This is a genomic window from Pseudoglutamicibacter albus, assembly GCF_022346425.1.
Taxonomy (GTDB): domain Bacteria; phylum Actinomycetota; class Actinomycetes; order Actinomycetales; family Micrococcaceae; genus Pseudoglutamicibacter; species Pseudoglutamicibacter albus.
Window position 1 is genome coordinate 172,858 of the sequence record NZ_JAKRCW010000001.1, and the last position, 57,671, is coordinate 230,528.

The 57,671-nt window shown below is 60.5% G+C and carries 39 protein-coding genes and 2 pseudogenes (2 of these 41 only partly in view); 26 read left to right on the forward strand and 15 right to left on the reverse strand.

Annotated features, from left to right (window positions below):
• The 9 genes from MHJ63_RS00745 to MHJ63_RS00785 all read left to right on the forward strand — a co-directional run.
• On the forward strand, window positions 1–190 hold the final stretch of the coding sequence (locus tag MHJ63_RS00745) for an IclR family transcriptional regulator (RefSeq protein ID WP_239445860.1). Its footprint begins 623 nt before the window's first position; 190 of the gene's 813 nt are visible here — the last part of the coding sequence; the start codon falls outside the window, past its left edge; the stop codon is at window positions 188–190.
• A 138-nt stretch (window positions 191–328) separates the two neighbouring features.
• Window positions 329–1,606 carry a cytochrome P450 gene (locus MHJ63_RS00750; protein ID WP_239445861.1) on the forward strand — a complete coding sequence of 426 codons (1,278 nt, stop codon included), beginning with the start codon at window positions 329–331 and terminating at the stop codon, window positions 1,604–1,606.
• Between the two features lie 19 nt (window positions 1,607–1,625).
• Entirely contained in the window at window positions 1,626–2,747 is a 1,122-nt protein-coding gene (locus MHJ63_RS00755; RefSeq protein ID WP_239445862.1) for a PEP/pyruvate-binding domain-containing protein, read from the forward strand.
• A 10-nt stretch (window positions 2,748–2,757) separates the two neighbouring features.
• Window positions 2,758–4,626: a PEP-utilizing enzyme gene (locus MHJ63_RS00760; protein ID WP_239445863.1), complete on the forward strand. Its 1,869-nt coding sequence runs from the start codon at window positions 2,758–2,760 to the stop codon at window positions 4,624–4,626.
• The gene (locus MHJ63_RS00765; protein WP_239445864.1) at window positions 4,623–5,381 is read left to right on the forward strand and encodes an SDR family NAD(P)-dependent oxidoreductase; all 759 of its coding nucleotides are present in this window, start codon (window positions 4,623–4,625) and stop codon (window positions 5,379–5,381) included. The genes MHJ63_RS00760 and MHJ63_RS00765 overlap by 4 nt, the downstream gene beginning before the upstream one ends.
• A 42-nt stretch (window positions 5,382–5,423) precedes the next feature.
• The gene (locus MHJ63_RS00770; RefSeq protein ID WP_070506716.1) at window positions 5,424–5,744 is read left to right on the forward strand and encodes a 2Fe-2S iron-sulfur cluster-binding protein; all 321 of its coding nucleotides are present in this window, start codon (window positions 5,424–5,426) and stop codon (window positions 5,742–5,744) included.
• Between the two features lie 35 nt (window positions 5,745–5,779).
• On the forward strand, window positions 5,780–7,051 hold the full coding sequence (locus MHJ63_RS00775) for an NAD(P)/FAD-dependent oxidoreductase (protein ID WP_239445865.1): 1,272 nt from the start codon (window positions 5,780–5,782) through the stop codon (window positions 7,049–7,051).
• Between the two features lie 11 nt (window positions 7,052–7,062).
• Complete coding sequence (locus MHJ63_RS00780) at window positions 7,063–7,797, forward strand: HD domain-containing protein (RefSeq protein WP_239445866.1); 735 nt, start codon at window positions 7,063–7,065, stop codon at window positions 7,795–7,797.
• Window positions 7,794–9,308: an aldehyde dehydrogenase family protein gene (locus MHJ63_RS00785; protein WP_239445867.1), complete on the forward strand. Its 1,515-nt coding sequence runs from the start codon at window positions 7,794–7,796 to the stop codon at window positions 9,306–9,308. Before MHJ63_RS00780 ends, MHJ63_RS00785 begins: the two co-directional genes overlap by 4 nt.
• Before the next feature lie 119 nt (window positions 9,309–9,427).
• Here MHJ63_RS00785 and MHJ63_RS00790 read toward each other — a convergent pair whose 3' ends face one another.
• The gene (locus MHJ63_RS00790) at window positions 9,428–10,114 is read right to left on the reverse strand and encodes a DUF2848 domain-containing protein (protein WP_239445868.1); all 687 of its coding nucleotides are present in this window, start codon (window positions 10,112–10,114) and stop codon (window positions 9,428–9,430) included.
• A gap of 129 nt (window positions 10,115–10,243) precedes the next feature.
• Between MHJ63_RS00790 and MHJ63_RS00795 the strand changes: the two genes are divergently transcribed.
• The gene (locus MHJ63_RS00795) at window positions 10,244–11,602 is read left to right on the forward strand and encodes an MFS transporter (protein ID WP_239445869.1); all 1,359 of its coding nucleotides are present in this window, start codon (window positions 10,244–10,246) and stop codon (window positions 11,600–11,602) included.
• A gap of 37 nt (window positions 11,603–11,639) precedes the next feature.
• Here the strand turns inward: MHJ63_RS00795 and MHJ63_RS00800 are convergent, their stop codons facing one another.
• Entirely contained in the window at window positions 11,640–12,308 is a 669-nt protein-coding gene (locus MHJ63_RS00800) for a GntR family transcriptional regulator (protein ID WP_239445870.1), read from the reverse strand.
• Between the two features lie 99 nt (window positions 12,309–12,407).
• Here MHJ63_RS00800 and MHJ63_RS00805 point away from each other — a divergent pair, with 99 nt between their 5' ends.
• Entirely contained in the window at window positions 12,408–13,241 is an 834-nt protein-coding gene (locus MHJ63_RS00805) for a carbon-nitrogen hydrolase family protein (RefSeq protein ID WP_239445871.1), read from the forward strand.
• Window positions 13,242–13,600: 359 nt separating this feature from the next.
• Here MHJ63_RS00805 and MHJ63_RS00810 read toward each other — a convergent pair whose 3' ends face one another.
• From MHJ63_RS00810 to MHJ63_RS00835, 6 genes are all read right to left on the reverse strand, one after another.
• Window positions 13,601–14,245, reverse strand: coding sequence for an ABC transporter permease (locus MHJ63_RS00810; protein ID WP_338110358.1), 645 nt, complete (start codon window positions 14,243–14,245; stop codon window positions 13,601–13,603).
• Between the two features lie 36 nt (window positions 14,246–14,281).
• Window positions 14,282–15,616, reverse strand: a complete 1,335-nt coding sequence (locus MHJ63_RS00815) for a Fic family protein (protein WP_239445872.1) — start codon at window positions 15,614–15,616, stop codon at window positions 14,282–14,284.
• Window positions 15,617–15,892: 276 nt separating this feature from the next.
• The gene (locus MHJ63_RS00820; RefSeq protein ID WP_239445874.1) at window positions 15,893–16,648 is read right to left on the reverse strand and encodes an SDR family NAD(P)-dependent oxidoreductase; all 756 of its coding nucleotides are present in this window, start codon (window positions 16,646–16,648) and stop codon (window positions 15,893–15,895) included.
• On the reverse strand, window positions 16,645–17,448 hold the full coding sequence (locus tag MHJ63_RS00825) for an SDR family NAD(P)-dependent oxidoreductase (RefSeq protein WP_239445875.1): 804 nt from the start codon (window positions 17,446–17,448) through the stop codon (window positions 16,645–16,647). The genes MHJ63_RS00820 and MHJ63_RS00825 overlap by 4 nt, the downstream gene beginning before the upstream one ends.
• A 65-nt stretch (window positions 17,449–17,513) precedes the next feature.
• Window positions 17,514–18,887, reverse strand: coding sequence for a dihydrolipoamide acetyltransferase family protein (locus MHJ63_RS00830; RefSeq protein ID WP_239445876.1), 1,374 nt, complete (start codon window positions 18,885–18,887; stop codon window positions 17,514–17,516).
• 14 nt (window positions 18,888–18,901) lie between these two features.
• Complete coding sequence (locus tag MHJ63_RS00835) at window positions 18,902–21,115, reverse strand: alpha-ketoacid dehydrogenase subunit alpha/beta (RefSeq protein ID WP_239445877.1); 2,214 nt, start codon at window positions 21,113–21,115, stop codon at window positions 18,902–18,904.
• A gap of 336 nt (window positions 21,116–21,451) precedes the next feature.
• Between MHJ63_RS00835 and MHJ63_RS00840 the strand changes: the two genes are divergently transcribed.
• Both MHJ63_RS00840 and MHJ63_RS00845 read left to right on the forward strand, forming a co-directional pair.
• Window positions 21,452–22,105 (forward strand): GntR family transcriptional regulator, encoded by a 654-nt coding sequence (locus MHJ63_RS00840; RefSeq protein WP_239445878.1) that lies wholly within the window; start codon window positions 21,452–21,454, stop codon window positions 22,103–22,105.
• Between the two features lie 83 nt (window positions 22,106–22,188).
• The gene (locus MHJ63_RS00845; RefSeq protein WP_239445879.1) at window positions 22,189–22,734 is read left to right on the forward strand and encodes a VOC family protein; all 546 of its coding nucleotides are present in this window, start codon (window positions 22,189–22,191) and stop codon (window positions 22,732–22,734) included.
• Between the two features lie 192 nt (window positions 22,735–22,926).
• Here the strand turns inward: MHJ63_RS00845 and MHJ63_RS00850 are convergent, their stop codons facing one another.
• From MHJ63_RS00850 to MHJ63_RS00860, 3 genes are all read right to left on the reverse strand, one after another.
• Window positions 22,927–23,418: a nuclear transport factor 2 family protein gene (locus MHJ63_RS00850; RefSeq protein WP_239445880.1), complete on the reverse strand. Its 492-nt coding sequence runs from the start codon at window positions 23,416–23,418 to the stop codon at window positions 22,927–22,929.
• 300 nt (window positions 23,419–23,718) lie between these two features.
• Window positions 23,719–25,053 carry a GntP family permease gene (locus tag MHJ63_RS00855; RefSeq protein WP_239445881.1) on the reverse strand — a complete coding sequence of 445 codons (1,335 nt, stop codon included), beginning with the start codon at window positions 25,051–25,053 and terminating at the stop codon, window positions 23,719–23,721.
• A 322-nt stretch (window positions 25,054–25,375) separates the two neighbouring features.
• On the reverse strand, window positions 25,376–26,176 hold the full coding sequence (locus tag MHJ63_RS00860) for an NAD(P)H-binding protein (protein ID WP_052048508.1): 801 nt from the start codon (window positions 26,174–26,176) through the stop codon (window positions 25,376–25,378).
• Between the two features lie 60 nt (window positions 26,177–26,236).
• Between MHJ63_RS00860 and MHJ63_RS00865 the strand changes: the two genes are divergently transcribed.
• From MHJ63_RS00865 to MHJ63_RS00915, 11 genes and pseudogenes are all read left to right on the forward strand, one after another.
• Entirely contained in the window at window positions 26,237–26,968 is a 732-nt protein-coding gene (locus tag MHJ63_RS00865; protein WP_239445883.1) for a type I restriction-modification system subunit M, read from the forward strand.
• Window positions 26,969–27,322: 354 nt separating this feature from the next.
• Window positions 27,323–28,630 (forward strand): ISL3 family transposase, encoded by a 1,308-nt coding sequence (locus MHJ63_RS00870; RefSeq protein WP_070506683.1) that lies wholly within the window; start codon window positions 27,323–27,325, stop codon window positions 28,628–28,630.
• 191 nt (window positions 28,631–28,821) lie between these two features.
• Complete coding sequence (locus MHJ63_RS00875; RefSeq protein WP_239445884.1) at window positions 28,822–29,337, forward strand: ECF transporter S component; 516 nt, start codon at window positions 28,822–28,824, stop codon at window positions 29,335–29,337.
• Between the two features lie 37 nt (window positions 29,338–29,374).
• Window positions 29,375–31,657, forward strand: a complete 2,283-nt coding sequence (locus MHJ63_RS00880) for an ATP-binding cassette domain-containing protein (protein ID WP_035756502.1) — start codon at window positions 29,375–29,377, stop codon at window positions 31,655–31,657.
• Window positions 31,654–33,435, forward strand: a complete 1,782-nt coding sequence (locus tag MHJ63_RS00885) for an ABC transporter ATP-binding protein (protein WP_239445948.1) — start codon at window positions 31,654–31,656, stop codon at window positions 33,433–33,435. The genes MHJ63_RS00880 and MHJ63_RS00885 overlap by 4 nt, the downstream gene beginning before the upstream one ends.
• A gap of 26 nt (window positions 33,436–33,461) precedes the next feature.
• Window positions 33,462–35,192, forward strand: coding sequence for an ABC transporter ATP-binding protein (locus MHJ63_RS00890; protein ID WP_239445885.1), 1,731 nt, complete (start codon window positions 33,462–33,464; stop codon window positions 35,190–35,192).
• Window positions 35,193–35,465: 273 nt separating this feature from the next.
• Window positions 35,466–36,693: pseudogene (locus tag MHJ63_RS00895) on the forward strand (IS256 family transposase).
• Window positions 36,694–37,075: 382 nt separating this feature from the next.
• Window positions 37,076–37,963: pseudogene (locus MHJ63_RS00900) on the forward strand (type I restriction-modification system subunit M); the annotation flags it as partial.
• Window positions 37,960–39,138 carry a restriction endonuclease subunit S gene (locus MHJ63_RS00905; protein WP_239445886.1) on the forward strand — a complete coding sequence of 393 codons (1,179 nt, stop codon included), beginning with the start codon at window positions 37,960–37,962 and terminating at the stop codon, window positions 39,136–39,138. The pseudogene MHJ63_RS00900 and the gene MHJ63_RS00905, both read left to right, overlap by 4 nt.
• Before the next feature lie 51 nt (window positions 39,139–39,189).
• Window positions 39,190–42,342 (forward strand): type I restriction endonuclease subunit R, encoded by a 3,153-nt coding sequence (locus MHJ63_RS00910; RefSeq protein WP_239445887.1) that lies wholly within the window; start codon window positions 39,190–39,192, stop codon window positions 42,340–42,342.
• Between the two features lie 164 nt (window positions 42,343–42,506).
• On the forward strand, window positions 42,507–48,134 hold the full coding sequence (locus MHJ63_RS00915; RefSeq protein WP_239445888.1) for a DUF7507 domain-containing protein: 5,628 nt from the start codon (window positions 42,507–42,509) through the stop codon (window positions 48,132–48,134).
• 128 nt (window positions 48,135–48,262) lie between these two features.
• On the opposite strand, the gene MHJ63_RS00920 is transcribed toward MHJ63_RS00915, so the two are convergent.
• The 4 genes from MHJ63_RS00920 to MHJ63_RS10085 all read right to left on the reverse strand — a co-directional run bounded on the left by MHJ63_RS00920 (window position 48,263) and on the right by MHJ63_RS10085 (window position 53,123).
• Window positions 48,263–49,816, reverse strand: coding sequence for an SLC13 family permease (locus tag MHJ63_RS00920; RefSeq protein WP_239445889.1), 1,554 nt, complete (start codon window positions 49,814–49,816; stop codon window positions 48,263–48,265).
• Window positions 49,817–49,968: 152 nt separating this feature from the next.
• Window positions 49,969–52,572 carry an excinuclease ABC subunit UvrA gene (locus tag MHJ63_RS00925; protein ID WP_239445890.1) on the reverse strand — a complete coding sequence of 868 codons (2,604 nt, stop codon included), beginning with the start codon at window positions 52,570–52,572 and terminating at the stop codon, window positions 49,969–49,971.
• 10 nt (window positions 52,573–52,582) lie between these two features.
• Window positions 52,583–52,825: a hypothetical protein gene (locus tag MHJ63_RS00930; RefSeq protein WP_239445891.1), complete on the reverse strand. Its 243-nt coding sequence runs from the start codon at window positions 52,823–52,825 to the stop codon at window positions 52,583–52,585.
• Window positions 52,779–53,123, reverse strand: a complete 345-nt coding sequence (locus MHJ63_RS10085; RefSeq protein ID WP_420876121.1) for a TetR family transcriptional regulator — start codon at window positions 53,121–53,123, stop codon at window positions 52,779–52,781. The genes MHJ63_RS00930 and MHJ63_RS10085 overlap by 47 nt, the downstream gene beginning before the upstream one ends.
• Window positions 53,124–53,226: 103 nt before the next feature.
• Here MHJ63_RS10085 and poxB point away from each other — a divergent pair, with 103 nt between their 5' ends.
• Window positions 53,227–54,939, forward strand: a complete 1,713-nt coding sequence (gene poxB / locus MHJ63_RS00935; RefSeq protein WP_239445892.1) for a ubiquinone-dependent pyruvate dehydrogenase — start codon at window positions 53,227–53,229, stop codon at window positions 54,937–54,939.
• A gap of 690 nt (window positions 54,940–55,629) precedes the next feature.
• Window positions 55,630–57,671 carry the 5' portion of a choice-of-anchor M domain-containing protein gene (locus MHJ63_RS00940; RefSeq protein WP_239445894.1) on the forward strand. The gene runs 712 nt beyond the window's last position, so 2,042 of the gene's 2,754 nt are visible here — the first part of the coding sequence; its start codon is at window positions 55,630–55,632; its stop codon lies beyond the right edge, outside the window.

Here is a 57,671-nt window from a genome sequence, read left to right on the forward strand (position 1 = left end):
TACGGGCAGGCTCGGTGGGGCGTTGGGCCTAGTTGTCTACTCATCTCAGGCTCCGGACATGACAAAGTACCTTCCGGCGATGCAAGCGATCTCCCGCAAGATCGAGAAAGCGACCGAGTTCATCCCGCTCGAATCCCTCCATGACGCTCATAAGGAACCGTTGCCCGAGTCAGGAAACATGCAGGGCTGACTAACCGGTTCAGCTTCCGGAAAGCCCCCGCAAGAATGTCACTTCCACTGAGTGGAAGTTTCTCCTCGCCGGTGGAGTGTGAGGCGGCTCACACTAGGTGGAGCAGTTATCCATCCATTGGTTTTCTGAGGAGTCGTTTTGACTGACACCACTTCCACGACCGGTTGCCCGTACGCCGCAGCTGTGTCCGGCGCGGACAAGGACTACCACGGCTACAAGCCGTTTGATCTGAAAGACCCGTTCGGCGCCTACGCTGAGCTACGCGAGGAAGCGCCGGTCATGTTCGATGACCGCGTGGGCCTCTACGTTGTGACCCGCTACGACGACGTGAAGGCCGTCTTTGACGACTGGGAGACGTTCTCTTCTGAGAACGCCCAGGCTCCTGTACGTAGGCGGGGCCCTCAGGCCACCAAGATCATGGAAGAAGGCGGCTTCACGGCCTACTCCGGGCTTTCGGCCCGTATCCCGCCGGAGCACACGCGTATTCGTTCGATTGTGCAGAAGGCTTTCACCCCACGCCGATACAAAGTGATGGAGCCATTCATCCGGCAGAACGTGGTGGATCTGCTTTCCGCAATGCTGGATAACCCGGATAACCAGGGCGACATCCTGCGGGATCTGGCCTACGACCTGCCGACCATCACCATCCTGACCCTAATTGGCGCGGACGTTGAGAAGATTGACGATTTCAAACGCTGGTCGGACTCACGGGCAGCGATGACATGGGGCGATTTGAGCGATGAAGAGCAGATCCCACACGCCCACAACTTGGTTGAGTACTGGCAGGAATGCCAGCGCCTGGTAGCTGAGGCCCACGCGAACGGTGGGGATAACCTCACGGCTGACTTGGTCAAGGCTCAAGACGAGGGCGCTGAGATCACCGACCACGAGATCGCGTCCGTTCTCTACTCGCTGCTGTTTGCCGGGCATGAGACCACAACCACGCTGATCTCTAACTGCATGCGTGTGCTGTTGAACCACCCGGAGGACTGGCAAGCACTGATCGATGACCCTAAGAAGATCCCGGGTGCCATCAACGAGGTCCTGCGTTACTCGGGTTCGATTGTCGCTTGGCGCCGTAAGGCACTCAAAGACACCGAGGTTGGCGGGGTAAAGATCCCTAAGGGTGGGGAACTGTTGCTGGTCATGGGTTCCGCGAACCGTGATGAGAGCCAGTTCGAGAACGGTGAAGAGTTCGATATTTCCCGCCCGAACGCCTCCGAACATTTGTCTTTCGGTTACGGCATCCACTATTGCCTCGGCCAGATGCTGGCCCGGCTGCAAACCAAGATCGCGTTGGAAGAGATCGTCAAGATCGCCCCGCATCTGCAGCTGGTGGCACCGGAAGAGATCACCTTCCGGGAGAACATTTCCTTCCGCGTCCCCGAGTCCGTTCCGGTGCGCTGGGCTAGCTAGGTTCTAGGAGTTTCAAGCGATGAAATCTAATGAGTTGATTCAGTTCTTTGATGGCGGCATCGAGCCTGAACTTGAGCAGCTAGGCGGTAAGGGTGCCTCCCTGGTTTCGATGACTGCGGCTGGTATGCCGGTCCCGCCAGGTTTTGTGGTGACGTGCGCTTTGTTCGATGAGTTCATGGCCGCTCACAACCTCCACCATAAGGTTCGGGAAGCGCTCGAAGGTCTCAATCCGGATGATGTGGATGAGGTCGAAGAGATCTCCAAGAAGGTTCGGGAGAAGATTCTGTCCGCTCCGGTCCCGCCAGCTTCCTCCGAGCTGACTCGCCAGGCCCACGAGGCGCTCATGGAGCGTTTTGAGGAGCCGGTCCCGGTCGCTGTGCGTTCTTCGGCGACCGCGGAAGACCTGCCGGATGCGTCCTTTGCAGGCCAGCAGGACACCTACCTGTGGCTGGAAGGCTTCGACACGGTTGGTGAGCATATCCGTAAGTGCTGGGCCAGCCTCTATACGGCGCGGGCTATCTTGTACCGCCTGAAAAACAACATCCCTGACGAGGGGCTGTCCATGGCGGTGGTCGTCCAGAAGATGGTCAACGCTAAGGTCTCCGGGGTCGCTATGACCCTTGATCCGGCCACCGGGGACCGCTCCAAGATCACCGTTGATTCCTCTTATGGTGTGGGCGAGATGGTGGTTTCCGGTCAGGTCACCCCGGACAACATCATGGTGGACAAGGTCACCATGGGGCTCGTTTCCGAGCATATTGGTAACAAGCACGCAGAGCTGGTCCCGGATGTAGCAGCTAAGACGCTGATTGAGAGGGAAGTGGACGCTGAACGCCGTGCGGTGCGTTCCTTGAACGATGAGGAACTCACCCAGGTGGCTGCCATGGCTAAGCGTGCAGAAAAGCATTACGGCTGCCCACAGGACATCGAATGGGCCCTAGATGCTGACCTCCCAGACGGGGAGAACTTGCTGTTGCTGCAGTCTCGCCCCGAGACTGTCCATTCCTCCAAGAAGCCTGCCGTGAAACCGGCCAGCACCGGTGGATACGCAGCGAACCTGACCGGTTCCCTCACTGGTGCCGCCGGCAACGGTGGCTCCTTCTCCCTGTCCTCTATCACCTCCGCTTTTATTAAGAACTAAGGAACGCATCATGGCGATGAAGTCTTTCCCTAAGCCCTCTGAACTACCAGTCCCTGAGGGGGCTGAAGGCTGGGAGAAAATCTATCCGTATTATCTGGTCTTCCAAGACAAGCTCAAGGACGAAGAGGATCAGAAGTTCTGGTTCTGCGATTCGCAGCACTGGCCTACCGTTTTCAAGCCGTTTGAGACTATCGGCGCTGAGTTCGCTGTGAAGTGCTTAGGCCAATACAACGCACGCCACTTGATGATCCCTACCGCTAAGGGCATCGAGTTCCGCGTGCACCTGGGGTACTTGTACATGTCTCCGATCCCGGTTCCTGAAGAAGAGATCGCTGAACGGGTTCCGGAGTTTGAAGCCCGCATCGGGCACTACTTCCAGAACTGGCAGCCGCTACTGGATCAGTGGCACACCAAGGTGCGCGACACCTTGAATGAGATGGAGTCGATCGAGTTCGAGCCCTTGCCGGACATGGTGCCTATGCAGGACATCCAGGACGGTGTGGGCAAGGACGGCTCGGAGCGGCTGCTGGAGGATTACGACCGCCTGATCCAGCTGGCTTACCAGAACTGGCAGTACCACTTTGAGTTCCTGAACCTGGGCTACATCGCTTATCTGGACTTCTTCAACTTCTGTAAGGAAGTGTTCCCGAACATCCCGGAGCAGAACATTGCCGTGATGGTTCAGGGCGAGGACATGGAGCTGTTCCGTCCGGATGATGAGCTGAAGCATCTGGCGGTCAAGGCTGTGGATCTGAATCTGCAGGAACACTTCACCAACACGGACGATGCGGAAGCAACTCTGGCCGCGATCGCCGCCGCTGAGGGTGGGGATCAGTGGCTGGCTCAGTGGGAAGAGGCGCAGGATCCGTGGTTCAACTTCACCACCGGTAACGGCTTCTACTGCCACGATAAGTACTGGCGCGACCATTTGGACATCCCGCTGGGCTTCATCGCTGACTACATCCACCGCTTGGAGCAGGGCCAGCAGATTCTGCGCCCGATGGCCGAGCTCGTTGCCGAGCGTGAGCGCATCATCAGCGAATACCAGGACTTGCTGGATGAAGAGACCGCAGCGATCTTCGATGCCAAGCGTTCCCTGGCAGCTACCGCGTACCCGTATGTGGAGAACCACAACTTCTACATCGAGCACTGGACCATGGGCATCTTCTGGCGCAAGGTCCGTGCCTTGTCTAAGGTCTTCGCAGACGCCGGTTTCTGGGCAGATGACGAGGACATGCTGTACCTATCCCGCACCGAGGTCCGCGACGCCCTGTTCGATCTGGTCAACTCGCACGGCATCGGCGCTAAGGCGATCGGTCCAGTGTACTGGCCGGACGTTATCGCTGAGCGCAAGAGCATCGTGACCGCCTTGAAGAAGGCCCGCCCAGCGCCAGCGTTGAACACGCCACCGGAAGCAATCACCGAGCCGTTCACCCGCATGCTCTGGGGCATCACCACCGAACAGGTCCAGCAGTGGCTGGCAGGCGATGACGTCAACGAGTCTGGCCTGAAAGGCATGGCTGCGTCCCCAGGCACTGCGGAAGGCTACGCCCGCGTGATCATGGATGCCGATGAGATCGGTCAGGTCCAGCAGGGCGAGATCCTGGTGGCGCCGGTGACCGCCCCGAGCTGGGGTCCGATCTTCGGCAAGATCAAGGCCGCAGTGACCGACATCGGCGGCATGATGTCCCACGCTGCGATCGTGTGTCGCGAATACGCACTACCGGCGGTCACGGGCACAGGTTCGGCATCCACCACCATCCAGACGGGCCAGTACCTGCGCGTCAACGGCACCGCCGGCACCGTGGAAATCCTCGACGGACCGTCTGATGAGGGCGCCGAAGCCGAGTCAGCTACCGCGGAGGCAGCGCTCTCATGAGTGCCAACAACCCGCAAACCGCTCTGATCACCGGGGCAGCCGGCGGCCTGGGCCGAGTCTTCGCACTCGGCTTCGCCGCTGCCGGCTACCGGGTGGTCTGCGCAGACCGCAACCTCGAAGGCGCACAAGAGACCGCGAACATGGTCAACACCGAACGCGGAGAAGACACCGCGCTCGCCGTCGCAGTTGATGTCACTGACGTGGACTCAACGGAGGCCTGCGCCGCTGCCGCCGCTGAATTCGGGCACGGCAGCATCGACGTTCTGATCAACAACGCGGCGATCTACGCGACCATCACCCGAAGCCCCTTCGAAGACATCGACCCTGCCGAGTGGGATCAAGTCATGGCCGTGAACCTTAAAGGTCCGTGGCTCATGTCCAAGGCCTGCTCGCCGCATATGCAAGACGGCGCGCGCATCGTGAACCTGGCCTCAGCCACCGTGTATTCCGGTTCCGAACAGTGGGCCCACTATGTGGCATCCAAGGCCGGGGTCATCGGGCTCAGCCGGGTACTGGCCAAGGAGATGGGCCGGCGCAACATCCGCGTCAATGCGCTCGCTCCAGGCTTCACACTCACCGAGGCCTCGCTCGGACTCATGGAGGACGCTGCCAGCTACGGGGTGGACCGAGGCGCTTTGCGCCGGGCTTCCGAACCCGAAGACATGCTGGGCGCCGCCCTGTTCCTAGCCTCCGACCAATCCGGTTACGTCGCCGGGCAGACCCTGGTAGTCGACGGCGGCCGCCAATTCATCTAAAGACTTACTCCCACTGTTCTTATCTCAAGGAAGGACACCACAATGAGCAACGTAGTTTTCACTGACGCTTCCGGCGTGGAACGCACCGCGACCGCTCAAGCCGGCGATTCAGTCATGCAGACCGCAAAACGCAACGGCATCCCCGGCATCACCGCCGAATGCGGCGGCGCGCTCTCGTGCGCAACCTGCCACGTATTCGTCGATGAACGCAGCCAAGACGCGTTCGAACCCATGGAAGAGCTGGAAGACGAAATGCTGTGGGGCACCTCCGAAGACCGGGAAGACAACTCCCGCCTCTCTTGCCAGCTACCTGCCGACGCCGCCGAGACCATCTACGTCACCACCCCGGCCACCCAGGTCTAGGCGTTAGCCGACCGCAAAGAATCTAGGACATACACATGAAAACGGATGTGCTGATCATCGGAGCCTCCCAGGCGGGGGTGCAGTTGGCCATTTCGCTACGCGAAGATGGCTTTACCGGCACCATCACCATGGTGGGCGAAGAAAACCACCGCCCCTACCAGCGCCCCGCGCTATCCAAAGAGTTCCTGGCCGGGGAAATCGAATCAGAGCAACTGATTTTCCGCAGCAATGACTTCTGGGATGAGCAACGCATCACCCTGCTCAAGAACACACGGATCACCGAAGTGGACGGCGCAGCCAAGACCGCCACGACCGATGCGGGAGAAGAGATCCACTACGGCCGGCTCGTTTTGGCTACAGGTGCACGCGCTCGCCGTTTGGCCGCGCCAGGGCTGGAATCCAACCCGGCAGGTGTGCACTACCTCCGCACCGCTGATGACGCTTTGGAATTGAAGGCTGTTGTGCCTGATGTTCAGAACGTCGTGGTGATCGGTGGCGGGTTCATCGGCCTGGAGGCAGCGTGTTCGCTGCACGGAATGGGTAAGGCAGTGACCGTGGTTGAGGCTGGGCCTCGTCTTGTGGGCCGGGCGGTTTCGGCTGAAGTCGCGGAGCTGTTCCTTGAAAAGCACCGTGAGCGTGGCCTTGATATCCGGTTGGAAACCGGGCTTGACTCCGTTGAAGTCGATGAGCAAACCAATAAGATCACCGCGGTGATCCTCAGCGACGGAAGCCGCATCCCGGCTGACCTGTTACTGGTCGGCATCGGAGTTATCCCCAACACCGAGCTTGCGGAACAGCTCGGATTGAAGGTAGACGGCGGCATTGTGGTGGACGAATACGCACGCACATCTGACGGCCACACCTTGGCGGTGGGGGACTGCACCATCCTGCCTAACCCGCTGCCGGACCACCTGAAGGCGCCGTCCGTGCACGGCACCCCGGCGAGCGACCAGGTGCGGATCGAGTCAGTCAACCACGCCATCGAACAGGCTAAGACCGCGTCCCAGACCGTTCTCGGCCGCCACGTCCGCTACGAATCAGTGCCGTGGTTCTGGTCCAATCAGGCAGATCTACGGCTACAGATCGCGGGTCTGAAAGATGGCTACACCGACACCGTGACGCGTTCGGTACCGGAGAAGAACAAACACACCGTGCTGTATTACCGCGACGGCAAGATACTGGCGGCCGACTGCATCAACGCGCCTCTAGATTTCATGGCTGTCCGGCAGGCCTTGACCGTAGGGAAGAACATTCCAGCGGATGAGGCCGCGGACCCGAACACCATGCTGAAGAAAGTGATTGGCTAAGGAGAGCCTCCATGACGTCCACGCAAGAAACCACCGCGGAAGCGGACCCGCGGGCTGAGGCCTTCGCGGTAGCCTACCCGGTCCGGCCTATCCCTACCGAGCAGCCCATCAACACTGACCCGATCTCCTGCCCGCTCAGCGCAGAAGCAGAGGCGGAGCTGGCTAAGTACAACCCGATCTGGGAAAGGATTGTCCCGGAATCCCGCACCCGCGGCAACGACATTCACTTGCCGATCTCGCTACGTTTCGCTCAACGCTTGTGCGACGCCTACCCGGATGCGGACCGCGACCTGGTGATGATCTCGGTGATTCTGCACGACACCGGGTGGGCACATGTTGATGAGTCCCGTATCTTGTCCGAAGGTTTCGGCGACAACTGGCGTAAAGCGGCCATCCGGTTCGAGCACGAAGAACAGGGTTGCAACGTGGCCCAGCGAGTTCTGGGGGAGTTGGATTACTCGGAAGAGTTCATCGAGAAGGTTTGCGAGATCATCGATGGGCATGACACCCGCCCGGTCGCTTACAGCCTGGAAGATGCGTTGATGCGCGATTCCGACCGGTTGTGGCGCTTCGACCACGCGGGTATCTCGCTTGCGGCTTCCTGGTTTGGTCAGGACCCGGCCTGGTACACGGACCGTTTGACGGTCGAGATCATCCCGGAGTTGCTGACTCAGGCTGGTTACGAGATGGGCACCACTGATTTGGCGCGCAGCAAGGAGCTACTGCAGACGGGGATTCTGCGATGAGCACTCTCAACCTGGAAAACAGTCCTCGCACGGTGCGGGCTGAGCTGGATATTCCATACCGGCATGTGGACACACACTTTATCGGTGGCCAGTGGGTTCAGGCGCACGCGAGCGAGCGTGCGGATGTGGTGGATCCTGCAACCGGTCAAGTGTGGGGTTCTGTCCCGCGAGGTAACGATGATGACCTGAACGCGGCCGTTGCAGCAGCTAAGGATGCGTTCGATGCCGGCGCTTGGTCCGGGCTTGAGGCCGCTGAACGCGCACAGTATCTGAACCGGATTGCGGATGAGATTGAGGCGCGGGCCGAGATCTTGTCATGGACTAACTCGCTAGAGAACGGTTCCCCGGTCGCAGAGAGTGCTGGTGCCGCGGCGAACGCGGCCGGTATTTTCCGGTATTTCGCGACCCTGGCGCACGTTATCGATGAGGAGGACGTGCGCCCAGCTCCTCGGGGTGGGTTTTCCTCGACCGTGAAGCGGGACCCGGTTGGGGTGTGCGCGTTGATCGCGCCGTGGAACTTCCCGATCAACCTGGTTGCTATCAAGCTGGCGCCAGCTTTGTTGGCTGGCTGCACTGTGGTTATCAAGCCCGCCTCGCCTACGCCGGTGTCTATCCGCATCGTCATGGATGCCATCGCAGCTGCAGGGGTGCCGGCCGGTATGGTGAATATGGTGACGGGGTCCGGCCAGATGGGCGACAAGCTGGTTCGGCATCCGGACGTGGCGAAGGTCGCGTTCACGGGGTCTACTCCAGTGGGCCGGAAGATCGCGGCGGCGTGTGGCGAGTTGTTGCGGCCAGTCACGCTTGAGTTGGGCGGTAAGTCTTCGGCTGTGATTCTGCCGGATGTTGATGTGGAGGTTCTGCGCGCTAACCTAGTGCGGTCCTGCCTGAGGAATACGGGGCAGACGTGCTACATTTCCACGCGGTTGATCGTTCCTACGTCACGGTACGAGGAGATCGTGCAACTAGTGGCTGAGGAGATCAGCGGGGCAGCCCAGGGGGATCCGTTGGCGGAGGCGACGGTGTTTGGGCCGTGCGCTACGGAGTCTCAATACAACACCGTGTTGGAGTACATCGATTCGGCTAAAGCCGAGGGTGCGCGATGCGTGACGGGCGGTGAGCCGGCCGACCTTGCTGGGGAGCTGGGGCAGGGTTTCTTTGTGAAACCCACCGTTTTCGCGGACGTCACACCGGACATGCGGATTGCACGGGAAGAGATTTTCGGCCCGGTGATCTCGATGATCAAGTACGACGACAGCTCGGGTGTTGAAGAGGCGATCGCGATTGCTAACAACACTGAGTTCGGTCTGGGCGGCATCGTTTTCACGGCCGACGAGGAGGCGGGCAGAGCGGTTGCCGAGAAGATCGATTCCGGGTCGGTTGGGGTGAATTTCTTCGCATCGAACCATGCGGCACCGTTCGGTGGCCGGCACGATTCGGGTATGGGTGTCGAGTACGGTCCGGAAGGGCTCCACGCCTACCTGTCCTATAAATCGATCCACCACCGGTAAAGCGATATTCACGTAACGGTTCCGGGCGGACTATATTCAGCTGGATTCGCGGAAGCGCCGGTAGCTAGCAGTGCTAGCTACCGGCGCTTCCGCTGTTGCACTACGAGCGGGGCGGCGTTTTACCCGATCGGTTCTGGCATTGGCTTGACGGTGTATGCCAGGTCGATGCTGTCTCCAGTGTCCCGGTTGGTCATGACCACGCGCCATTTGCTGGCGAACTGGTTGACTTTACTGTTCATTGGGATGGTGCCGGAGATCAGGATGGTGCCTTCTTCGGCATCACCGCGCTCGGTGAGCTTTTCGATCCAGTATTTAGGTGGCAGAAGTTCAGCCAAAGTGCCGTTTTGAATCTGCTGTTCGCTCCCGTCGGAGTCGGTCACGAATGCTTCAAGCCGGATGGAATCGAGGTTTTCCTCAACGTCCTTCAAGCGCCACGCCTTCTTGCCCAACACATCCGGTGACGCGTTCTTGCTCCAGGCAACGCCGTGTTCTTCAAGCGCACGGTCCGTGTGATCGCATGCCACGGTGAGCAAGATGTCGTTAGCTGTAAAAATGATGGCCCATTCAGCCTCGCCGGAGGTCTTGTTGTGTTGAACGTCGACTAGCTCAGTCTGCTGCGCAAGATATGGCGACACCGGGTAAAGAGACGGAATGGTAGTTGGGGCGGGCACACCGAGCTCGGCCAGTTCATCGATGTGGGCCTGGACGTCCTCTTGATTGCGGCCAGCATAGCCAGCGTTGAGGAGCTTCTGGACAGTGATTGTTTCGGTTGATCCGTCAGGTAGTTCGAAGCTGAGCGTCGTCATTTTGGCGTGTCCTTTCGAGCGTTCTCACATGCGTCGTCGAGGTCAGGTTTTCAGAATGCATTCTTGTATACAACTTGTATATAATCAACGATACCTGTGATCTGCCTCACGAGTGAAAGGGTGTTCGAAGTGAGCTCGGCGCCTAGTTCGGCCAACGCAAAGCCGGAAGTTTCAAAGAAAGATTTATACAAAGCCTTTACCGCGAGTCTGAGCGGTACCACGCTTGAGTGGTACGACTTCGCGATCTATTCAGCGGCAGCGGCAATCGTATTTCCGCAACTGTTCTTCCCAACCGATGACCCAATGACCGGCGTCCTGCTGGCGTTCTCCACCTACGCGGTGGGTTACATTTCGCGTCCGGTTGGCGGTATCGTGTTTGGCCGCCTCGGGGACCGGGTCGGGCGCAAGAACATCCTGGTGTGGACGCTCATCTTGATCGGTATCGCGACTGTCCTCATCGGTCTTTTGCCAACCTACGCACAGATCGGTGTTATTGCGCCGATCATCCTGGTCTTGCTGCGATTCGCGCAAGGCGTTGGGGTAGGCGGCGAATGGGGCGGAGCCGTCTTGCTCTCCGGCGAATACGGAGAACCTGAACGTCGCGGATTCTGGTCTTCTGCGGCACAGATTGGTCCTCCTGCAGGCAACTTGCTCGCTAAGGGCGCTTTCGCTTTGCTCTCCCTCATCCTCACGAACGATCAGTTCATGGCGTGGGGCTGGCGTGTGGCCTTCCTGGTTTCTGCACTTCTGGTTGCTTTCGGTTTGTGGATTCGCCTCAAGCTGGAGGACACCCCAGTGTTCCGCGCTGTCGAGGAATCTGGCGATAAGCCAGAGAAGCCGATCACTGAGTTACTCAAGTCTGAACCTAAGCAACTGGTTTCCGCGATCCTTTCCCGCATCGGTCCGGACGTGACGTACGCGCTGTTCACTGTGTTCACGCTGGCTTACGGCACGCTGGTTCTGGGTCTTGAACGCACGATGGTGTTGTCGGCTGTCATGATCGGTTCCGTTTTCCAGCTGGTGTGCATCCCGCTGGCCGGGCACATCTCGGACAAGATCAACCGCCGCTGGGTTTACGGTGTTTCCGCTGTAGCGGCGGCAACGTGGGGATTCATTTTCTTCCTGCTGTTGCACACCAACCCGACTCTGTGGATGTACGTGGGTATCCCGATTGGTCTGTTCTTCCACTCGTTCATGTATGGCCCGCAGGCTGCGTTTGTGATCGAGCAGTTCCACCCTCGTTTGCGTTACACGGGTGCATCCCTCGCGTACACCATCGCTGGTGTTTTGGGTGGTGCTATCGCTCCGGCCATGTTCACGCTGCTGCTCGATAAGACTGGCACGTGGGTCTTCGTCGCGCTCTACTTGACGGTTGCATGCTGCGTGACCATCATCGGTTTGGTGATGGGCCGCGATAACAACGTGGAAGAGGACTACGAATACCTCGAGTCCATCAATAAGTCCCGTCCGGTCGTCGCGGGGAACTAAAGATCAGCTGCGGTTCCGCGGTCCGTGACCGGCACGGTTACCAGGGGAAGCTCTTCCCTCGGTCAAGCTGGCCGAGGAGGATATCCCGGGTGATGGTGATGTGTTCACGGATCGCGGCGACTGCGGCGTCTGTATCGCCGGCGTCCAGCGCGTCGAAGATGGCGTGGTGTTCACGCAGGACCTCTTGAAAGCGGCCTTCGTTCATGGCGGCACTGATGCCAAATCGCATGTGGCTGACGCGCAGCTTTTGGTACATCTGCGACATGACTGCGTTGTCTGCGGCGTTGACGAGCGATGCGTGGAAGGCCTGGTCGATAGAGATGAACTCTTTGCGGTTTGCGGTGGCGATGTCGAGGGTTTCTTGTTCGGCTAGGAGGGATCGCATCGCGGTGCGGGGTACGGTGCCGGCGGCGATGGTCGCGCGGGCGCAGTGTTCTTCGATGAGGGACCGCATCGCGAAGGTGTCGCGGACGTTTTTGGCTGTTGTCGGCGGGACGTACGCACCACGGTGGGGGATCAACTCAACGAACTCATCGGCAGCGAGCATGATGAGGGCTTCGCGAATTGGGGTTCGCGAAAGCCCCAGCCGCTCCACCAAGGTGGCTTCGGTGAGGAAGGTTCCCTGCACTTCAGGGTCAGTGAGTACGAGCTCCCGCAACCGCTCATATGCGGCGATGCGGGCAGCCGGACCAACAAGTTTAGCCATAATTTCAACCCTAGCCTTTCGCTATTTAGATGTTCATAGCAGGCCAACGTTCGTGTCGACAAGAACCGGCGCAGTAGCTGGGGTGAGGAAGGAAGTTCAGTGAAGGTAGCAATCGCTCAGATCAATTCGAGCTCGGATAAGCAGAAGAACCTAGACCTGATTCAGCGCAACGTTGCGGACGCCGCTGGACATGGGGCGCGGCTGGTGGTGTTCCCGGAGGCGACGATGGCCCCGTTCGGTAGCAACCTGGCTGATGCCGCGGAGGAGTTGGATGGTCCGTTTGCTCAGCGTGTGCGTGAGCTGGCGGCTGAAGCTGGCGTGGTGGTAGCCGTAGGCATGTTCCGTCCGGGTAGCGGTGGCCGTGTCATCAATACGTTGTTCGTGACGGGTGTCGATGCTTCCGGCGAACGGGTCGAGGCGCATTACGACAAGATTCACCTCTTCGACGCGTTTGGGCACAAGGAGTCTGATGCGGTGGTTCCGGGGGATGCTCTTGTTGCGGTGAACATCGATGGAGTCACTGTGGGCTTGACGATCTGTTACGACGTGCGGTTCCCGGCCTTGTACACCTCGTTGGCACGTGCAGGTGCTGACGTGATTGTGTGCTCGATTTCGTGGGGTTCGGGTGAGGGTAAGGTTGAGCAGCTTGAGCTGTTGGGCCGCGCACGCGCCTTGGATTCTACGACGTATGTTGTTGGCTGTGACCAAGCTGATACCGCGGTGACCGGTGCGGAATCGACTCCAGGTTCCCCGAATGGGGTGGGGCATTCCTTTGTTGCGGGGCCGGACGGCAACATGATCGCATCAGCGGGAAGTGGCGTTGAGCTGTTGGTGGTTGACCTTGATGTGGATGCGGTGGCGCCAGCGCGGGAGAAGCTGCCGGTATTGCAGAACTCCCGCTTGGAAAGTGAGAACCGTGTCCGCGTGATGTGAGTGATGCACTTGTAAGGGGCAGGTGAGTAGCGTGCTGTGGGCGAGGTTTACTCGGCACCCAAGCGGCGGCTCCGGATGCAAACTTCTCCGAGGGGAAGCGGATTATCTTCCACCTCGATAATCGGCCGCGGTAACGCTGGCGCATGAATCTCATTCTTACCCGGAAATACAACGACCCCGAGCGTGAAGCGCGGGGTCGTGGGGTAAGGTGCACCGATCTACATCGGCGCTCGATGCCATTGTAAGCAGCCGGCTCAACGACATGCTGTCGGTCGGCGGTTAGCTTCGGTCAATGCGCGAGATGCGCAAGACGTAGCGCTAGACATCAAGAGCAGAGCGTTGCAAGCTTCCTCGTCTCGTCACTTCCTGCGCGTCAGGGCGAGTAGTGTCAGCCCGATGCCTGCCACGGTCCAGGCCGCCAGTACCAGCAGAGCCTGCCCACCGACGGAGTAGGTGTCAGAGACCAGTCCGGCGCGGATCACGTCCCCGGCGGGCATGACCGGCAGTAGCTTGTGCACTCGGGCGTACCAGTCGGGTAGCCGTTCCACCGGGAAGGTCACGGGGGAGAACATGAGCACGAAGAACACCATCACCTGGCTGACGACCTGCGCCAGCATCGCCGGTAGGGTCACAGCGATCGCGTAGCCCACAGCGGTGGCCATCACGGTCACCAGGAGCGCTCCGGTAATCAGCAGCGGCCAGTCTAAAGAGAACTCCACATCGAACCGCCACCACGCTGCCAGTCCGGCAACCACCACGCTGGGCAGGGCCACGAGCACCCAGAAGGTGAGGTAGGCGGTTAGCGCCCCTGCCGACCGGGGCGTGACGCTGCTGGTCCGGGACGTTGAAATGGTGCCGCGGGGTGTGGCGGTTCCGGTGAGTCGAAGCCTGGCACGCGAAGCGGGGCCGAGGCGCTCAGCGCCAAGACGCGCGAGGCCCTGCGTGAGGCGATGGGTCAGCGGCTGCGTCGGGTGATGCCGAAGCCGACCGCTGACTAGCTGGATGCGCGAGGCCTCCCGACCAGCGTAGAACTTCTTGCCTCAGCTCTGTGCCGGCCTGCCTGGTACGGGTCGGTTCGGTTCGCTGATGCGGGTATCGAACCGGGTGCTCGCCCACTTTCGTTGGGTTGAGTTCAGCAATTCAATGAGGTCTTTGGAAACGAAACCGCGTTTCCCCTTTCCCACATTGAGTGACTCAAGCACCCCGGTTTTCAAGAGATGGTCAAGAGCGTTCTTCGCTGACGTGGTGGTTGTTCCGGTTAGTTGGGCTGCCAGGCCGACGGTGAGCATCGGGAGCTTGGGTAGAACATCAAGAATTTTCCACACGGTTGAGTCTTCCCGCGGTATTCGTTTGCCGGTCTGCTCGGCATAGGTGGCGACCATCTCGCGGGCATCGCGTTCAAACTCGTCGAGCTCATCCCTGAGCGCAGCCGCAAGATCCACAGCGTCATCAGCGGCCGCGATGAATGTCCGGAGCCATGTGTTGATGCCTTCGCTGACGTTGAGCTCGCGGACAGGTTCAGCGTCCGATGCGAGCTCAGCACCGTTCGGGATGCCACGGAACGCCATGAGCCCGGCAATGTATTCATCTGAGCGTGTGAGTAGAACCTGGCTGATGGGCAGTACGGAGCTTTCTGTGAGGCCGCCCCGGACAAGTACGGTGTGGATGAGCGCGCGGCCGATGCGCCCGTTGCCGTCAGCGAAAGGGTGCAGGGTTTCGAACTGCGCATGCACCAGGCCGGCCTGGATAAGGCACCCTACGGCGGCGCCGCTCATGAATTCCACGAGGTCCTCCACGGCAGGAACTAGAACGTCTTCCGTGGGAGGGATGAACTCGGCTTCCCCTGGGTGGATCTCGCTCCCGCCCACCCAGTTCTGCCTGTCACGAATCCCTGAGGCGCCAAGGTGGGGTAACAGCTCTGTCTGTAGCTCTTCGATGCTGGCCCAAGTGATGTTTTCGGCTGCGCCGAGGCGTTCAACTGCGCTGGTGAGGGCCGCGATGTTAGCGGCGACTTCTGCCGCCACCGATGGATGCCTCGTGTCAGGGGTGCTGTTCGTGGCTTGTTCGAGTCGTTTGAGCTCTTCGACCACAATGTTTCGTGCGTTAGACCGTAACCCCTCCATGTAGGAGCTTGAGACGGCTTCGCTACGCAGAAGGTGCCGTGAGACGGCTTCGAGTTTGCCTGCGGCGTCGTGAAACTTCAGGTTTCGGATGCGCCGTTCCACGCGCCCGGCTTCGGCTGCTACTTCTGGATCGATGCGCCATTCAGGTGTGGTGAGTGAGAACGGCTGATACGCCCAGTAGGTTCCGTGCCAGCGGTCGCGCGGGCGCCGTGCATGATCAGAGGGGGTCCACTCCCTAGCTGTCCACGACATACGCACCAACCTTCCAGCAAGCGATGTGTATCTCAAGGATAAACCTTATTCTTGAGAGAATGCATGGTGTAGTCAAGGATAATCCTTATCTTTGACGGCTGTTCTCGCGCAGCCAAGGATAACTGGGAAGTTTGCGTGCGCTCCGGGTACTGAAAACCAAAACGACGGTGGCGCATGCGTTATCTCGCATGCGCCACCGTCGCTGTCAGCCGTGCTCTTAGCCGGCGATGTACTAGCCCGCCAGATCCTAGCCAGCTAGGTATAAGCGACCTTGCGTTAGCCGGCCATGTGGAGGCCGCCGTTGATGTGGATGACGTCGCCGGTCACGAAAGACGCGGCATCGGAGGTCAAGAACAGTACAACGGACGCGACCTCTTCAGGCTCACCGAAACGGCCCATCGGCGTTGAGTTGAGCGTCGCTTCACCCTTCTCAGCAATGAAGCTCTTGGTCATGGACGTCGCGATGATGCCCGGCGCAACCGCGTTCACGCGGATGCCGCGTGGGCCGAGCTCCCACGCGAGGCTGCGGCTGAAGGAGACGAGCGCGCCCTTCGTCGCCGCGTAGTGCGCGTGGTTCTTGCTTCCGCGTGCACCGGCCATCGAACCGAAGTTCACGATCGAACCGCCGTCGTGGATTTCTGGTTCGAGGTCGCGGGTCAGCGCGAACACGGCATCGAGGTTGATGCTCAGGGTGCGCCGCCACTCCTCATCTGGCATGCCGGCAACCGGATGTTCCGGGTAGATACCCGCCGCCAGAACCATGTGGTGCACACCGCCGCGCTCCTTGATCGCGGAAACCACCTGGGCGCGGGACTCGGCGTCAGTCAGGTCTGCGGCGACAGTGGTCACGGAGCCTGGCTCCGAAAGCTCGGAAGCAAGCTGCTCCAGCGGTTCCGGCCGCAAGTCAACAAGGACCAAGTCGGCGCCCGATGCGGAATACAGGTGAGCGCACTCGGCACCAATGCCGCCAGTTGCGCCGGTGATCAGAACAGTGTTCCCGGCGAATGCGTCAGTAGAGAAGACCTGGCTCATGCGTCTGTGTCCTTCGGCATGTTGGTTGGCCATGTGTACCAGTCTCCGGCGATCGTCATGCCGCCGTCGACTACCAGGGTGTGGCCGGTGATGAACGATGCGGCAGGGCTTGTGAGGAATACGATCGGCGCCGCGATCTCCTCGGGTTCCGCCCAGCGGTCCAGCGGGATGCGGGACCGGACTGGCTCGATGTCCAGCAGGCCTTGGTCCGTGAGCTTCTTGTTGAATGGGGTGAGCGTGTAGCCGGGTGCGACCGCGTTGACGCGGATCCCGTCACCAGCCCACTCAACGGCCAGCGATTTGATGAAGCCGATCACGCCGTGCTTCACGGTGTTGTAGCTGGCGCGTTTCGGCATGCCCTGAACACCCGCGACCGAGGAGATCGCAACGATCGATCCCTTGGACTCGGCAAGAAGCGAGTGCGCGGCCCGGCACGAACGCATCATTCCGGACAAGTGAACGTCCAGTAGCGGCTCCCACTGCTCGTCCGTCATCTCCGCGGTAGCAACAGGCTTCGCGTTACCTGCGGAGGTCACCAGCGCATCCAAGCGGCCCTCGTGCTCGCGGATCGAAGCGAACGCCGCATCGACCGCTTCACGGTTGGTGACGTCGGCGATGATCCCGCGGGCGTTCTCACCGAAGCTGGCAACAGCCTTGTCCAGCTGTTCTTCGTTGATGTCCATCAGGACCACACGGCCACCGTTAGCCACCCACTGCTGGGCGACCGCGTAGCCGATTCCGGAGGCGCCGCCGGTGATGGCGGCCGTAGGTTTCTGTGTTTCTGTGGTCTGTTTTTCCATGGTCTATCTCGATTCTTCGATTGACGCGGTGGTTGACTGCGCAGGATTTGCGCGGGCTGGCCGCGTCAGACGATCAGGGACAGCGGGTTTTCGAGGTGGTTCTTCACTTTGTTGAGGAACTGAGCGGCGACAGCGCCGTCGAGGACGCGGTGGTCGGCGGACATAGTGATGGTCATCATGGTCGCCACGGTGAGTTCGCCGTCGCGGACAACAGGCCGCTGTTCGGCCGCGCCGACCGCGAGGATCCCCGCGTGAGGCGGGTTGATGATCGCGGAGAATTCCCGCGTACCGAACATCCCGAGGTTGCTCACCGAGAACGAACCGCCTTCAAGCTCGTGCTGGCGGATCTTCCCCTCAGCAGCGCGGTTCTTGTAGTCGGCCGCAGCGGCGCTGACGGACCCCAGGGTCCGCGAGCCCACATCGGTGATGACCGGCGTGAGCAGGCCCTTCTCGGTTGCGATGGCAACCGCGACGTCGGCGGTCTTGTGGCGGCGGATCGTGCCGTCGTGCCACGTGGAGTTCGCCTCCGGCATCTCCGCGAGAGCACGGCCGATGGCCAGCAGGATGAAATCGTTGACCGTGATCTTGCCTTCGGATTCCGCGCGGGCAGTGTTGACTTCCTTACGGAACGCGAGCAGCTTGTCCACCTGGACATCGCCGGTGAGGTAGAAGTGCGGGATCTCGTTGACGGACTGCGTCAGGCGCCGCGCAATCACCTTACGCATAGGCGAGGCGGCTTCTTCGGTCCAGTTCTCTTTCGCGGTGCTGTCTTGCGCGGCGTTGCCTTCTACGGCGTTCTTTTCTGCAGTGGCGCCCGATGCGGTTGCCGGCTGGGTTCCCGACGTGGCGGTCTGAGATGCCTCAGCTGGCGCCGCTGCGGCGGCCGCTTCGACATCGCGGCGGGTGATCCGGCCCGATGGGCCGGTACCCTCGATGCCGTTGAGGTCGAGTCCCTTTTCTTTAGCCAAACGACGCGCAAGCGGGGAAGCGAAAAGCCGCTCCCCGGAGCGCTGGCCGGAACCCTGCCTCGTGTCTGCCTGGCCGGTACCCTGCTCAGCAGCGGGCTCGGCATTTTCCTCGCCAGTAGCTGCCTGGGTGGCTGTTGCCTCTTCAGCAGCCCCCGCATCGTGGGTAGACCCCGCATCATCGGACCCGACCCCCGCTTTCGCAAGAGCGGCCTCGACGGCGCCATCGTCGTCGCCGGCCTGCGAGAGAACAGCGATCGGCGCCCCGACCTCAACGACGGCGCCCGGCTCAATGAGCAGGCGTGCTACGGTCCCGGAGTCCTCCGCGTTGAGCTCAACGGTGGCTTTTTCGGTTTCGATATCGGCGAGGTGCTGACCTGAAGTTACCTCGTCGCCAACGGAGATAGCCCAGCTGGCGAGACCCGCATCTTCTGCGTCGGCGACAATCGCCGGCATGGTGATTACATATGCCATCGGTTTACTTCCAATCAGTTGAGGCCCAGGCCGCGGGCTACTTCGTCGAATCCAGCGGCAACATCGTTCGCATCGGCGTTCGCGGCGGCTTCGAGCACCTTAGAAATGGACGGGCTGGCTTCCTGGCCGGTGACCCGCTGAACAGGCTGGTCGAGGTAATCGAACAGGCGACGTTGGATTTCATCCGCGAGCCATGCACCGTAGGAGGTGCCTTGCGAACCCTGCTCGACGATGAGGACGCTGTTGGTCTTCTTGACTGACTTTTCGATGGTGTCCCAGTCGATGCTTGCGCGGTCGAGCCAACGCAGGTCGATGACTTCCGCATCGAGGTCGTCGCGCGAATCAGCGACCGCCAAGCAGACGCCAACCATGTTGAGGTAGGACAACACCGTGACGTCCTTGCCTTCGCGGCGCACGGCTGCCGTACCGAGCGGGAGGCGGTAGTTCGGATCGACGTCCGGGATGTCTTCCTTCTGCCCGTAGAGGTCCACATGCTCGAGGACAAGCACCGGATCCTCAAGGTCAAGTGCGGTGTTCATGAGGCCGATGTAGTCAGCCGCGGTCGACGGCGCGACGACGCGCCAGCCCGGGTTGGTCGCGAAGACGCCGGCAGGATCCATTGAGTGCTGCGAACCGTACCCGGCACCCATCGCGACCTTCGAGCGGAGCACCACCGGCATCGCCGACTGGCCCCCGAACATGTGGCGGGCCTTGCCGATCTGGTTGAACACCTGGTCAGCGGCAACCCACATGAAGTCGGAGTACATGAACTCGACGATCGGCTTGTAGCGGGTGGTCATCGACAACCCGCCAGCAAGCCCAGTGAAGGCGTTTTCGCTGATCGGCGTGCCCAGAACACGGTCCGGGAACTGGTCGGAAAGCCCCTTGGTTGCGCCGTTGGTTCCGCCCTTGAGGCGGTGCACGTCCTCACCGAGGACCACGACGCCCGGATCTTCTTCCATGCGGTAACGGATCGTGTCTGCGATCGCGTCAACGAAGCGCTCGGAACGCGTAGGCGCGCTCGCGTCAGGCTTCTCGGGGCCGGTCACGACCTCGTGGAGCTTGGCGTCGGAACGGATGTGGTCGTCCACCCCGGCGGTGTCTGGCCAGAGTCTCGGGATGACGCGGCGCTTGTCGCGCTTGGACTCCGGGTCCTTTTCGACGAGGCGGTCCAGGACTTCGTCGATCGAGGCCTTGATGCGCTGTTCGAGGTCGCGGTCCTGTTCTTCCGTGATGAGTCCGCGGCGGATCATTTCGCGGGCCACGCGCGTGATGGGGTCGCGTTCGCGCCACTTGGTTTCTTCGTCCTTGGTGCGGTAACCGAATGCGGAGCCTGGGAATGGCCCGTTCTGGTGGAAGAACCGGTAGGTTTCAGCCTCGATGAGGGTTGGGCCGTTGCCTGCACGCATGTGCTGAACGGCCTTCTGCTGCGCGAGGTACACGGCGAGTGGATCCATGCCGTCCACCTGGAAGGAACGGATGCCGAACCCTGGGCCGCGTGCCGCGAGGTTGTGTTCGCCGGTGACGTCCTCAATGAAGGTAGAGACGGCGTAGAGGTTGTTCTCGAGGAAGAAACACTGCGGCAGCTTCCATGCCGCGGCGAGGTTGAAGGTTTCAAGCGTGGAGCCGATGTTGGAGGCGCCGTCGCCGAAGTACGTGACGGTTGCGCCCATGTCCTCAGACCCTTGTACCTTGGCATCTTGGCGTTGTGCCCACGCGTTGCCCGCGGCCAGTGGAACGCCGCCGCCGACGATGGCGTTGGTGCCGAGCGCTCCTGCCTCTAGCCACTGCAGGTGCATCGAGCCGCCGCGTCCGCCGCTAAAGCCAGCGGCGAGGCCGAAGATCTCAGACAAGGTGCGGTGAATGAACTCGACGAGGTCGTCGCCCTTGATGCCATCAACCACGGTCATGCCCTCGGGGCGGAGATAGGAAAGCCCCTTAGCGAGGAACTGGTGGTGGCCGCGGTGCGTGCCGTTCACGCCATCGGTTGGACGCAAGGCCAGCACGGAACCGACAGCGGCACCTTCCTGCCCGATGCTGGAGTGGGCCGGGCCGTGAACGAGGCCTTCACCTGCGGCGGCGAGGACGGCTTCTTCGAAGGCGCGGACAGCGCGCATCTGCACGAGCATGGTCTCCAGAAGCTCGGGGCTTGCGGCATCCCAGTCTTCTTGCGTTGTTTTCAGGACTTTGGCGTCAGTGCTGACGCTCACATCGCTCAGTTCTGGCATGAGCTCTCCTTAAGGTTCTGCAGGTGGCGGTTGTGACTAAGGCTACATCCGAATGGATCCAATCACAATATGGTTGAGGCTGGTTGGCTCAGTTGCAGCGCGGTGTGCGATGGAGCGTTTGTGGCTGCCCTTCGTCAAGTAGACATCCGTCTAGAGGGGCATCATTTAGCGGTTATCAGCTGTTTTGTCAGCTGGTGATCTATGTTCGCGAGGTAAAGTGAGGGTCGAATTCGGTGCAAGGCGGCGGAAGTCTGTGTTTTAACTGTTTGGATCCAAGATGGGTGCTGGCTAAGATTTCAGATAGAGAATCGCACTGGTTTCGCATAAAGGTAGGCAATGGCGAGTCGAGAAACACAGTCTGCAAGCGAGCGGATCGCAGCAGAGTTGAGAGCAAGGATCCTTAAGGGAGACCTTCTTCCGGGGGAGAGGATTCGCCAGGAGGCCATCGCCGAGGAGTTCGGAGTGAGCCGCCTACCGATCCGCGAGGCCCTCCGCATTCTTGAATCCGGTGGACTGATTCGCCTTGTGGCTTCCACGGGTGCGTGGGTTGCATCCATGAGTCCGGCGGAGCTTGAGGAAAGCTATCGGATCCGCGAACGCCTTGAACCGCTTCTCTTAGGGCTCGCGGTCCCGTTTCATAACGCGGAGTCGCTGAGCGAGATTGAGAAAGTCGCCGAGGCCGTTGAGCAGGCTGAAACCGTCGAGGAGTTCGTGGACCTTGACCGGAAGTTCCACCTGAAGACCTTCGAAGGTCCGCCGGTAGACACCCTGCGATCCATGGTGGTGCGCTTGTGGAACACGACTCAGCACTATCGCCGTGCCTTCGTTGAGCTGCAGTGGGATAAAGGTCTGGAAGAGACGTTCATTGAGCACCGGCTGCTGTTATCAGCCATCGCCCGAGGCGACGTCGATGCAGCTGAAGACTTGATGGCGATGCACATCCGCAAAACCCGCCTCGCGTTGGCGGATACGCCTGGCATTTTTCAGTGACGCTGTTTTCGGTAACGCCTTTTCGAAAGCTCTGTTTTCAGCAGCGCCCGCCTGCCCTGCATCTAAGTATGAAAGGAATGACTGTGCCTAGCTCTGAACCCACTCGAGGAATCCCTGGACTGCGGGGCACGGACCACATCGGGTTCACGGTCCCTGACATCGACGAGGCACACGATTTCCTGACCCGCATCTTGGGGTGCGAGTACGTGTACTCGCTGGGCCCGTACCCGGCTAATCCGGAGTTGATGCAGACAAATCTCAACGTGCATCCGGATGCGGTCATGAAGCAGATCCGTTTCTACCGTTGCTTCACGGGAGCTAATTTCGAGGTGTTCCACTACGAAGCGCCTGACCAGGTGCAGACTATGCCTAAGAATAGCGACATCGGTGGCCACCACATCGCGCTCTATGTGGATGACCTCGATGCCGCGGTGGAGTGGCTTCGCTCCAACGGCGTGAAAGTTCAGGGCGAGCCGGTAGCTAGTTCGGCGGCGAGTGAAGGCCAGCGGTGGGTGTATTTCCAGGCGCCGTGGGGCATGCAGTTCGAGCTGGTGAGCTTCCCGAACGGCAAGGCATATGAACGCGAAGCCGATGTGAAGCTGTGGAATACCCGCTTCCCGTCAGAGTAAAAAGCGGCTGGCCCGCGTAGCAACTGGCTAGAGAAACAGCGCGGAAGCTAACTGACGTGATAACCACGTGGGGCGGCGTCTGATCTTAGCTTTCAGGTTCATCTGAATGCATAAAACTGCTCCCCACTAGTCGGTAACTGATTTCTCAGTCCAACTAATGGGGAGCAGTTCATCACAGCCCGGCACTGTTTCTCACGCCTGACCCCAGAAACGGTCTTCTGCCGGCCCGTCCGAAGAGAACAGTCGCACCTGCGTGATCCGACCCTCGGAGACGGTGAGTAGGTCGAGGCCGGCTTGGTCCAACGTCTCGCCGTCGCGGCGGCCCGTGAAGCGCACCGGGGCGGCGACGACGTCGCCGTTCGTCATCAGGGGACCGGCCGGGGCTACCGCGAAGGTACCTTGGCTGACCTCCATCATCCCGCCGATCAGGGCGCCGACGGCTTCCGGACCGCGGTGCAAGCCGGAGAACCGGTTCTGGCCAGGTTGGTGCCATTCGACCTTCGGATCCAGGGCGGCCATCGCCTGCTCAACGTTACCGTCTGCGAGATTCTGGAAGTAGCTGCCGACGACTTCGGCGGGGGTGGGGGTGTCCATGCTCATCACTCCTACAGTGGTTGGTGACGCGACGTTTCCGTCACTTTTACACTGGTGTGCGTATAGCCTCTTGTCAAGGTCCGATTTCATAGAGGATCTTCTTCTTGGTGTTCTAAGCCGCAACCAGCGTTGACCGATGCTGGTTGATCCACTCATCGTGGGCTTCGACAGTGTGCGCAGGCTCCAGGTCCTGGGACTGTCTCCCAGGACCTGGCAGCGCTGATTACTGCCGCGCCGGATCCTCGATCCCAAGATCGAACACCCTTGAGGTAGCCCGGACCTTCCTCGCGGATACCACCTGACCGGTATCTCAAAACCACCGTTCTGGAATACAAAACCCCAGGTCACAGCCCCACGGGCCCGAAATTAAACTCATGTCGCTAAGTTAGGTCAGGCTATGCCGAGGCCCAGGTAGAGGATGATGCCGAGAACCGCGCCGATCGATGTGATGACGATGTTGGTCACGAAGAAGTAGCCGTACGATTCGCGGTGCGTCAGCTGGGTGACAGTGATCGCGGTGATGTAGCCGCCACTGTATGGCATCGAGTCAAGGCCCGCTGCGGACATCGCGAGGACGCGGTGCATTGCGTCCAGCGAGATGCCGTCCGCCTTGGCGAGTTCGACGTATTCAGGGCCGAGCGCATCGGAGAACACCTGCAGGCCGCCGGATGCGGAACCGGTTGCGGCGGAGATGGTTGCCACGGCGATTGCGCCGGAGATCATTGGGTTCATATCGAGGCTCATGGCCCATTCGACAACGGAATTGAAGCCGCTGGACATCGCGACGACGCCGCCGAAACCGACCACGACCGCGGTGTTCATCAGGGCGATGAGGCTGTCCTGCCCACTGTTGTTGAACCGTTCCAGCATCCCGTCTTTGAGTTTAGGGAAGTGCAGGATGATGGTGATCAGCACACCCGCCGCCAGTGCGATGTTGACGGCGAAGACGGTTTCAAGGATCGGGTTGAGCGTGAAGATGAGGCCGATGACCACCACGATCGGGATGACCGAGCGGAAGAAACCCGGAACACCGGTGCGGTCGGAGATGTCGATGCGGCTCATGTCATCGCGGGAGCCTGGCACGAAGCCGATGCCTTTTGCGGCGAGGCGCTTCTGGGAGAAGCGCAGCCACAGCATGCCGAGCATGAACATCACGATCGAGCAGATGATGCCCATGACCGGAGCCGCGTAGGAGGTGGTACCGAAGATTTTCGCGGGGATCAGGTTCTGGATGGCCGGGGTGCCGGGCATCGAGACCATGGTGAAGCTGGCGCAGCCGAGGAAGAGCGCGGCGGGGAAGAGGCGCTTGGGGATGTCTTCCTCTTTGAACAGGACAAGCGCGATCGGGTAGATCGAGAAGACGGTCACGAACAAGTTGACGCCGCCGTAGGAGAGGATCGCCGCAGCGAGGACCACCACCAGCAGTGCCTTGTGCTTGAGCGGAATCCGGAGGACCTGGAGGGCGATGGATTTCGCGGCGAGGCTACGGCTGAGCAGTTCTCCGAACAGGGTTCCGAGGAAGAACAGCACGATGTAGTTGGCGACGTAGTTCGCGGTTGTTTGGCCGAAACCTTGAACGAGTGCGTCGGAGACGTTCATCCCGTTGAAGAGGATGACGACAAGCGAGGCGGCGAGGGTCGCGGGGACCATGCCGAGGCCGCGGAACGCTAGAAGGATCATCGTTCCGAGCCCGGCGAGGATGCCTAAGAGGCCGAGGAGGGTCATGATTCGCTCACAATCATTCGAATGATGGGGCGGCTGCTAGCGGGATGCGGCCGCTTCATTAATCACCCGCGCGATGTGGGTGACATCACAGGAATATTCCCACGATTGGATCCAAAAGGCAATGCGTGTGGGTGTTCCATTGAGAGTTCTAGGCTTATGTGGCCGAAAATGGATCCCTTTGGATCCAGTGCAGGCGATGCTGATGGCTTGGTGAAGCCATTGCACCTACCCGTTAACAGCAACGGTGCCGAGTGCCGTCACCTAGGTGATCGGCCGCCCGGCACCGTCGTTTGGTACTGAAACCAGCTCAGCAGGACCTGGCTCAGAGGCTCGCTACTGGGTCCTGCCCGTCCTTGAACGCAATGAACCGTTCCTCTGGAAGCTGCTCTACGTCAACCAGATGCGCCAGCACCTGCGCAACCAGTTCCCGGCTAGTTTCCGTGCTCTCCGGTACACCGTTGTTCGGATTGAAACGCTGCATACCGGCGGGCGCATCCTCATCGGTGAGGAGCCCCGGGCCAACGATGGCGTAGTCCAGGCTCGTGCCCTGCAGGTGCTCGTCGGTGGCACGCTTGGCCAGCACGTAGTGGTGGAAGGGGTCTTCTTCGTCGATGGGGTGCACGAACGAGGTCGCGAAGCTCACCATGAGGTAGCGGGGCTTGCTAGCGGCACGGGTGGCGGCATCGATCGATGCGATCGCGGCGTCTCGGTCGATGGCGTAGGTCTGGTCGACACCGTTGCGGCCGCCGTTGCCCGCGGCCCAGATGACGACGTCTTTGTCGCGTAGCAGCTCATCCCACGCGGCGTCGTCGAAGTCGAGCATCTCGGCGATGCGAGGCCGTGCGCCGAGGGCTACGATGTCCGCCTCATATTCGGGCTTCCGGATGAGGGCCTCGACGTTGTGGCCGGCTTTGGTCAGCAACGGCAGGGTGCGCAGGGCAACTCGTCCGTGGCCGCCAATGACAAGGACATTCTTAGATGTACTCACGCCAACCACCCTACGCGTGGGGTCTGGCGCGCGAGGCATGGTTGCAAGCCACCGCTTCGTATCCCCGCCATCGCCCACCTCACCCTCGCGTCCCACCACCGCGCGCCCACCGAGCCCGCCGTCACACGCTGGCATATCCTGTCAGAAAGCTTTCTTTTGGCTTCCATTCGCGTGCCTGGGTTGTGAGGGGTTGTTGTGGGTTCTTTGTCGCGTGAGGTTCAGCGGGACCGTTTGCACAGAACTATTTGGGAGGTTGCGAACGAGCTCCGTGGTGCGGTGGACGGTTGGGATTTTAAGAGCTATGTGCTCGGGATGTTGTTTTACCGCTTCATTTCGGAGAACCTCGCGACCTTCATCGAAAAGAATGAGGGTGAGGGGTTCAGCTATGCGGACCTGACGGATGAGCAGGCTGAGCCGATCCGCCAAATGATGGTGGATGAGAAGGGTTTCTTCATCCTTCCCTCGCAGCTGTTCGTGAATGTGCGTAAGCGGGCGGCGCAGGATGAGAATCTGAACGAGACCCTGGAGAAGGTCTTCCAAAGTATCGAGGGTTCGTCGGTGGGTCATGCGAGTGAGGACGACCTCAAGGGCCTGTTCGATGATCTTGATGTGAACTCGACCCGCTTGGGTAACACGGTGGAACGCCGTAACGAGAAGCTGCGCAAGCTGCTCAACGCGATCGGTGAGCTGGACATGGGCGAGCTGCACGATGAGGGCATCGACATGTTCGGTGACGCCTACGAATTCCTCATGCAGATGTACGCCTCCCAGGCCGGTAAGTCTGGCGGCGAGTACTACACGCCGCAGGAAGTCAGCGAGCTGTTGGCGCGCCTGACGGTGATCGGTAAGGACAGCGTGCAGCGTGTGTATGAAACTTTCATGTCACAACGGATACAAACGCGCGCCAACTACGATTTAGCCGCTTGACTGGTTCACTTCCAGCGAGCGAGGGTCATGGGCCGATCTTCCGGGAAACGAAGAGCTTGCGGTAATGGGGATCCCCGTCTTTACGCGGGTAATAGTGCCAGCCAATTCCTACCCAAAACTCGTCAGCGCCTTCGGAGAAAGCGATCAAGGGGTAACCTGCGTAGTGGCTGATCAGATGCCTTGCAAGCTCAGCCCCATAGTGCTGTCGGCGAAGGTCATGACGGATTTCAAAGAACCAGATCGGCTCTTCGCGAACGAGGGTGTAGTCGGGTGAGCGCGTCGGTGGCCGGGTAGGGGTCGAGGTCTCCCGGATGATGGAAGTTCTTCACGCTCGCCATCCCGAAAGACCTCGACGTGCTCCACTCTACTTTCGCGACCCCTGACCTGACCACGTTCTGCCGCCTGGATGAACTCGGACTCGAAGCGGTCGGCCAGCTGATCGAGCGGGACCGGGCGATGATCGAGTGTCGGCCGGTCGAGGTGGACCCCTGGTGTCGGAAGTGCGGGGCGGAGGGCGTGTCGCGGGACACGGTGACGCGTCGACTCGCGCATGAGCCGTTCGGGCATAGGCCGACAACGCTTCTGGTCCGGGTCCGCCGCTACCGGTGCGCGCACTGCCGACGGACGTGGCGGCAGGACATGACTCGCGCCGCCGCGCCACGAGCGAAGATCTCCCGCCTTGGCGTGGAGTGGGCGCTGCGGGGCATCGTCATCGACCACCTCACCGTGACCCGTGTCGCCGCGGGTCTCGGGGTTTCCTGGAGCGCCGCGAACACTGCGGTGCTCGCGGAGGGCAAGCGTCGACTCATCGACGATCCTGGTCGGTTCGACGGGGTCACCACGATCGGCGTCGACGAGCACGTCTGGCGGCACACCCGCCTCGGTGACAAGTACGTCACCGTGATCATCGACCTCACCCCGGCCCGCGACAAGACCGGCCCCGCGCGGCTGCTGGACATGGTCGAGGGTCGTTCGAAGGCGGTGTTCAAGCAATGGCTCGCGGCGCGCCCACCCGAGTGGAGCAAGCGGATCGAAGTCGTCGCGATGGACGGGGTCGCAGGCTTCAAGACGGCCGCCGCCGAAGAACTCCCCGACGCCGTCCCGGTCATGGACCCCTTCCACGTTGTCCGCCTCGCCGGCGACGCGTTGGACCAGTGCCGACGCCGAGTGCAGCAGGACACGGTCGGGCATCGCGGCCGCGCCGGTGACCCGCTCTACAAAGCGCGCCGCACCCTGCACACCGGCGCGGACCTGCTCACCGAGAAACAGACCGCCCGCCTGGAGGCTGTGTCCGCGATCGAAGAGCACATCGAAGTCGAAGCGACCTGGGGTATCTACCAGCGCATCGTCGCCGCCTACCGGGAACCCGACAAGAAGAAGGCCAAACAGATGATGCACGCTGCGTTCGATGCGATCACCACCGGCGTCCCCGCCGCGCTCGTAGAGATCCGCCGGCTCGGCCGCACCATGGGCCAGCGCGCCACCGACATCCTCGCGTTCTTCGACCGCCCCGGCACATCGAACGGGCCAACAGAGGCGATCAACGGCCGACTCGAACACCTCCGCGGCTCCGCGCTCGGCTTCAGGAACCTCACGAACTACGTCGCGCGCAACCTGCTCGAAGCCGGAGGCTTCAGACCCCACCTACACCCTCGTTCGTGAAGAGCCGAGAAACCCCTCGAGCTGCGTCTCTGCGTGGGCTCAACGTCTAGCTCAAGGGACTTGACCCCAGTCGAGAGTTAGGTTAGGCTAACCTAAGTGAAAGGGGGTTTGCTGTGACAGACCGATCCGGTACGGTTCGACGCTCAGCTCGCGGAGGATTAACCGACTCAATTCTAGGTACCCGAAATCTCATGATGGTGGCCTCCCTGTCGGTGGTCGGCCTCATCATCCTCATCCCACTGAACTACACCGCGCCGGCGGGTGCGGCTTCGCAGAGCGCAGTCTGGCTCGGGGTGTCCCTTCTCGGACTTTGGGTCATTCCCTACCTCCTTCCTCTGGCCGTTGTGCGAAGGCCGGGCGCTTCGCTGCTGGCCGCGCTGATCATCGGAGTTGTGAGCGTATTTACTACTCCCACTGGGCCTGCCGCGATTGTCGGTAACGTCATTGGCGGGCTCCTGGTTGAGTTTCCCATGGCGTTGATGCTGTACCGGAAGTGGACGTGGTGGGCGTATCTGATCTCCGCCGCATTCTTCGGGGCATTTAACAGCCTGTTGTACCTCACGCTGCTCAAGCACGCGGTGGGAATCTCGGTATCGGGACTGATCGTGCTGGTGGGAGTCACGTCGTCCGTCATTGGCGGTTTGGCCGTCGTCGGACTAACCCGTTTGCTCAACAATGCAGGCGTAGGCGTAGACCATCGTGAGTGAAAGGCTGGCCTCCACTTTGAGCAGCGAGCAACGGTCTGTGAGCGAGTCCGCGCGGGCGCTCCTGGCGGTTGAGGATCTTTCCGTTCACTACTTGGGTCAGGACCGGTGGGTGCTGCAACGTCCAAGCCTGGTCCACCTGAGCGGTCAGGTAACGGCCGTCATTGGGCCCTCTGGATGCGGTAAAACTACCTTCGTCCGAGCCGTGTGCGGCCTTGTGCCCCACTGTCTGCCGTCCGAATACTCCGGCAGCGTTCAAATTGCCGGCGCCGAAATCGCCGACGCCACGGTCCAGTTGATCGCTACCAATGTCGCCTACGTGGGACAAAATCCGGATGCCGCAGTCATTACCCGTACGGTGTATGACGATGTCGCGTTTGCGCTGCAGAACCTCTGCCTGCCTGTTCCTGAGATTGATCGACGGGTACGCGAGGCATTGGCTGCGGTTGGTCTGGAGACCAAGCTGTGGGAGAGCCCATGGAGATTATCGGGCGGCCAACGCCAGCGCCTAGCGATCGCGGTAGCACTGGCTATGCAGCCCCGCTTACTAGTCCTCGATGAGCCAACATCGATGATTGACACGCAAGGCACGGACGAGTTTTACAGCGTCATCCAACAGCTGGTTAGCGATGGCGTGGGCATCGTGGTGATCGACCATGACCTCGACCCGGTCCTACCCCTGTGCGATCACGTCATAGCGCTCAACGCGCAGGGCGCGGTGATCGCGCAGGGAACTCCACATGAGGTTTTTCTCAGTCATACCGCGGAACTTGAGGCATGCGGAGTGTGGCTGCCCCGTGCGTTACGCGACGAATCCCCGCACCACGCCTTGACCTGTGAGCAGGCGGGCATTCGAGTTCCCCGCATCACGGATATCTGTGGTGATTCGGTGCAATATCAGAGGCGCACCGAAGCAGGATGGGAAACCATCGATGCGATTGACACGCTCGACGGTGGAGGCAGCGCCACGGTAGAGCTGGCAGATTTCTGTGTTCCCGGACGTTCCCCAGCTATCTCTATGCGGCTACGGGGTGGCGAGTTTATCGCGCTTATAGGGCCGAATGGCGCAGGCAAAACATCCCTGCTCGCGGCGCTGGCGGGTCTCATACCATCAAAGGCACAACGCGCTACGGTCTGCGGAGAGGTTGTGCGGCGAGGGCGGCACCAGGTCGGCTACGTGTTTCAAAACCCGGAACATCAGATGGTTTGTTCTACCGTGGCTGGCGAAATCTCCACGGGGGATGTTTCCGCGTCTAAAGCCGAGGCTATTGTGGAGCAATTCCATCTCTCCCAGTATCGAGACCAACACCCGTTGACTCTCTCAGGCGGCCAGATTCGTAGACTATCGGTGGCTACGATGGTCGCCGAGAGCCGCGATGTGATTGTCCTTGACGAGCCCACGTACGGCCAGGATTGGGCGAATACCTGCGAACTCATGGCCTTCATCGACGAACTGCGCGCTGAGGGCAGAACCGTCATCATGGCCACCCACGACCTAGAACTTGCCCTATCACGCTGCAGCCACATCATCGCGCTACCTGCTGTCGTTAGCGAAACTCGTGAATACACCGCATCCGCAGCACCAGCGAACCCGCCTTCGCCGTCCGTGCCCCGTGGACTCTTCTCATCGTTCAATCCTGTGACGTTGCTATTGGCGCTAATCCCGGCGATGGTCATGGTGTTCGTATGCAAGGACCCGGCCGTCAATGTTGGAGTGCTCATCGCAGCGAGCCTGGCCATGGTAGCCGCGAGAGCGAGTCGCGCTCGAACGGTCATGTCACTGCTAGCACCCTGGGTCATCGCAGCTGTGCTACTGCCGGTGTTCCGCTACAACTACACCATTGAAGAGGTCAGCCCACTCTACAATTACGGTGGCGAGCTTGCGGCAGCGAGCGGTATCGGGGCACTGTTGTCCCTCATGCTGCTTTCAGGCATCAGCACTCATCCGGAAGCGCTGCTTCGCACGTTGACGACGACGTTCAAGCTTCCCTATCGGGTCACTGCGGCGGGAACTGCGGCTGTCGCCTTCGTCACTCGTTTCCGGCGAGATTTCCAGCTGTTGCGCACAGCGCGGGCATTGCGGGGTATTGGGGCATCATGGGGGCCGTTAGCGCCCGCAATTCGATGGGTGGGTTCCCTCGTGCCGCTGGCGATCCTCGCCGTCCAGCACGGCGAACGGGTTGCCCTGTCGATGGATTCACGTGGCTTTAGCGCCTATCCGCGGCGCACGGAACTCCAACACACGCCGTGGCAGGTGCGAGATTGGTGCCTGGTGGGCCTCCTTTGGGCCGTTACTGCGTTGCTGTGGTGGTGGCGCCAATGAACGTTTCGAAAGACTCGACTCGACAGGAGCCCGATGTGAGTATTTCCGTCGCCGCACTAATCCGCCCGGCCAAGGGCGCGATGGTCCTTTCCGCAGTCCTCACAGCCTTAGGCGCTATCGTCACGCTGGTGCCGTTCGTCGCCTTACACAACATGGCCGCGATCTGGCTTGACGGGCAGGTGCGCACCGGCTGGACCGGAAAGCCGTGGGTTTGGGCCGTGATAGCGGTGCTTTCGCTGTTCGTGGGCCAATTGCTCTACCTGTTTGGATTGGGTGTCACCCACGAGGCAGAAGCCAAGCTCCGACATCGGTTGCGCGGCAATGTGGTCCAAGCGCTGGGCAGTTTGCCCTTGGGTAGGGTCTCGCAGGTGCCGCACGGGGCCATCCGCAAGATGGTGTGTGACGATACCGCAGCCATCCATACTCTCGTTGCGCATGTTCCCGGTGATGTCACCAACGCCGTGGTCTCGATGGTCGTAGGCCTCGGGTATCTCGTGTGGGTCGATTGGCGACTGGCGCTCGCGCTCTTTGGAACGTGGGCCGTAGCGATCGTGATCATCGTCAGCACGACCATGCGCGGCTATAGCGATATCACCGAGCGATTCGGACATGCCCAGACCGCGCTGGCCGCAGCCACCGTCGAAATGCTTGAGGGCATTAAGGAGATCAAGAATTTCCAGGCCACCGATGCGACCCGAACGCGCTTTAACGCCGCCCGCCAGCAATTTTCTGCCATCTCCTTCGACTGGGTTCGTCGCTCCGGCAGAGCGATTAGTCTGCTCGGTTCGCTACTGCGTCCAGCCACGGTCTTCGTCACGGTCGCGTTACTGGCGGCGCTATTCGTCGCACAGGATTGGAGCACGCTGTCGGCGACGCTGCCATTCTTCCTGATCGCTCCCGGTATCCCGGAGGGGTTCACGGTGCTAGTCGGTCTGATGCAGCATATCTATGAGTCGCAGCTGGCGGCTCGCACCACGGCAGAGCTACTTTCCGAGAAACCCATGCCCGAAGGCAGCCGCACCCAAGAAGAGGGCCCAAACCCCGGCCAAGTTGAGGTCTGTGAGGTTTCCTTCTCCTACGAGCCTGACGTGCCCGTTGTGCACGGTGTCTCCTTTACGGCTGAGCCCGGAACGGTCACGGCTCTGGTGGGCCCGTCGGGCGGAGGGAAGTCCACACTGGCCCGGCTGATTGCGCGCTTTTACGACGTCAATGATGGCGTGGTACGCATCAGCGGTGTGGATGTGCGCGAGGCGAGTTTTTCGTGGCTACTTTCCCGCGTCGCGATCGTCCTACAGGACGTAACGTTGTCGAACGATTCGGTCCATACCAATATCGCGCTGTCGAAACCGTCGGCAACGCGCGCCGAGGTCGAGGCAGCAGCCCGTGCGGCATGCATCCACGATCGCATTATGCGTCTGCCCGAGGGGTATGACACCGTGCTTGGCGAGGTTGGTGGCTTCCTCTCGGGCGGTGAGCGGCAACGCATCACCCTGGCGCGAGCATACTTGCAGGATGCGCCGATCTTGATTCTCGACGAGGCCACCGCGCAAGCAGACCCCCAGTCGGAGCGTGCGATCCACGAAGCGCTCAGCACCTTGGCATCCGGGCGCACGGTGATCATCATCGCGCATCGACTCGCCACCATCCGAGACGCCGACCAGATCCTCGTGATTGAGGACGGCCACATCACTCAGCGTGGTAGGCACGAGGACTTGGTCGACCAAGCGGGGACCTATAGCGAGATGTGGCGGGCCCAAGAACTCCATTACATGGCCTAAGGAGAAACACGCTCATGTGGAACCTAATGATCAGGGTCGTCAACAGGGCCGAGTTGCGTACGTTGGTGGGCTGGTTCGCCTTCTCCGCTGTCCTACAAGGCATCACACTGGCGTTGATGATCCCCTTCCTTCGGGCATTATTCTCCCGCTCTGAAACCCTTGGCACCTGGCTCGTCGTCGTTGCCATCCTCGGCGCGATCACGGTGACGGTCGACACCTTCGCGATGTACCGCTCCTATCGGATCAGCGTCTATGAAGTATGCGATACCTTAATTGATCGCGTAGCAGATCATGTCTTGCAGCTGCCGCTTGGGTGGTTTAATGCCAAACGCGAAGCGGACGTGGCTAATGCGACATCCAAGGAGATCAACACCCTGTCGCATCTGGCATCAATGGTGATCCCGAACCTGTGCAACGCCTTCATCGTGCCGTTGGTGATGCTCGTTGCCACCGCATTCATTGAGTGGCCGTTAGCTGTGGTCATGGCAGTGTCGATCTTGCCGTTTATTCTCACGTGGCGGAAAATGTCGGCGGCAACAACCAGAGCCAATGACATGGAAGACCGTACCTCGGCCGCCGCAGCCGGCCGGTTGATTGAGTTCGCCAGGCTACAACCGGTGCTTCGAGCCACGGGTGCCGCGACGTCGTGGGACCCCGTACAAGAGACTCTGCAAGCCGACTCTGAGGCGACGTTGGCCGGGCTTCGGATCAAGGGCCGACCTGCCCAAGGATTCAACCTCATCGCTAACGTGACTTTCGCGGTGGTGCTCGCCTTGGGGCTGTCGTTCGTGACCGGAGCGCGTCTGGACCCGATTGCGTATCTGGTGATCGCGGCGGTCAGTGCGCGCATGCTGCTGCCGCTCACAAAAGCCGCGCTCTACGCATCTGAGGTCGATAACGCCGCAGTGGCGTTGCGCCAGATGGGAATAATCCTTGATGCCGCGCCACTTGCCGAACCTGATTCCGAGCAGGCACGGGAACCGCGTGGGACGTCGATTGATTTCCGAGGAGTGTCGTTTTCCTACGAGTCAGGCCGGCCTGTCCTAGACGATGTCTCGCTCACCGCCCCGCAGGGAGCAGTCACCGCACTAGTGGGGCCGTCAGGGGCCGGGAAGTCGACGATCTTGCGTCTCACCGCAAGGTTTTGGGATGTCGACGCCGGTAGCGTGACCATCGGCGGGGTGGACGTGCGCGAGATTCCAACCACGCGGATCATGGAGCTGACCTCGATGGTGTTCCAGGACACCTACCTGTTTGACACCACGATCCGGGAGAATCTGCGGATTGCCCGTCCCAATGCGACGGACGCCGAGTTGGAAGAAGCAGCTCGCAAGGCGAGACTTGATCGGGTGATTGAGGCGCTGCCTCACGGTTGGGATACCGAAGTGGGGCCTGCCGGGCAGAGCCTGTCTGGAGGTGAGCGCCAACGAGTGGCAATCGCTCGGGCATTCATCAAGGATGCTCCGATACTGCTGCTCGACGAGATTACCTCGGCGCTGGACGGCGAGAATGAATCGGCGATTAGCGACGTCATCAGTCAACTATCTGAGGGCCGCACTGTGATCGTGGTAGCGCACAGACTATCCACCATAGATAGCGCCGATCAGGTGGTCTTCCTCGAACCCTTAGCGGACGGTGCTATCGTCGCCGAAACCGGCACGCCTAAGGAATTGTCTAGTCGGCCCGGACGGTTCCACGATTTCGTGGCTGCCGCCGATGCGTCGTATCGTTGGCAGCTGAGACACACCTCAGATTAGCGGACGCGGTCCCGGTGTCAGGCGCCAAGCCCTAAACCCACAGCTCGAATCGGAGTACCTCGACACGTTTGGCACACGTGGTGCTGTCGCGAACATGGCGCTAGTGGGATCATTTGCGAACAGCATCTCGCTGATGAGCGAGGGCGCTACTAATCACCAAGGGAGTTGAGTCCCTCATAGTGGTGTAGCGGGGTGGTCGTGCTGGACAGCAGGGCGGTCACCGTGTGATCCTCGAGTTTCGTCCCCTACAACTCACTCGCGAAAGGCCACACGATGACCGCTACCCATATTGTCGACCCTGCCGGGCTGCTTGGCGAACTGCTTGCCGAGGCGTCACCTGTTGCAGACTGTGATCAACGAGTTGCTGTCTGCGGATGCTGATGCGGTTGCGGGTGCCGAGTACGGCCGCCCAGATCCTGACCGACGTGCCCAGCGCAACGGCTACCGCCACCGGCCTCTCGATACCCGTGTTGGGACCTTGGACATCGCGGTCCCGAAACTACGCCAGGGCACCTATTTCCCTGAGTGGCTGCTGGAGCGTCGCAAGCGCGCCGAGTCCGCATTGATCACTGTTGTTGCCGACTGCTATCTCGCTGGAGTCAGTACTCGCCGGATGGACAAGTTGGTCAAGACGTTGGGAATCGACCGGCTGTCGAAGTCCCAGGTCTCTCGCATGGCCGCCGAGTTGGACGAGCACGTCGCCGAGTTTCGACACCGTCCACTAGGCGATGCTGGGCCGTTCACGTTCGTGACCGCCGACGCGTTGACGATGAAAGTTCGCGAGGGAGGTCGTGTGGTCAACGCGGTCGTCATGCTCGCGACCGGGGTCAACGCCGACGGGCATCGCGAAGTCTTAGGGATGCGGGTCGCCACGAGCGAGACCGGCCCGGCCTGGAACGAGTTTTTCGCCGATCTGGTCGCCCGAGGACTGTCCGGGGTCCGGCTGGTCACCTCCGACGCCCACCAAGGCCTCGTGGAAGCGATCGCGGCGAACCTGCCCGGTGCCGTCTGGCAGCGTTGCCGCACTCACTACGCCGCGAACCTGATGAGCATCACTCCCAAGAGCTTGTGGCCGGCGGTCAAGGCCATGCTCCACTCCGTCTATGACCAGCCTGACTCCGATGCTGTTCACGCCCAGTTCGACCGGCTGCTGGACTACACCGCCGAGAAACTCCCCGACGTCGCAGACCACCTCGATGCCGCCCGCGCTGACATTCTCACGTTCACCAGCTTCCCGACCGAGGTCTGGCAGCAGATCTGGTCGAACAACCCCACCGAACGGCTGAACCGCGAGATCCGGCGCCGCACCGATGCGGTTGGGATCTTCCCAAACCGGGAAGCGATTGTCCGGCTCGTCGGCGCCGTCCTGGCCGAGCAAACCGATGAATGGGCAGAAGGCCGCCGCTACCTCGGCCTGGAAGTCCTCGCCAAGAGCCGCCTCAACCTGATCACCACACCCACAACCACGACCGATGCCGACATGCCCGCACTCGCAGGCTAAAACCCCAAACGAGAGGAAAACACCGTTACACCACTACAAGGGACTTGACCCCCAACTTGCTAAAAGCTTTGTAGTTGACTAGGAGTGCAGATGGTCGTCGGCCCACCTGCAAGAACGAATAGCAAGCGGTATCGTCTACAGGTAGAGGTGCTACCCGCATCATTTGTCGAGACCCCGCGTCTATTCTTGCGCGCGAGATCCCGACTGGTTCACCCCCTCTACGGACGCCAGCCGGGTAGCGACGTGCCAGATACTCAGCGGTACAGCAGGCTAATCTCCAAACGTCCGCGGCAGCCGGAAATCCCAGTTCATAGCCGGTATCGAAGCTGTTCGATGGCCCTGCTCCGCACTGGGGTCTTGTATCCATCGTGACCACTTGTGCGACCCGGCGGTTGGTTCGGGTTCGCTACTTCTTAAGTTCGCGAAGGTTCTGGGCCCTAATGGTGTGCGGCAGGGGTATTACGGTCAGGAGATCAACCTGACCACGTATAACTTGGCGCGTATCAACATGTTTTTGCATGACGTGAACTATGACAAGTTCAATATTGCGCATGGGGATACGTTGATTGATCCGCAGCATGGGGATGATCAGCCGTTTGATGCGATTGTGTCTAACCCGCCGTATTCCACGCGGTGGGAGGGCAAGAATAATCCGTTGCTGATTAACGATGTGCGGTTCGCTCCTGCTGGTGTGTTGGCGCCGGTGACGAAGGCAGATCTTGCGTTCACGATGCATGTGCTCTCGTGGCTTGCGGTCGATGGTACGGCTGCGTTGGTGCAGTTCCCTGGGGTTTTGTATCGCGGGGGTACGGAGCAGAAGATCCGTAAATACTTGGTGGATAACAACTATGTCGATGCGGTGATTCAGTTGCCGGAGGACATGTTCTTTGGCACCACGATTGCTGTTTGTGTGCTCGTGTTGAAGAAGTCGAAGAAGGATAACGACGTGTTGTTTATTGACGCGTCGAAGGACTTCGTGCGGCAGGGTAAACACAATGTGATGGCGCCCTCGCACCGCGACAAGATCGTTGAGATGGTCGCGGAGCGCAGCGAGGAACAGTATGTTTCCAAGCGGGCGAGCGCTGAGGAGATCGCGGCGAACGACTACAACCTCTCCGTAAGTTCTTATGTGGAGATGGAAGACACCCGCGAAAAGATCGACATTGAGGCGTTGAACGCCGAAATCGAGGAAATCGTAAAGCGCCAGGCTGAGCTGCGTACCAGCATCGACGCGATCGTCGCCGAACTCGAAGCAGGTGCAACCAAATGAACCGCATCGAGCAAATGATCCAAGAGCTCTGCCCCAACGGGATTCAGTTTGTTCCTTTGGCAGAAATAGCCACAATCAAGAATGGACGCGACTACAAACACCTAGAAGAAGGGCCAGTTCCAGTCTATGGATCTGGTGGGATACTCGCGCATGTGAACGAGCCCGCATACGTAGGCGAGACGGTACTCTTACCGCGTAAAGGGTCCCTTTCGTCAGTTTTCTATGTAGATGGTCCAGTTTGGACTGTTGATACTTGTTATTACACAGTTATTGATGAATCTACAATCCTGCCTAAGTTCTTCTATTACTACATGGTCATGAGCAGGTTGGAGAGGCTTAATACTGCGGGCGGGGTTCCTAGCCTAACGCAGCGAGTTCTTAACAAACTATTAGTCCCGGTTCCGCCGATTGAGGTGCAGCGGGAGATCGTTAAGATTCTTGATCTTTTTACTGAGCTCGAGGCTGAGCTGGAAACAGAGCTCAAAGCTGAGCTCGAGGCTCGCCGGAAGCAGTACGAGCACTACCGCGACCAGCTACTCACCTTCCCTGAAAATGGGGGGGTGACCTGGGTTGAGCTTGGTTCCCTTGGGAAATGGTATGGAGGAAGCACACCTAGTAAGAGCGAGAAGAAATACTGGGCCCAAGGAACAATTCCATGGGTCTCACCCAAGGACATGGGCGTTTCGCATATAGACAGAACAATTGATTTTGTCACTATGGACGCGATGAACTCAGCACGGGCGCGGCTCATTCCTGCCGGAGCCATCCTGGTCGTCACACGTTCCAGTATCTTGGCGAAACGGTTCCCCGTTGCAATCGCAGCTAATGAAGTGACCATCAACCAGGACCTCAAAGCTCTTGTACCCCAGGGGAATGTTGACGCTCGGTATGTTTTTCATGCGCTAAACGCATACGGGCGCCAGATCCTTTTGAAAGCCACCAAGCATGGCGGTTCCGTCAACTCAATCGAGTGGAAGCGTTTTGCTCGGTTCAAGATTCCAGTTCCGAATGTGTCGGAGCAGAAAAAGATTGCGGCCCACCTCGACAAGTTTGATGCTTTGGTGAACGACTTGTCGTCCGGTTTGCCTGCCGAGATTGAGGCTCGTCGGAAGCAGTATGAGTACTATCGAGACAAACTCTTGACATTCAAAGAACTGGAAACAGAAGCGGCATAAACCCGCTTCCACTTCAGTTCGCGATAACGGCAGGGTAGGGGAATGGCAGGCATGGAGAAGTCCGCACTTGAGAAACTGAGCCGCGGCACAATCGCGCCCATCGCGGTCAGTGATGAAGCCACCGTCGTCGCCACCTACGAAGCCGACACCAGCACATCGGACGCCTACCAGTCTGAAGCGCAACTCGAAGACGCCCTCATCACACAACTCCAGGCGCAAGCCTACGAATACGCTGACATCCGTGACGAGGCTGCCCTCATCGCGAACCTCCGCACCCAACTCGAAGCGCTCAACAACATCCAATTCACCGACGCCGAATGGAAAACGTTCTTCGAAACCTCCATTGCCAGCGCCAACGAAGGACCCAAAGAAAAAACCTGGCGGCTCCACAACGCCAACACCCAACTGCTACAACGCGAAGACGGAACCACCAAAAACATTCGGCTGCTTGATAAAACCCACATCCACAACAACAAACTCCAAGTCATCAACCAATACACCGTCGACGCCGGAACCACCCCAGGCTCCGCGACCCACTCCAACCGGTACGACGTCACCATCCTCGTCAACGGGCTGCCACTCATCCATATCGAACTCAAACGCCGCGGAGTCAACCTCCGCGAAGCGTTCAACCAAATAGCCCGCTACCAAAACCAATCCCTCTGGGCAGGCCACGGACTCTTCGACTACGTGCAAGTGTTCGTCATCTCCAACGGAACACTCACCAAGTACTACTCCAACACCACCCGGCCCAAACCAACCAACAACACCAAACGCGCCCCCAACACGTGGGCCTTCACCTGCTGGTGGGCAGACAGCCACAACAAAGTCATCCCAGACCTGAACGGCTTCACCCGCACCTTCTTCGCCAAACACACCATCCTCAACATCCTCACCAAATACTGCGTGCTACGCGAAGACGGCAACCTCCTGGTCATGCGGCCCTACCAAATCGCCGCGACCGAACGCATCCTCCAACGCATCGACGTAGCCGCCAACAACAAAATGCTCGGCACCACCCAAGCCGGCGGCTACATCTGGCACACCACCGGCTCCGGCAAAACACTCACCAGCTTCAAAACCGCGCAACTCGCCACCGCGCTCCCAAGCAACCCTAAAGTCCTATTCGTCGTAGACCGCAAAGACCTCGACTACCAAACCATGCGGGAATACGACAGCTTCAAAAAAGGTGCCGCTAACTCCAACACCTCCACCAAAATCCTCACCCAACAAATGGGGGACCCCAACGCGCGCATCATCATCACCACCATCCAAAAACTCTCCAACTTCGTTGCAGCCAACGCGAAACACCCGATCTACAACGAACACACGGTGATCATCTTCGACGAATGCCACCGATCCCAATTCGGTGAAATGCACAACGCGATCACCAAAAAATTCAAAAAATACAATATTTTCGGATTCACCGGAACACCGATCTTCCGCGACAACGCCGGCAAATCCTACGGCGCACGCGACGGCCGCGTAGTCCTACGCACCACCGAAGAAACCTTCGGCGAACAACTCCACACCTACACAATCGTCGACGCGATCAAAGACAAAAACGTCCTCCCCTTCAAACTCGCATACAACAACGTGCTGGCGCGCGCCGGCGGGGTGATGACCGAAGGCGCGACGCGTGGTCAAGAAGAAGCCGCACTCATGGCTCCCGAACGCATCAGCGCCGTCACCAGCTACATCCTCAAACACTTCGACCAACACACCCGCCGCGTCACCGAAGCCGGCGAAAGCACCACCTCCTACCTGCACACCGTCACCACCAACACCGCAGACATTGCCCGGCGCAGGGGTAGCGCGGGGGAAGCGATCACAGTCAAGCGGCGCGTCAACGGCTTCAACGCGATGATGGCCGTGCAATCCGTGGAAGCCGCCAAGCTCTACTACAACGAATTCAAATCCCAACAGGCCGAGCTACCGGAGCATCAGCGGCTCAAAGTCGCCACGATCTTCAGCTACGGGGCCAACGAAGACCCCGAAGCCGGGATCCTCGCAGAAGAAGGGTTCGACACCGGCAGGCTCACCGGTGAGAACCGCGAATTCCTCGACGCGGCCATCGCCGACTACAACAAGAGCTTCGGCACCAACTTCGACGCCAACGGCGAGAACTTCCAGAACTACTACCGCGACCTCTCCATGCGGGTCAAAAACCGCGAGGTAGACCTGCTGCTTGTCGTGAACATGTTCCTCACCGGCTTCGACGCGCCAACCCTGAACACGCTCTACGTGGACAAGAACCTGAAATACCACGGGCTGATCCAGGCGTTCTCACGCACGAACCGCATCCTCAACCAGGTCAAGCGGTACGGGAACATCGTGTGCTTCCGCGACCTCCAAGAGAACACCGAAGACGCCCTCGCCCTGTTCGGGAACGCTGACGCGCAAGGCATCGCGCTACTTGAGCCGTACGAGCACTACCTGGAGCAGTACCGGCTCAAAGTCGCAGAACTGCTGGCCTTCCACGCACCGGGTTCCGGGATGCCCGCAAGCGAAGGCGAACAGCGTCACTTCGTTGACCTGTTCGGTGAGATCCTACGGCTGCGGAACTTGTTGGCCGGGTTCGATGAGTTCCCCGAGGATGACGAACTCACCCCGCGTGAGATTCAAGACCTGCAGAGCGTCTACCTCGCAGTGCGGGATGAGATGCGAGCGGATGCCGATGCGGATGAACCGCAGCCGGAACAGCTTGAACTCGTATTCGAGATCGAGCTACTCCGGCAAGTTGAAGTCAACGTCGACTACATCCTCATGCTGGTCGAGAAGTTCCGTGAACCAATGCTGAAATCCCAGGTTCCGGACTACCAGTACAAGGAACAAGTACTGCAGGCGGTTGAATCCAGCCCGACCCTACGCGATAAACGCGACCTGTTTATGGACTTCATCGAACTCGTCAACACCGACGCGAGCGTTGCCGAACAATGGGTCGCGTTCATCAGCCAACGCCGCGAACAAGAACTCGGAACACTCATCGAAGAAGAACGACTCCGCGAACCCGCCGCGCGGGACTTCATGGAGGGCGCCTTCAACGCCGGGGAAGTCCCCCGTATCGGAACCGACATCGGCAAAGTGCTGCCGCCGGTGAGCTTCTTCAACAAAACTGCCGACGGTGAGAGCCGCGCCGAAATCAAAGAACGGGTGCTCAACAAGATGACCGAGTTCCTGGAACGCTACGAACCCCTCGGGTGAGAAAAGAATCAAAGGCAACACCCCTTATGTTGTTATGTTGTGAACCTCTCTAGAGCTGCCTTTGAAGTTCCTGGGTTTTAACGTCAAGATTGATTTGAAGGTTAAAGCTCAGATTTTGCGCCACCCGGTCGCCATGGCGCCGCCACATGTTTAAGGAACGCCCTATGTTCACACGAATAACGTCCCCTCTATATAGGAGAACGGGTAGCGCGCTCGCGGTGCTCGCGCTCGTATTCGGCATGACGGTGGCGCTCCCAAACCCAGCAACCGCAACACCCGACGCTGAAAGCGGCGCGGTCGCCACCGCCACTGCCGAAGCCACCTCAATCGAAACGGTTGCGCCGGCAACCGAAGCGGAAGCTCCAGGTGAGCTCGGCGCGCCCGGTGAGACTCAGACTGTCGAGTTGGGGGACGGCAACGTCCAGTACGGCCTCCGGCTCGCCCGCGACGGTGGGGCTGGTTGCATCATCACGAAAGCTAACGGCTACGAACCCGGCGACAACACCCCGCGGGATGGCAATATTTGTGCCGGGGACATCGCTCACTACAGCATCGACCTCAACGTCAAAACCGCTGGCGAACCTAGCACCTTCAAACTCACCCCAACCTGGCTCTCCGCCGAAGCCCGCGCCGCAGGCTTGCCTGAGCCAACCGTCAAACCAACCCTGAAAACCGGTTCCGCTAACTACGGCGGGGTCTCCGCCACAGTCGATGCCAACGGTGTTGTCACCGTGAAAGCGGACCCGAACATCAACGCGACCGTCTCGCTCGAGCTCACCGCCTCCACCATCGCCTCTATGCAGCTTTCGGACGGCACCAACCCTGAAGGCACGTTCAACCTCGGCCTCAAAGCAGTCAAGGAAGACGGCACCAAACTCATCACCGCGGTAGCGAACAAGAAACTCAACGTACTGGTTGAGCCGCGTTTTGATCAGCGCCTCATCGAGCCAGAAAGCGGCGTCAACACCACCACCCGTAACGGCATCGAATACATCGGCATCAGCGCCCGCTCCGGCCTGCCCGCCTACCCGAGCGACCAGAAACACAGCCCGGCACCGGACAGCGCAACCCCGAACGGCCGCATCCTGCCGATCGACCCTGAAACCATCAGCCGCTACACCCTCGTGATGCCAGCCGATGCGCCGTTCAAGGCCGAGGATGTGCTCGTCTCCTATAACGGCAGCCCGTGGCAGAAAGCCAAGGTTGACGCCAACGGCAACCCGTACATCGACGGCAAATACGATAAAAGCAACCCGCCGTTCCGCTTCCTGATCCCTACCGAGGGTCTGCCGGGCGGTAAGACCACGTTCACTACTCGCATGGACATCGTTGATAAAGACGGCAAGCCGACGCGCGTGAAAGACAGCCGCGGGGTTCCATCCAACATCCCAACCACGGTGGGTAATAAAGCGCTCGGCAACAACACCGCTGACCCAGGTGGCTTGAGTGAATGCAGCGCATCCACTGCTGATGAGAAGCAGGGCCTGCTCGCAGGCCAGTACGGTTTCCCGAACAACAACTGCGCCAAGCAGGTTGTGGACCTGACCAAGTGGAAGTGCACCAACCCGAACGGTTGCCCGTCCGCTAAGGACGACGTCGGCATCAACTGGGTAGAAACCGAAGAAAAAGGCAAGCAAGCCTTCGGCTATAAGCAGGCACTGGCCAGCGCGAACGTGCGTTTGAACGTCACTCCAGCTGACGTCAAAGACAACCCGACCATCTGTGCCGCATGGAAGCCGGGCACCCAACGCGTTGTTACTACCGGCAACACCTACGTGCCAACCATCCAGATTGGAGGCACCGGCAAGGTCAACATCGAAAGCGTGTTCCCGGACGCCAAGGTGTACATCACCAAGCAAGACAAAACCAACGGCGGAGACCCAGACTGCGCCGGTGACGCTGGCTGGGAAGTGTTCTACGATGCCTCGGCTGGCGTGAAGGGCAACACCTTCGCAGAGCCGGGCAGCATGAAGCCGAACGAGATCGCTGGTATCAAGATCGTGATTCCCGGCGAGAACGTTATCCAGCAGCCAACCACCTTCCGGTACATGGCCACCACGGGTGACCCTCGCGTGGTCTCGACCCTGCCGACGGTGAAGGCCGCCAAGGGCGATGCCGAGTACTACAAGACCCTCAACTACGGTGCGGTCTACTCCGGCGATAAGAAGGTCCGCGGCAGTATGCAGGACACGATCCTCGCGGAGAAGCCAGCGGCCGGCGTCCGCGACATCTGGGGCACCCTAGGTGAGACGCGCGTGGCCGGTATCGGCGAGCAGAAGCAGCGGCTCACCACCGCCGGGCAGGTTGTGGTGAACAACGGAACGCTCGCGGCAGTGAACTCGAAGGACGCTGACGGCAACCCGACGCGCGTTCACATGCGCATCTATCTGTCCAAGTGTGTGACCGCTGACGAGGAAACGCTCTCGCCCGGCATGACGTATCACCGCGGCGAAATCTCGAACAACCCGAACGACTGCGCCCCGTCCAAGGACAACTACATTGAGCGCACGTGGGCGCTTTCGGATCAGAAGAACGAAACCGATGATCCGAATAATGACCCGTTCTTCCCAATCGACTGGGCCACCAAGAACGCCGCAAGTTCTTCCGTGTTCTTCCAGCCCTGGGACAACGGCCAGCCGCGGCCAGCGTTCACGGTAGTGACCCCGGTGTGGTCTGGACCGCGCCAGTCCTTCGATGTGGTCCATTCCTACCGCATCACCGGCACCCCGGAGCTGGATCTTGATAAGGCGATGCCGGCGCTGAAGAAGGACCGGACCATCAAGTCCTCCTCCAGCAAGGGGGCCTTCACCCCGGCTCAGGATGCGGCGAAGGAATACACGCCGTTGGACTCGATGGCTTCGCTGTCCACGCTTACGGTCCCTAACGTGGTGGCGGCTGGCTTGGCTAAGTCCACCGAAGACAAACTCGTGGACCACGACACGGCCTTCCAGCACGAGCTCAAGCTCAGCAACTACACCGAGGCACAGCTGGGTGCCACCCAGTTCATCGACGTGTTGCCGTTCAACGGCGACTGGCGCGGCACCACATTCAGCGGCGAATACTGGCTGAGCAAGGTCCCGGAGAACTCCGGTTCAAACACGGCCGAGGGCCACGAGATCTACTACACCTACGATGACCCGAACACGGTGTCTGTATGCCCAACGAACGCTCAAGGCAAGGATGACCTCGATGCGTGCGTGAATGCCTCGCGGGCGACCAAGCGCGATATCGATAAGAAGCCGAGCGAAACCAAGTGGGAGCTGCTGACCCAGGAGGTTATCGAGGCCCAAGCCCAGCCGGGTGCCAAGCACATCACGGCGCTGCGTTTCGATAGCCCGCTGCTAAGCCCTAAGTCCGAGGACGCATACGTTCTGGACTTTGAGTCGTACGGCAATAAGCACGGCGATAAGTACGTGAACTCCACGGGCATCGCCACGATGCACGCTGTCCGCGGCGAGACCGCCGACACCACCGGCGTCGGGGCCTTGCCTGTTCCGCAGCCGGACCCGGTCAAGACTGAGGTTTATGCCGCGAAGATCTCCGGTACCGTCTACCACGACGCGAACCGGGACGAAAAGCAGCAAGACGGCGAGAAGAACCTGCCGGGCTACACCGTGACCCTCTACGAAGTGGACGAGAACGGTGAGATCAAGAAAGACGAGAACGGAGAACCCGTCGCTGTCCAGACCACCACGAGTGATAAGGACGGCAACTACACGTTCGAGTCTCTCAAGCGGGGCGACTACCGCGTAGTGGTGAGCCCGCTGGAGGAAACCGACATCAACACCCAAGCAGGTAAGGGCGAGAACACTGATGCCGGCTCCTGGACGGGCCAGGTCATCACCGTGACCGAACCGAACCCGGACAAGTATGACGCCAACAAGCCTCAAACCCACAGTAAGTATGACTTCGGTGTGTTCAAACCAGCCCCGAAGATTAGCCTCAAGAAGACCGTGAACGGTAAGGACTCTGACGAGGTAGCCGTTAACGGTGAGGCGAAGTTCGCCCTGGCCGGTGAGAACAACGGCAACGTTGACCTTGAAAAGGTCAAGCTGGTCGACACCTGGGCCGAAGGCAAGGACCCTCTTGACCTGACGTGCACCATCACGCCGAAAACTGGCAGCGACTACGCGGGGGACGCGACTGAGGACCTGCTCAACGGCGAAGCCAAACTCGCGGTAGGGGACACCTATGAGTGCATCGGAACCTACACCGTCACCCAGGACGATGTGGACGAACAAGTCACGCTGCCTAACAACGCCGATGTGACCGGTGCATACCTGTATAAGTCCGCCACCACCGACGAGGACAAGGAACTCCCTGTAGAAGACCACAGCAAGGCGACCGTCACTGTGCCGGAAGCTAAGCCCGCGCTTGAGGTGACCAAGACTGTTGATGGTCAGAAGTCAGTTATGAAGAAGGCTGGTGAGAAGGCCGAATGGTCCATCACCGGCAAGAACACCGGCAACGTAACCCTGTATAACGTGAAGCTCGCCGATGAGTGGGCCGGTGGCGACATTGAACTGACCTGCACGATGGGCGAGGAAGAGATCGATGTAGCCTCCGGTGACGTGACCCTGCCGGTGGGTGCCGAATTCACCTGCACGGGTGAAAGCGAGATCACCCAGGACCACGTGGATGCTGGCAACGAGCTACCGAACACCGTGACCCTGACGGGTTCTTCGAAGCCGGAGGGCGGCGAGAAGGTCAGCTCGAAGGACACCGCGACTGTCACCGTCCCGAAGAGTGAGCCATCGCTGAGCCTTCAGAAGACCGTCACCAACTGGGCTGAAGACGCCGAACCGGCGCCTGAACCGCTCACGGTGGGCGACAAGGTCGAGTACAGCTTCATCGTCTCCAACAACGGGAACGTGACCGTCAAGGACGTCACGGTCGAGGACCCGAAGGTTCAGGATCTCGACTGCGGCGAGGCAAACACCACGCTGGCTCCGGGGGAATCGTTTACCTGCACCGCATCGCACGTTCTGACCAAGGAGGACGTTGAGGGCCAGACCGAATACGTCAACACGGCGAAAGCGAACGGCTCCACGGTCCCGGGTGAGCCGGTCGAGTCGAATGACGCAGAAGCCAAGGTCAAGGTCGCAACCCCGAAGTTGGAGCTGGAGAAAACCGTCAAGGATAAGAAGGACAGCTACCTGGCCGGGGACAAGGTCGAGTACCTCTTCACCGTGACCAACACCGGCAAGCTCACCGTCAACGGCATCGAGCTGGATGACGCGATGCTCACCGAAGCCGACGTCGACGTCACGTGCGAGGCCGAAACCCTCGCGCCGGGCGAATCGACCATGTGCGTGTCCGGTGAATACACCGTGACAGAGGCCGATGCGGACGCCGGCGAAGTCATTAACACGGCAACCGCATCCGGCACCACGAACAACGGGACACCGGTGAAGTCTAACGAGGCGAACGCCAAGATCACGGTCGAAAAGCCACGTGAACCGGAAGAACCAAGCGAACCAGCGCCGAGTGAATCGCCGGAGCCAAGTGAGCCGGCTCCGAGCGAACCTGCGCCAAGCGATCCAACACCGAGCGAACCGGCTCCGAGCGAGCCAGGCGATCCGAGTGAGCCTGCGCCGGAGGAACCGGGTGAATCGCCACAGCCAAGCGAAACCCCGGAAGCTAGTGAGACGCCGGCTCCGGAAACGCCGGAGGGTAGGAAGCCGGGCCTGGCTACCACGGGTGCTGAGGTGACGGTCGCTGTGTTGGCTGGGCTTGGCCTGGTAGCCGCTGGTGTGGCGCTCGTGCTGGTACGGCGTAAACGCCGCAGTTAGTGGCGGGGCCGCTGGCCGGGAAAGAGACCGGCCAGCAACGCACCAGCTCACCGGCTGAGTCATAAGGGAAGGGCCGGCAACGCCTAATGGTGTTGCCGGCCCTTCCCTTTTTGTCTGAGGTGTTCGCGCTACAGCGAGACTCCGAACACGAGTGGCACGAGCGTGTAGAGCATAACCATGACCATCACGATGGAGATGAGGTTGAGCCAGATACCTGCCCGGACCATCTGTTTGATGGTGATTTCGCCGGAGCCGAACGCGACGGCGTTGGATGGTGTCGCGACCGGCAGCATGTAGGCCGAGCACACAGCTAGGGTCACGGCGATCGTCATGAACAGCGGGTTGATGCCCATGCCGATGGCGACGGCGCTGAAGATCGGGAAGAACGCGGCCGCGGTCGCGGTGTTGGAGGTCAGCTCGGTGAGCACGAGCGCGACCAGGATGATCGCGAGGATGATCAGGACCTTCGGCAGGGCGGTCCAGCCGGTCACCTGGTTACCGATCCACGCGGAGAACCCGGTAGCGGTGAACATCGCGGACAGTGACAAGCCGCCACCGAACAGCAACAGCAGGCCCCACGGGATTTCTTTCGCGGAAGACCAACGCAGCAGCGGCTGACCAGTTGAGTCTTCGCTACGCTTCTTTGCGGGCACCAGGAAGCATACGACCGCGGCGGCCATCGCGACCTGGGAGTCGCTGATGCGGGCGAGGAACGGCAGGTTTTCGGCAACCCAAGCGACGTCCTTGAGGAACGGCACAACAACCCAGAACAGGATCGCGGCCACGAAAATCCAGGAGACACGGCGTTCAGCGGTGCTCATCTTGCCGAGCTTGCGGAATTCGCTTTCGATCATTTCCTTGCCGCCAGGCAGTTCGTTGATCTCCGGGCGGAAAACGAACTTGGTCAGCACGAGCCACGCGAGCCCGGTCATGATGATCGCCCAGGGCACACCTACGAGCATCCACTGGCCGAACTGAATGTCGATGTCGTGGTTCTTCGCGAGGTGACCCTTCATGAGCGCCATCGGCGGCTGGCCGATGAGGGTTGCGGTGGAACCGATCGTGACACCGTAGGCGACACCGAGCAGAAGGGACGCTGCGAGGCGCGGGCTGGCCGCATCGGGGTCGACTTCGCGTACGAGGCTGAGGATCGAGGCGGCGATTGGGGCCATGATGACCGCGGTTGCGGTGTTGGAGACCCACGCGGAGATGAATGCGGAGGCGATCATCACGCCCAGCACGATCTGCGAGGGCCGTGTACCGACCAGGCGGATGGTCCACAGCGCGATCCTGAGGTGTAGCTGCGATTTCTCCGTGGCTAGGCCGAGGATCACGCCACCCATCACCAGGAAGACCACCGGGTCAGCGTATGGTGCCGCGACTTCGCGCATCGGCGCCATCCCGAACAGCGGGAACATCACCAGCGGCAGCAGCGACGTGACAGGGATCGGTGCGGCTTCGGTCATCCACCAGATGGCCATCCACAGCGCGATGCCGGCAACGGCCTTGCCTTCGAAGCTCAGTGAGTCTGGGAGGATGAAGCCCAGAATCAGGCCCGCGACGGGGCCGAGCGCGAAGGTCCACCAGTTGCGGCGGGTTGAACGATCAAGTGGATCGTTCGCGGAATCCTGCTGTTGCCCTTGCGGCTCAGCAGGCGCAGTCGAGTTAGATTCGGCAGACACAGTTGTCCCCTTAAGTACTTAGTGATGTGGAGCACAGATTGCTGGTTGAATCTTATGACAGCAATAATGCTTCGAGAAGTACCTATTTGAGGGTTATTCAGAGCTTGTGTGTATAAGTGGGGTGTGGAGGGCTGCCCTGTGCGCCGGGAGCTTCACCGCAATCCAGCTCGTTCGGCCAGCACCTGGGCCGTCACTGAGCGCGAATCTGGTTGCGTACCCTGCTGGGCTACCGCGGCCGGCGTCCCGGTGGCCAGGATCTGGCCGCCCTCGTCGCCGGCTCCCGGGCCAACGTCGATGACGTGATCAGCCTGCGCCACCACCCGGAGGTCGTGCTCAACCACGACCACCGTCGCGCCGTCCTCTACCAAGCGACGCAACTGGGCAAGCAACAGGTCAACGTCCGCAGGATGCAGCCCCGTCGTCGGCTCATCCAAAAGGTACAGGCTGTGCTTGCGGCTGGAGCCGCGCTGCATCTCTGAGGCCAGTTTGATGCGCTGCGCCTCGCCACCCGAAAGCTCCGGGGAACCCTGCCCCAGCCGCAGGTAACCCAGGCCGAGCGCGTGCAGGAGCTCGACCGAGCGCAGAATCCGCGGCTCCTCCGCGAAGACTTCCAGCGCCTCATCCACGGTCAGCGCCAAAACATCCGCGATGCTGCGACCATTCCACTGCACCTCAAGGATCTCCGGCCTATAGCGCTTGCCGTGGCAGGCCGGGCAGGTCGTGTAGGTGCCCGGCAGGAACACCAGCTCGACCTCGATGCTGCCCGCGCCATCACACTCCGGGCAGCGGCCCTTCGTTGTGTTGTAGGAAAAGTCAGACACCGACATGCCGCGCCGCTTAGCCTCCGGGGTTGCGGCGAAAAGCTTGCGGACGTGATCGAAAAGACCCGTGTAGGTCGCGACGGTGGAACGCACCGTGCGGCCAATCGGCTTCTGTGTGATGTGAACCAGGCGGCGGATCTTATCGAGCCCCGTAGCGTTATCCACCCGGAAATCCTCGGAAGGGTCGGAACCTGGCGTGAGTTCAGCATCGGCGTCCTCGGCGATGGCCTCATCCGCGCCGATCACCTGCTTGGCCGAGCAGGCCGCCGCGTCAGCCAGAACCCCGATGACCAGGGTGGACTTACCGGAACCCGACACACCTGTGACTGCCGTGAGTGCGCCGAGCGGGAAGTCCACATCGGCACCATCGAAAGCGCGCGCGTGCACGCCGGTCAGGGCGATGGATTCACCGGTGCCGGCCGGGGTGTCCGTCAGCTCGGGGAAGTCCGCGTTCAGAGCCGCGGCAGTGGGGGAGCGTAGCTGCTTGGCTTTGGTGCGGAACTCATTCGTGGGGCCGGAGAACACCAGCTGACCGCCGCGCTCGCCGGCGCGCGGGCCGATGTCCACGATCCAATCGCATCCGGCCACCAGGGACATATCGTGCTCCACCAGAAGCACCGAATTACCCGCATCGATGAAGCGCTGCAGAAGCTCCGAGACCGCCTTCCGCTCCACGACGTGCAGGCCCGCCGAGGGCTCATCCAGCACATAGGTTGTGCCGAACAGGTTCGAATTCAACTGAGAGGCCAGCCGCAGGCGCTGATGCTCACCCGCGGACAAGCTGCGTGCCGGGCGGGAGAGGCTCAGGTGCCCCAGCCCCAGCTCGATCGCCGCGCGCACCGTAGGCAGAACCTGATCCAGCAGTAGCTTTTCGGCCTCGTCGTGCTCGTTCCACTGCTGCTTGCTGAGTCCTTCCAGGTGCTGGAGGCGGTCCTCCAGCGCGGCCAACACGTCCTTCAGTGCCAGGTTGTTGAATTCGTCGATCGCGTAGCCGGCGTAGGTGACCTGCAGGGTGTCCGGCTGGAAGCCGCGGCCCTGACACGTCGGGCACGTCGATGAATGCATGAAGGACAGCACGCGGCGGCGGTTCTTATCCGATTCGGTTTCTGCGAGGGTGTCGGTGAGGTAGGTGGCTACCGAGCGCCATTTGCCTTTATATGACCCGTGCACGGCGTTTTCGTCCCGCACAGGGTGGACGGTGACTACCGGCTGTTCGTCGGTGAACAGGATCCAGTCGCGGTCCTTTTGTGGAATGTCCCGCCACGGGATCTCGAGCGGGTAGCCGAGGGTGTCTAGGATGTCCCGGAAGTTCTTGCCCAGCCATGCTCCGGGCCATGCGGCGATCGCGCCGTCCCGGATGGACAGGCTGGGGTTCGGCACCATCGACTCTTCCGTCGGTCGGTGCACGGTTCCGGTTCCTTGGCATTCGGGGCACATGCCGGCGGTGGTGTTGGGGGAGAAGGCGTCGGAGTCGAGGCGGCCGTATTCGAGCCGCTCCCGCATGCCGGCAGGGTAGGTTCCGGAGCGCGAGAAGAGCAGCCGAATACTGTTCGACATGTTGGAGATCGTGCCGACGGAGGAGCGTGCCCCGCCCAGGGTGGTGGACTGTTGTAGGGCCACCGTCGGCGGTAGGCCAGTGACCGAGCCGACGCGCGGGTTGACCGCACCACCGATGAGCCGGCGAGCGAAGGGGGCGACGGACTCCAGGTAGCGGCGCTGCGCCTCACCGTGGATGGTGCCGAAGGCGAGGCTGGATTTGCCCGAACCTGAAACGCCGGCGACCGCGACGAGGGTGTCGCGGGGCAGGCTGACATCGATGTGTTTCAGGTTGTGTAGGTGCGCGTCACGCACCCGGATCATGGGATCGTGCCCCGCTCGCGCCGTTGTGTGCGGAGTTGCGTGCGGAGCCGTGAACTCGGGCTGGGCGTGAGTCATGGTGGCCACTCTATCGGGCAGGCCGGGCCGGTGTAGGTGGTGAAGGCTCGACGATCAGCGCTAGGCCCGCATCGAGGTCTGCCAGTAACTGCTGAGCCGAGTTTTTCGGGCCGTTGAGGTCGTCGCTCGTGAGTCCGTTGACGAGTGTCGTGACCAGCCGAGCTCCTTGTTCAGGCGATAGCTTGCCGTTCAGTTTTCCATGCTGTTCAGCCGCTGCGAGCCCGTTGCATACTAGCGCCCGGAAGCTCTCCACCTCGGCGTCGTATAAGTCGGCTAGCCAACCGCGTAATGAATGCTTTCGCGATGATGTCGTTTCGCGTCCCCATTTGATACTGGACAGTCCCAGGTGCGACCCCCGCCTCTGCAGCGACATTGCGCACGCTCAGGGTATCGAGTCCTTTGTTGACCATCACTCGAATGGCGGCGTCGGCTATCAGCGCCGAGTTCGCATCGGTTTGATGGGCGTCTACCTTGCGACGATCGGTGGGGCCTACAGTGGCGAGGTTTCGCATGAAGCTGAAGTTTCGCGCAAACTGTTTACTTCCCGTCATCCGCGTGGGTACGTTTCGCGTAGCGAATAAGAGAAATGCCTCGTGAGGGTCGGTTGAAGATGTGCCGGTGTTACCGGGGTTCGGGAAGGCGGAAGGCTGAACGATGGCAACTATTGCTGAGAACGTGGTTGAAACTCTTGGGGCGAGTGGCGTAAAGCGAGTTTATGGCGTTGTAGGAGATTCCCTTAACGGTTTCACTGACGCGATTCGAGATTCAGATATCGAGTGGGTCCATGTCCGTCACGAAGAAGTCGCAGCCTTTGCGGCTTCTGCTGAAGCGGCGCTGACCGGTGAGCTTGCGGTGTGTGCCGGTAGTTGCGGACCGGGAAACCTTCACCTCATCAACGGGCTTTACGATGCTCAGCGGTCACGTGTGCCGGTCCTAGCGATTGCGGCTCAGATTCCCGGTGGGGAGATCGGTTCTGGCTACTTCCAGGAAACCCATCCTGTTGAACTGTTCCGGGAATGCTCGGTCTACGTTGAAGATGTGAGGTCGGCGCAGCAGATGCCGAGGGTTTTGCGGATTGCTATGAGAGAGGCACTCTCAAAGAGGGGAGTGGCTGTTCTCGTTGTTCCTGGTGAGATTTTCCTGGAAACAACGAAAGCTGCCGCCGAGGTAATCGTGGAATCCAAGTCGCACCAGGTTCCGGTAGAAGCTGATCTGGTTCAGGCTGCCAAGCTTCTCAATGACTGCAAGAAGGTCACGATCCTGGCGGGAGCAGGCGCTGAGGGCGCGCACGACGAGCTAGTAGCGCTTGCCGATAGGCTGCAGGCTCCCATTGTTCACGCCCTGCGCGGTAAAGAGTCTATCGAATACGATAACCCGTTTGATGTGGGGATGACCGGGCTGCTGGGATTCGAATCAGGGTATCGGGCCATGGAAGCCTGCGATACTCTCTTGATGCTGGGGACTGACTTCCCGTACCAGCAGTTCTTCCCAGAAGATGCCACGATCATTCAGGTTGATATTCGTGGAGAACAGATTGGTCGGCGCACCCCTGTCGATCTCGGTCTGGTGGGTGGAGTCAAAGAAACGATCGACCACCTGCTACCCAAGCTGCAAAAGAACAAGTCGAGCAAGCACCTCAAAGCGATGCTCAAGCATTACGGGAAGACCCGTAAGGACCTTGATGATCTGGCTACGCCTTCGCGTCGCACTATTCATCCCCAATACCTGACCAGGTTGATTGATGAGGGGGCTAGTGATGATGCGGTATTTATTCCCGATGTTGGATCCCCGGTTATTATGGCTTCCCGGCACCTGACCATGAATGGGAAACGGAGACTCATTGGCTCCTTTATTCACGGTTCCATGGCCAATGCCCTACCCCAGGCGATCGGCGCTCAACTCTCTCACCCGGATCGTCAGGTGATTGCCTTGGCGGGCGATGGTGGGCTCGCCATGCTCATGGGTGACCTTCTTACGCTCACAACGTATGACCTGCCGGTCAAGGTTGTGGTTTACAACAATTCTTCGCTGAACTTTGTTGAATTGGAGATGAAGGCAGCAGGGTTCGTGACTCACGGAACCGGTCTCGATAATCCGAACTTTGCTTCCCTTGCGGAGGCGATTGGGATGAAAGGTTTCAGGGTGGAAAAGTCGAAGGACCTGCCCAGGGCGGTTGAGGATTTCTTGGCCCATGATGGCCCAGCGATTCTCGATGTGACAACCGAACGCCAAGAGCTCACCCTGCCTCCCACGATTGATGCCGAGCAGGTCAAGGGCTTCACAATGTACGCAGTCCGTACGGTGCTTGACGGCAGGGGAACCGAGCTCGTCGACCTGGCAAGGGCCAACCTGCGGCAGCTGTTCTAGGTGGGATAACGTTTCCTCACAAACCGGATGGGGAGCTCGCCGATGCTATGTTGCAGTGTCCAAGTGCTTCCCACCCGGGTAAGGCAATGCCTGATAAAACCGCGTCGCGAAGTAGCGCAGTTACGGAGCTTCATGCCCGCCGAGTAGAACCGGCTCGGCGGACATTACTAAACGGGAGACACTCTAGGCACTAACCCTCAGAATGTATGTCAGGGTCTTTTCTGGGTTTCCAAATCAAAACTGGAAACGTTCGTCGCATCTGAATGGCTCAGACATTCTGGTCTGTTTGTCACACTCTGTCCCTTCGAGGCATTTAGCCTCCCGCATGAGCTTCTTCGGCAACACCACCGGCGGTGAGAGTCGCGCCGAAGTCAAAGAACGCGTGCTCGACAAGATGACCGAGTTCCTGGAACGCTACGAACCGCTCGGGTGAGCGGTGCTAACCGCCGGCAACTGCAAGTACGACCAGTCGCCCCAGATGAACTGTACGTAAGCCGCGTAAGGGGGCTGACAGCACTAGCCCTGTGGCACGACAAGCGCTAGCGATGTGGCGTCGCGCCCGCAGATCCGCTAATGTTGTCTCGCCAGCTATTGCAAATGAGAATGATTAGCAATAGGGAATTGTTGGCACCTGAATCATTGGCAACAGCGCCATCACCAGCAGAGTCATCACCAGCTAAGGAGCGGTTCATGCGCGTCCTCCGGGCAACCCGTGCCTCCATCGCCGCTGCGGCCATCGCGGCAACCACCTTCGCCACCGCATCGGGCGTCACTGCCGCGCTGACCTTGGGCGCGCTGACCTTCGGCGCGGCTCCTGCCTACGCCGGCCCGGACGACGACCGCAGCGTTGAAACGAAAGCCCACATCGACGCCCCTAAGGTTTTCTGGAATAAGCAAGCTGGCACGTTCGCGATCAACTCGCAGGCCAACGGGAAAACCGTACCGCTCGAGACCACCGCCAACTGGGTGGGCCGCGGCTACAACGACGACGGCAGCCAAAACTACACGTTCCCCATCACCTCGGACCCGCGCCTGGACTTCCTTGGCAAGGACGGCCAGCTGCTCTACATGGCGCCGCAAGTTCCAGGGCCGGGCAACAGCCCCATCTGGTCGGGTTTCGGGGCCGATACCGCGGTGCCTATCGAGCAGTTCCAAGACGGCAACTTTGCGCTGGAAATGGTCGGCTTCAACGGCCCTGGCCGGATGGAGATGTTCAATTATTCGACGTTCGGTAGCCTGCCGGTGACGCGCCTGTTTTCTTCGCATGACAAGGTTTCGCGCACTGTGTGGCTGGACCCGGGCACGCACACGCACAACATCACGACGTTCACCAAGCCGGGCCGCTACGAAGTCACGTTCGACGCGACCGCCCGCACAACCGACGGCCGCTTCATTTCCTCTAAGCCCACGACGCTGGTGTGGCGGGTAGGCGGTACCAACCCCGCCGATGAGAAGCTCGGCGACGTCCGCGCCGCCTACAACAAAGCGTCCAGTGTGGGTGCAGCGGTGCAGGGCGACGCTCAGGAAAGTGCGGCGGAGGGTGCCGCGGCTTCCAAACCGACGTTCACGATCGCCCCGCACGCCGGCAGTGAGCGTGACGGCGACAAGAACCTCACCGACCTCACCTTCAACGCCGGCAACGAGGACGCTGAGGGCACGGTGGTGTTCTACATCGACGGCTACCACCTCGCCGAGGTTCCGGTGAAGAACGGCACCGCGACGTGGAGCGAGATGATCGGCTCGCAGACGTCGAATTTCCAGGCCGTGTTCGTGCCGACCAAGGGTGCCGCCCGCTGGATCAGCGCACCGCTGAGCGCCGCCACGGGGCAGAAGGCCGTGTCCACGCAGGAGGTCGGTCAGTTCCCTGAGGAAACCCCCGATGCGCCGGCCGGCGAGTTCTCGAAGGGTGAGGTCACGGTCGGTTCGCGCGATGTGTCCGTTACCGCGCGGCCGCAAAACAACAGCGACCTCATCACCATTGACACCAAGCCAGCGGATGATTCGCTGATCTATAACGTCACCGGCGGCTTCTATGAGGAAGGCTATGACGAGCCGACCTGCCCCGTTGAAGGCGTGAGCGGCCCGGGTCGCCGCACCATCGTGGCAGACAGCGAATACTGCAAGGGCGAGGGCTATTCGCTGCGCCTCACGCTGGAGCCGCAGCCGCGAGCAGCGATTGGCAACACTGACGTGATCGACCTCGGGCAGGTGAGCGGCGCCGGTAAGACGGTTGAGGCTCGGTTCGCTGGCATCGGCGAAAGCAACGAGCCTGCGCCGGGTGAGTCTGACCCGAACCCGGGTGAGGGCGACGACGGAAACGAAGGTTCCGACGGCGCGATCCTGGATACGCCTGTGACGATCAACAACGGCCACGTGGACTTGCGCGCCATGGAGGTTGACGGGCAGTTCTCGGTGGCGTTGGGTGATGATTCGCGTCAGCACGCCAAGGAGTCCGTGCTCCGAACCATCAACTCGACGACCCTGGAGGTCACCAAGCTCGCGAAGGTTAAGCGTGAGGGCAACGTGCTGGCCGATGAGAGCTATGACGTGCTCGGCCCGAAGGGTAGCGAGCTGTATGTTCTGCCGCAGGGTCAGCAGCCGGGGCGTGTGTGGCCGGGCTTCTCGAGCGAGGCCCTGGACCGCGTGAAGTACCCCGAGGGCGCAACCATGACGCTCACCCCGGTGAGCGCGCCTGAGGGCGGTAAGTGGTTCGCCTACACCGAGAACCTGGG

Excerpts from the sequence above, each read along its gene's own strand:
- MHJ63_RS00840 (WP_239445878.1), top strand. The coding sequence starts at position 21,452 with ATGGCGAGTCGAGAAACACAGTCTGCAAGCGAGCGGATCGCAGCAGAG.
- MHJ63_RS00850 (WP_239445880.1), bottom strand. The coding sequence starts at position 23,418 with ATGAAATCGGACCTTGACAAGAGGCTATACGCACACCAGTGTAAAAGT.
- MHJ63_RS00830 (WP_239445876.1), bottom strand. The coding sequence starts at position 18,887 with ATGGCATATGTAATCACCATGCCGGCGATTGTCGCCGACGCAGAAGAT.
- MHJ63_RS00785 (WP_239445867.1), top strand. The coding sequence starts at position 7,794 with ATGAGCACTCTCAACCTGGAAAACAGTCCTCGCACGGTGCGGGCTGAG.
- MHJ63_RS10085 (WP_420876121.1), bottom strand. The coding sequence starts at position 53,123 with ATGACGGGAAGTAAACAGTTTGCGCGAAACTTCAGCTTCATGCGAAAC.
- MHJ63_RS00860 (WP_052048508.1), bottom strand. The coding sequence starts at position 26,176 with ATGCCAGCGTGTGACGGCGGGCTCGGTGGGCGCGCGGTGGTGGGACGC.
- MHJ63_RS00915 (WP_239445888.1), top strand. The coding sequence starts at position 42,507 with ATGTTCACACGAATAACGTCCCCTCTATATAGGAGAACGGGTAGCGCG.
- MHJ63_RS00755 (WP_239445862.1), top strand. The coding sequence starts at position 1,626 with ATGAAATCTAATGAGTTGATTCAGTTCTTTGATGGCGGCATCGAGCCT.
- MHJ63_RS00780 (WP_239445866.1), top strand. The coding sequence starts at position 7,063 with ATGACGTCCACGCAAGAAACCACCGCGGAAGCGGACCCGCGGGCTGAG.
- MHJ63_RS00910 (WP_239445887.1), top strand. The coding sequence starts at position 39,190 with ATGGAGAAGTCCGCACTTGAGAAACTGAGCCGCGGCACAATCGCGCCC.
- MHJ63_RS00925 (WP_239445890.1), bottom strand. The coding sequence starts at position 52,572 with ATGACTCACGCCCAGCCCGAGTTCACGGCTCCGCACGCAACTCCGCAC.
- MHJ63_RS00905 (WP_239445886.1), top strand. The coding sequence starts at position 37,960 with ATGAACCGCATCGAGCAAATGATCCAAGAGCTCTGCCCCAACGGGATT.
- MHJ63_RS00835 (WP_239445877.1), bottom strand. The coding sequence starts at position 21,115 with ATGCCAGAACTGAGCGATGTGAGCGTCAGCACTGACGCCAAAGTCCTG.
- MHJ63_RS00815 (WP_239445872.1), bottom strand. The coding sequence starts at position 15,616 with ATGTCGTGGACAGCTAGGGAGTGGACCCCCTCTGATCATGCACGGCGC.
- MHJ63_RS00760 (WP_239445863.1), top strand. The coding sequence starts at position 2,758 with ATGGCGATGAAGTCTTTCCCTAAGCCCTCTGAACTACCAGTCCCTGAG.
- MHJ63_RS00790 (WP_239445868.1), bottom strand. The coding sequence starts at position 10,114 with ATGACGACGCTCAGCTTCGAACTACCTGACGGATCAACCGAAACAATC.
- MHJ63_RS00875 (WP_239445884.1), top strand. The coding sequence starts at position 28,822 with ATGATGGTGGCCTCCCTGTCGGTGGTCGGCCTCATCATCCTCATCCCA.
- MHJ63_RS00820 (WP_239445874.1), bottom strand. The coding sequence starts at position 16,648 with ATGAGCCAGGTCTTCTCTACTGACGCATTCGCCGGGAACACTGTTCTG.
- MHJ63_RS00775 (WP_239445865.1), top strand. The coding sequence starts at position 5,780 with ATGAAAACGGATGTGCTGATCATCGGAGCCTCCCAGGCGGGGGTGCAG.
- MHJ63_RS00855 (WP_239445881.1), bottom strand. The coding sequence starts at position 25,053 with ATGACCCTCCTCGGCCTCTTAGGCATCCTCGCCGGGCTCGGAACGATG.
- MHJ63_RS00765 (WP_239445864.1), top strand. The coding sequence starts at position 4,623 with ATGAGTGCCAACAACCCGCAAACCGCTCTGATCACCGGGGCAGCCGGC.
- poxB (WP_239445892.1), top strand. The coding sequence starts at position 53,227 with ATGGCAACTATTGCTGAGAACGTGGTTGAAACTCTTGGGGCGAGTGGC.
- MHJ63_RS00800 (WP_239445870.1), bottom strand. The coding sequence starts at position 12,308 with ATGGCTAAACTTGTTGGTCCGGCTGCCCGCATCGCCGCATATGAGCGG.
- MHJ63_RS00890 (WP_239445885.1), top strand. The coding sequence starts at position 33,462 with ATGATCAGGGTCGTCAACAGGGCCGAGTTGCGTACGTTGGTGGGCTGG.
- MHJ63_RS00885 (WP_239445948.1), top strand. The coding sequence starts at position 31,654 with ATGAACGTTTCGAAAGACTCGACTCGACAGGAGCCCGATGTGAGTATT.
- MHJ63_RS00825 (WP_239445875.1), bottom strand. The coding sequence starts at position 17,448 with ATGGAAAAACAGACCACAGAAACACAGAAACCTACGGCCGCCATCACC.
- MHJ63_RS00770 (WP_070506716.1), top strand. The coding sequence starts at position 5,424 with ATGAGCAACGTAGTTTTCACTGACGCTTCCGGCGTGGAACGCACCGCG.